The organism is Rhodococcus sp. IEGM 1302 (assembly GCF_030056935.1).
GTDB lineage: Bacteria > Actinomycetota > Actinomycetes > Mycobacteriales > Mycobacteriaceae > Rhodococcus_F > Rhodococcus_F qingshengii.
Genome location: NZ_JASHKY010000017.1, coordinates 57672 through 112180, shown reverse-complemented (window position 1 = coordinate 112180; position 54509 = coordinate 57672). Strand labels below are relative to the sequence as shown.

Annotated in this window: 54 protein-coding genes (1 of these 54 only partly in view); 8 read left to right on the top strand and 46 right to left on the bottom strand. The window is 62.7% G+C overall.

Annotation, left to right across the window (positions count from 1 at the left end):
* The 23 genes from QM609_RS21010 to QM609_RS20905 all read right to left on the bottom strand — a co-directional run.
* The coding region (locus QM609_RS21010) for an ABC transporter ATP-binding protein/permease (protein WP_283337411.1) at nucleotides 1-1230 on the bottom strand (1230 nt) is incomplete at its 3' end.
* Between the two features lie 31 nt (nucleotides 1231-1261).
* The gene (locus QM609_RS21005; protein ID WP_042922579.1) at nucleotides 1262-2011 is read right to left on the bottom strand and encodes a DUF6390 family protein; all 750 of its coding nucleotides are present in this window, start codon (nucleotides 2009-2011) and stop codon (nucleotides 1262-1264) included.
* Nucleotides 2011-3081 (bottom strand): hydrogenase expression/formation protein HypE, encoded by a 1071-nt coding sequence (hypE, locus tag QM609_RS21000; RefSeq protein WP_050655147.1) that lies wholly within the window; start codon nucleotides 3079-3081, stop codon nucleotides 2011-2013. Before hypE ends, QM609_RS21005 begins: the two co-directional genes overlap by 1 nt.
* Complete coding sequence (gene hypD / locus QM609_RS20995) at nucleotides 3071-4183, bottom strand: hydrogenase formation protein HypD (protein ID WP_007735088.1); 1113 nt, start codon at nucleotides 4181-4183, stop codon at nucleotides 3071-3073. The genes hypE and hypD overlap by 11 nt, the downstream gene beginning before the upstream one ends.
* Nucleotides 4180-4479 carry a HypC/HybG/HupF family hydrogenase formation chaperone gene (locus QM609_RS20990; protein WP_003942168.1) on the bottom strand — a complete coding sequence of 100 codons (300 nt, stop codon included), beginning with the start codon at nucleotides 4477-4479 and terminating at the stop codon, nucleotides 4180-4182. Before QM609_RS20990 ends, hypD begins: the two co-directional genes overlap by 4 nt.
* 16 nt (nucleotides 4480-4495) lie before the next feature.
* On the bottom strand, nucleotides 4496-6784 hold the full coding sequence (hypF, locus tag QM609_RS20985) for a carbamoyltransferase HypF (RefSeq protein WP_050655148.1): 2289 nt from the start codon (nucleotides 6782-6784) through the stop codon (nucleotides 4496-4498).
* The gene (locus QM609_RS20980; RefSeq protein ID WP_007735086.1) at nucleotides 6781-7068 is read right to left on the bottom strand and encodes a HypC/HybG/HupF family hydrogenase formation chaperone; all 288 of its coding nucleotides are present in this window, start codon (nucleotides 7066-7068) and stop codon (nucleotides 6781-6783) included. Before QM609_RS20980 ends, hypF begins: the two co-directional genes overlap by 4 nt.
* Nucleotides 7069-7071: 3 nt before the next feature.
* Nucleotides 7072-7566 carry a hydrogenase maturation protease gene (locus QM609_RS20975; RefSeq protein WP_047271381.1) on the bottom strand — a complete coding sequence of 165 codons (495 nt, stop codon included), beginning with the start codon at nucleotides 7564-7566 and terminating at the stop codon, nucleotides 7072-7074.
* 6 nt (nucleotides 7567-7572) lie between these two features.
* Complete coding sequence (locus QM609_RS29295) at nucleotides 7573-7692, bottom strand: DUF6893 family small protein (protein ID WP_003942178.1); 120 nt, start codon at nucleotides 7690-7692, stop codon at nucleotides 7573-7575.
* A gap of 48 nt (nucleotides 7693-7740) precedes the next feature.
* Nucleotides 7741-9102 carry a hypothetical protein gene (locus QM609_RS20970; protein WP_050655149.1) on the bottom strand — a complete coding sequence of 454 codons (1362 nt, stop codon included), beginning with the start codon at nucleotides 9100-9102 and terminating at the stop codon, nucleotides 7741-7743.
* Nucleotides 9099-9737, bottom strand: a complete 639-nt coding sequence (locus QM609_RS20965) for a DUF6084 family protein (protein ID WP_007735081.1) — start codon at nucleotides 9735-9737, stop codon at nucleotides 9099-9101. The genes QM609_RS20970 and QM609_RS20965 overlap by 4 nt, the downstream gene beginning before the upstream one ends.
* A complete protein-coding gene (locus QM609_RS20960) occupies nucleotides 9734-10354 on the bottom strand; it encodes a DUF5947 family protein (RefSeq protein WP_042922570.1) in 621 nt (206 codons plus the stop codon). The genes QM609_RS20965 and QM609_RS20960 overlap by 4 nt, the downstream gene beginning before the upstream one ends.
* Nucleotides 10355-10373: 19 nt before the next feature.
* Entirely contained in the window at nucleotides 10374-11276 is a 903-nt protein-coding gene (locus tag QM609_RS20955; RefSeq protein WP_050655150.1) for a NifU family protein, read from the bottom strand.
* Nucleotides 11277-11279: 3 nt separating this feature from the next.
* Nucleotides 11280-13073 (bottom strand): nickel-dependent hydrogenase large subunit, encoded by a 1794-nt coding sequence (locus QM609_RS20950; RefSeq protein WP_007735075.1) that lies wholly within the window; start codon nucleotides 13071-13073, stop codon nucleotides 11280-11282.
* Nucleotides 13074-13127: 54 nt separating this feature from the next.
* On the bottom strand, nucleotides 13128-14243 hold the full coding sequence (locus QM609_RS20945; RefSeq protein ID WP_042922651.1) for an NADH-quinone oxidoreductase subunit B family protein: 1116 nt from the start codon (nucleotides 14241-14243) through the stop codon (nucleotides 13128-13130).
* 181 nt (nucleotides 14244-14424) lie between these two features.
* Nucleotides 14425-15225 (bottom strand): hydrogenase nickel incorporation protein HypB, encoded by an 801-nt coding sequence (hypB, locus tag QM609_RS20940; RefSeq protein WP_050655151.1) that lies wholly within the window; start codon nucleotides 15223-15225, stop codon nucleotides 14425-14427.
* Between the two features lie 2 nt (nucleotides 15226-15227).
* Nucleotides 15228-15557, bottom strand: coding sequence for a hydrogenase maturation nickel metallochaperone HypA (gene hypA, locus QM609_RS20935; RefSeq protein ID WP_073512368.1), 330 nt, complete (start codon nucleotides 15555-15557; stop codon nucleotides 15228-15230).
* Between the two features lie 148 nt (nucleotides 15558-15705).
* Complete coding sequence (locus QM609_RS20930; protein WP_283337407.1) at nucleotides 15706-17337, bottom strand: cutinase family protein; 1632 nt, start codon at nucleotides 17335-17337, stop codon at nucleotides 15706-15708.
* A gap of 181 nt (nucleotides 17338-17518) precedes the next feature.
* Nucleotides 17519-18631 carry an alcohol dehydrogenase catalytic domain-containing protein gene (locus QM609_RS20925; protein ID WP_007735068.1) on the bottom strand — a complete coding sequence of 371 codons (1113 nt, stop codon included), beginning with the start codon at nucleotides 18629-18631 and terminating at the stop codon, nucleotides 17519-17521.
* Nucleotides 18632-18659: 28 nt separating this feature from the next.
* The gene (locus QM609_RS20920; protein ID WP_003942169.1) at nucleotides 18660-20018 is read right to left on the bottom strand and encodes a M16 family metallopeptidase; all 1359 of its coding nucleotides are present in this window, start codon (nucleotides 20016-20018) and stop codon (nucleotides 18660-18662) included.
* A 127-nt stretch (nucleotides 20019-20145) separates the two neighbouring features.
* Nucleotides 20146-22416: a polyribonucleotide nucleotidyltransferase gene (locus QM609_RS20915; RefSeq protein WP_050655152.1), complete on the bottom strand. Its 2271-nt coding sequence runs from the start codon at nucleotides 22414-22416 to the stop codon at nucleotides 20146-20148.
* A 438-nt stretch (nucleotides 22417-22854) separates the two neighbouring features.
* On the bottom strand, nucleotides 22855-23124 hold the full coding sequence (gene rpsO, locus QM609_RS20910; RefSeq protein ID WP_007735061.1) for a 30S ribosomal protein S15: 270 nt from the start codon (nucleotides 23122-23124) through the stop codon (nucleotides 22855-22857).
* Nucleotides 23125-23282: 158 nt separating this feature from the next.
* Entirely contained in the window at nucleotides 23283-24263 is a 981-nt protein-coding gene (locus tag QM609_RS20905) for a bifunctional riboflavin kinase/FAD synthetase (RefSeq protein ID WP_003942148.1), read from the bottom strand.
* A gap of 117 nt (nucleotides 24264-24380) precedes the next feature.
* On the opposite strand from QM609_RS20905, the gene QM609_RS20900 reads away from it, so the two are divergent.
* The gene (locus QM609_RS20900; RefSeq protein WP_050655153.1) at nucleotides 24381-25127 is read left to right on the top strand and encodes a metal-dependent transcriptional regulator; all 747 of its coding nucleotides are present in this window, start codon (nucleotides 24381-24383) and stop codon (nucleotides 25125-25127) included.
* Nucleotides 25128-25136: 9 nt separating this feature from the next.
* On the opposite strand, the gene QM609_RS20895 is transcribed toward QM609_RS20900, so the two are convergent.
* The 12 genes from QM609_RS20895 to rimP form a co-directional block, all read right to left on the bottom strand.
* Entirely contained in the window at nucleotides 25137-25613 is a 477-nt protein-coding gene (locus QM609_RS20895) for a GNAT family N-acetyltransferase (protein ID WP_050655154.1), read from the bottom strand.
* A complete protein-coding gene (truB, locus tag QM609_RS20890) occupies nucleotides 25610-26530 on the bottom strand; it encodes a tRNA pseudouridine(55) synthase TruB (RefSeq protein ID WP_020907442.1) in 921 nt (306 codons plus the stop codon). Before truB ends, QM609_RS20895 begins: the two co-directional genes overlap by 4 nt.
* A gap of 24 nt (nucleotides 26531-26554) precedes the next feature.
* On the bottom strand, nucleotides 26555-27214 hold the full coding sequence (locus QM609_RS20885) for a 4'-phosphopantetheinyl transferase family protein (RefSeq protein WP_283337405.1): 660 nt from the start codon (nucleotides 27212-27214) through the stop codon (nucleotides 26555-26557).
* Nucleotides 27215-27227: 13 nt separating this feature from the next.
* The gene (locus tag QM609_RS20880; RefSeq protein ID WP_007735051.1) at nucleotides 27228-28151 is read right to left on the bottom strand and encodes a metallophosphoesterase family protein; all 924 of its coding nucleotides are present in this window, start codon (nucleotides 28149-28151) and stop codon (nucleotides 27228-27230) included.
* Nucleotides 28136-29539: an MATE family efflux transporter gene (locus QM609_RS20875; RefSeq protein ID WP_047271484.1), complete on the bottom strand. Its 1404-nt coding sequence runs from the start codon at nucleotides 29537-29539 to the stop codon at nucleotides 28136-28138. Before QM609_RS20875 ends, QM609_RS20880 begins: the two co-directional genes overlap by 16 nt.
* A 10-nt stretch (nucleotides 29540-29549) precedes the next feature.
* Nucleotides 29550-30542, bottom strand: coding sequence for a DHH family phosphoesterase (locus QM609_RS20870; RefSeq protein ID WP_042450730.1), 993 nt, complete (start codon nucleotides 30540-30542; stop codon nucleotides 29550-29552).
* A 12-nt stretch (nucleotides 30543-30554) separates the two neighbouring features.
* Nucleotides 30555-31034 (bottom strand): 30S ribosome-binding factor RbfA, encoded by a 480-nt coding sequence (gene rbfA / locus QM609_RS20865; RefSeq protein WP_003942248.1) that lies wholly within the window; start codon nucleotides 31032-31034, stop codon nucleotides 30555-30557.
* Nucleotides 31035-31344: 310 nt separating this feature from the next.
* Nucleotides 31345-31635, bottom strand: coding sequence for a DUF503 domain-containing protein (locus QM609_RS20860; protein WP_003942205.1), 291 nt, complete (start codon nucleotides 31633-31635; stop codon nucleotides 31345-31347).
* A gap of 113 nt (nucleotides 31636-31748) precedes the next feature.
* Nucleotides 31749-34694, bottom strand: coding sequence for a translation initiation factor IF-2 (gene infB, locus QM609_RS20855; RefSeq protein WP_030535614.1), 2946 nt, complete (start codon nucleotides 34692-34694; stop codon nucleotides 31749-31751).
* 108 nt (nucleotides 34695-34802) lie between these two features.
* On the bottom strand, nucleotides 34803-35153 hold the full coding sequence (locus QM609_RS20850) for a YlxR family protein (RefSeq protein ID WP_019748063.1): 351 nt from the start codon (nucleotides 35151-35153) through the stop codon (nucleotides 34803-34805).
* 44 nt (nucleotides 35154-35197) lie between these two features.
* A complete protein-coding gene (nusA, locus tag QM609_RS20845; protein ID WP_003942738.1) occupies nucleotides 35198-36229 on the bottom strand; it encodes a transcription termination factor NusA in 1032 nt (343 codons plus the stop codon).
* Nucleotides 36226-36846 (bottom strand): ribosome maturation factor RimP, encoded by a 621-nt coding sequence (gene rimP / locus QM609_RS20840; protein WP_050655155.1) that lies wholly within the window; start codon nucleotides 36844-36846, stop codon nucleotides 36226-36228. The genes nusA and rimP overlap by 4 nt, the downstream gene beginning before the upstream one ends.
* 271 nt (nucleotides 36847-37117) lie before the next feature.
* Here rimP and QM609_RS20835 point away from each other — a divergent pair, with 271 nt between their 5' ends.
* Nucleotides 37118-37570, top strand: a complete 453-nt coding sequence (locus QM609_RS20835; RefSeq protein ID WP_007735037.1) for a hypothetical protein — start codon at nucleotides 37118-37120, stop codon at nucleotides 37568-37570.
* The gene (locus tag QM609_RS20830) at nucleotides 37567-38022 is read left to right on the top strand and encodes a ferritin-like domain-containing protein (protein WP_080726667.1); all 456 of its coding nucleotides are present in this window, start codon (nucleotides 37567-37569) and stop codon (nucleotides 38020-38022) included. The genes QM609_RS20835 and QM609_RS20830 overlap by 4 nt, the downstream gene beginning before the upstream one ends.
* Nucleotides 38023-38075: 53 nt before the next feature.
* Here the strand turns inward: QM609_RS20830 and QM609_RS20825 are convergent, their stop codons facing one another.
* Complete coding sequence (locus QM609_RS20825; RefSeq protein WP_047271367.1) at nucleotides 38076-39500, bottom strand: MFS transporter; 1425 nt, start codon at nucleotides 39498-39500, stop codon at nucleotides 38076-38078.
* 83 nt (nucleotides 39501-39583) lie between these two features.
* Between QM609_RS20825 and QM609_RS20820 the strand changes: the two genes are divergently transcribed.
* The 3 genes from QM609_RS20820 to QM609_RS20810 all read left to right on the top strand — a co-directional run bounded on the left by QM609_RS20820 (nucleotide 39584) and on the right by QM609_RS20810 (nucleotide 41640).
* Nucleotides 39584-40219 (top strand): TetR/AcrR family transcriptional regulator, encoded by a 636-nt coding sequence (locus QM609_RS20820; protein ID WP_003942694.1) that lies wholly within the window; start codon nucleotides 39584-39586, stop codon nucleotides 40217-40219.
* Nucleotides 40220-40312: 93 nt separating this feature from the next.
* Nucleotides 40313-40810 carry a nuclear transport factor 2 family protein gene (locus QM609_RS20815; protein ID WP_007735030.1) on the top strand — a complete coding sequence of 166 codons (498 nt, stop codon included), beginning with the start codon at nucleotides 40313-40315 and terminating at the stop codon, nucleotides 40808-40810.
* Nucleotides 40807-41640 carry an SDR family NAD(P)-dependent oxidoreductase gene (locus QM609_RS20810; RefSeq protein ID WP_003942723.1) on the top strand — a complete coding sequence of 278 codons (834 nt, stop codon included), beginning with the start codon at nucleotides 40807-40809 and terminating at the stop codon, nucleotides 41638-41640. The genes QM609_RS20815 and QM609_RS20810 overlap by 4 nt, the downstream gene beginning before the upstream one ends.
* On the opposite strand, the gene QM609_RS20805 is transcribed toward QM609_RS20810, so the two are convergent.
* The gene (locus tag QM609_RS20805; protein WP_007735024.1) at nucleotides 41602-42558 is read right to left on the bottom strand and encodes a DMT family transporter; all 957 of its coding nucleotides are present in this window, start codon (nucleotides 42556-42558) and stop codon (nucleotides 41602-41604) included. The genes QM609_RS20810 and QM609_RS20805 overlap by 39 nt on opposite strands.
* A gap of 91 nt (nucleotides 42559-42649) precedes the next feature.
* On the bottom strand, nucleotides 42650-43945 hold the full coding sequence (locus QM609_RS20800) for an MFS transporter (protein WP_076948543.1): 1296 nt from the start codon (nucleotides 43943-43945) through the stop codon (nucleotides 42650-42652).
* A gap of 159 nt (nucleotides 43946-44104) precedes the next feature.
* On the opposite strand from QM609_RS20800, the gene QM609_RS20795 reads away from it, so the two are divergent.
* A complete protein-coding gene (locus QM609_RS20795; RefSeq protein WP_003942732.1) occupies nucleotides 44105-44530 on the top strand; it encodes a pyridoxamine 5'-phosphate oxidase family protein in 426 nt (141 codons plus the stop codon).
* Nucleotides 44531-44605: 75 nt separating this feature from the next.
* Here the strand turns inward: QM609_RS20795 and QM609_RS20790 are convergent, their stop codons facing one another.
* The 5 genes from QM609_RS20790 to QM609_RS20770 form a co-directional block, all read right to left on the bottom strand.
* Entirely contained in the window at nucleotides 44606-45385 is a 780-nt protein-coding gene (locus QM609_RS20790) for a nuclear transport factor 2 family protein (protein ID WP_076948472.1), read from the bottom strand.
* Entirely contained in the window at nucleotides 45382-47112 is a 1731-nt protein-coding gene (locus QM609_RS20785) for an acyl-CoA dehydrogenase family protein (RefSeq protein WP_007735018.1), read from the bottom strand. The genes QM609_RS20790 and QM609_RS20785 overlap by 4 nt, the downstream gene beginning before the upstream one ends.
* Before the next feature lie 58 nt (nucleotides 47113-47170).
* Complete coding sequence (locus QM609_RS20780) at nucleotides 47171-47830, bottom strand: rhomboid-like protein (protein WP_007735016.1); 660 nt, start codon at nucleotides 47828-47830, stop codon at nucleotides 47171-47173.
* A 22-nt stretch (nucleotides 47831-47852) separates the two neighbouring features.
* A complete protein-coding gene (locus tag QM609_RS20775; RefSeq protein WP_020969392.1) occupies nucleotides 47853-48524 on the bottom strand; it encodes an O-methyltransferase in 672 nt (223 codons plus the stop codon).
* Between the two features lie 79 nt (nucleotides 48525-48603).
* Nucleotides 48604-50349 (bottom strand): proline--tRNA ligase, encoded by a 1746-nt coding sequence (locus QM609_RS20770; protein ID WP_076948473.1) that lies wholly within the window; start codon nucleotides 50347-50349, stop codon nucleotides 48604-48606.
* Between the two features lie 55 nt (nucleotides 50350-50404).
* Here QM609_RS20770 and yaaA point away from each other — a divergent pair, with 55 nt between their 5' ends.
* Nucleotides 50405-51148 carry a peroxide stress protein YaaA gene (yaaA, locus tag QM609_RS20765; RefSeq protein ID WP_076948474.1) on the top strand — a complete coding sequence of 248 codons (744 nt, stop codon included), beginning with the start codon at nucleotides 50405-50407 and terminating at the stop codon, nucleotides 51146-51148.
* Nucleotides 51149-51160: 12 nt separating this feature from the next.
* Here the strand turns inward: yaaA and QM609_RS20760 are convergent, their stop codons facing one another.
* The 3 genes from QM609_RS20760 to QM609_RS20750 all read right to left on the bottom strand — a co-directional run.
* The gene (locus tag QM609_RS20760; protein ID WP_076948475.1) at nucleotides 51161-52669 is read right to left on the bottom strand and encodes a protein adenylyltransferase SelO; all 1509 of its coding nucleotides are present in this window, start codon (nucleotides 52667-52669) and stop codon (nucleotides 51161-51163) included.
* Nucleotides 52670-52704: 35 nt separating this feature from the next.
* On the bottom strand, nucleotides 52705-53133 hold the full coding sequence (locus QM609_RS20755; RefSeq protein ID WP_007735005.1) for a CBS domain-containing protein: 429 nt from the start codon (nucleotides 53131-53133) through the stop codon (nucleotides 52705-52707).
* A gap of 80 nt (nucleotides 53134-53213) precedes the next feature.
* Nucleotides 53214-54509 carry the 3' portion of an MFS transporter gene (locus QM609_RS20750; protein ID WP_050656470.1) on the bottom strand. Its footprint extends 201 nt past the window's final position, so only the last 1296 of its 1497 coding nucleotides appear in the window; the start codon falls outside the window, past its right edge — the gene reads right to left on this strand; its stop codon occupies nucleotides 53214-53216.

Below are 54509 nucleotides of genomic sequence, written 5' to 3'. Positions count from 1 at the left end.
GAGTTCGGAGATCAACGCCTCACCAACCGGCGTGCGCACGTCGAGTCCCCGAACAACCAAATGACTGCCAGCGGAGAACGCGTCGAGCACGGGAAGTGCGCGGGCACGTCGATTGGCATCGGCGAGCCCGGTCAAACGGATCAGTGTGGCCCGGAAACTTGCAAAATCGGCATAGGACTCTCGAAAGAACGACAACGAATTGTGCACCTGGCCGAATGCTTGAGCAGTTTGCATCACGTCGCCGAAAGTGATCTGCCCGCTGAACAATCGAGATCCCTGGACCAGAAACGGAAACACCACCGCTGTCTGATCCACTGCCAGATTGAAGCCACTGAACTTGAGCGTCCGGAAGACGATCGCCCACATATTGCGGATCACTGCAGCAAAACGTAGTCCGAGCGTGCGTCGTTCGACGTTCTCTCCGCGATAGAAGGCGATGCTTTCGCCGTACTCCCGTAGTCGAACCAACGCGTACCGGAAGCTGGCGCCGAGTTTCTCGTTCAAGAAGTTCAGCATGATCAAAGGCCGGCCGATCCAGAATGCGAGTGCCGTGGTCACCAACACGTAGGTGTAGACGAGAAAGATCATCGCTCGCGGAATCTCGGCACCGAAAACAGTCAAGGGACCGGACAGATCCCACAGGATCTTGGTGAAGCTGACGATCGAGACCATTGCGGCGACGGCGCCCATGGACAACGTGCGGGACGACGTCGCGAATGCGGTGATGTCTGCCTGAATACGTTGGTCCGGATTGTCGACGGGGTTCTCCAGGAAGTTTCCGCAATAGTAGGCGCGGCCGTCGAGCCAATCGTCGGTCAATGTGTCATTGAGCCAACTGCGCCAATTGATATCGAGTGTTTGGCCCACCAGGTAGACGACGAGTGAGCTAGCGACGTGGACTGCGGCCAATATCGCGAACACTCGCAGGTAGTGCCAGAAAGCGGTTTCGTCGAGGTTCTGAATGGCGTCGTAGAAATCCTTGTACCAGTACGAGAACAACACCGTCACGCGGACACCGAATATCGTGAGCAGCAGCAGTAACGCGAGAATCGACAGCGGAATGACGGTGCGCCGGGGATCGAAGTAGGGCCAAGCCATTCGCCGAAACTGGTTGCCCCAGCGGGTATACCGAGCTAGCAGCAGCGCGGTGACGACGAGAACCGCTACCGTGATCGCATATGCCTCTGCCAACCACAGTGCGCTGTCCGTTACCGCGCTACCCCAATTCACCGTAGCCTCCGTCCTGGAGGGGAACTGACGATCACATATCGGTCGACAGCATTCGGTTCGCGATCCGCAATCCCGAGTCTTCCGCGGCATCCAATGCACGTGATTGCTCTGCCGTTATCCTGTCGCACACCCAATCCCAGTGCATCGTCACCACAGCGCCGGGGACGGGCATCGCCGCAAGCGCGTTGCCCTCGACCCTCCACCGCACTCTCTGCGTTGCCGGTCGGCCGCGTGCGAGTTGCTCACCGTCGAACTCGAGCGGGGACGAAACCACCAATGCATGCTCCTCGCCGACGTCCTCGACCACTCCCCATCTGATCCGGCAGTTCTGGAGGACGGACAGTGGGACCGCACCGCGCTTCCGAAGAAGCTTGACCCACGGATACACCAGAAATACGTGAAAACTGTGGTGCGCGAGCGCGCGGTCCCGACCCCCGAGGACGGGGAGGAACCCGGTGTTCTCGCGTTCACCGAATGCTTTTCTCAGGTGCTGCAACAACTTCCCCGAATCGAGAGAGTCGAGGAGATCACCTCCCACCCAATAGGCTTCGATCACTCGCGAATCCAGAGGGTCGTCGATGCCCGCTCCTACAGCCAATGCCTCGAGGTACGGCCACGCACCGTCGAATTGACGAGCGCGATCACGGTCGCCGCTGCCCGAGTTGCCGCTGGCCAGACGAAGCAGCACTGAAGGATCGTCGGGTCCGCAGTAACCCAACTCGTTCGGCGGATACGCGTAGCGGGCAAACAATGCCGGCCCGTTCATACCGACGGCAGTCATCAGCAGATCCGCGGGAGTTGTTCACCTGCCGGCAGATCCACTACCCGATTGCCTCCCAATGCCGTACGCGCCACCACCATTGTGCGATGTTCGGCCACGCACTCCCCGATCACGGCGGCTCCCACACTCAGTGGATTGCCGTGCATCGCTTCCAGAACCAGGGCGGCATCTTCGCGTGGAACGAAAGCGATCAACTTGCCCTCGTTTGCGACGTACAACGGATCCAAGCCGAGTAGCCCACAGGCGTCGCGCACGTCAGCGGGAATCGGCAGATCTCGCTCCACCAGCGCAACCCCGATGTTCGACGCCTGAGCGATCTCGTTGAGGGTCGCGGCGACTCCGCCCCGCGTAGGGTCGCGCAGGACGTGGATGTCGACACCGGTGGCAATCATGTCGGCCACCACGCCGTTCAGGGCCGCACAATCACTGCGCACTTCGGTCCCGAATTCGAGACCTTCGCGACAACTCATCACGGCCACGCCGTGAACGCCGATGTCGCCGCTGACGATCACGACGTCACCCACTTGTGCGCGAGTGGGGCTGATGTCCACCCCGTCTGCGACAATCCCGATTCCTGCGGTGTTGATGAAGACTCCGTCGCCGTGACCGGCATCGACGACCTTGGTATCACCTGTCACCAGCCGAACGCCGGCAACGTGCGCGGCCTCACCGAGCGCCTTCGCGATTCCCGCGATGTCGGTCAGCGCCGTCCCTTCTTCCAGGATGAATGCCGTCGACATCACCAATGGCTGCGCTCCCGCCATCGCCAGGTCGTTCACCGTTCCGTTGACAGCGAGATCGCCGATAGTTCCGCCGGGAAACACCATGGGTTTGACGACATACGAGTCGGTCGAGAACGCGAGCCGCACCCCGCCGACGTCGAATACGGCCGAGTCACCGAGTTCTGCATCGGCATCGCTTCCGAACGAGGGCAGGAACAGGTGCTCGATGAGCTCGGCGGACATCGCTCCTCCACCACCGTGCCCCATGACGATGTTCGGCGAATCACGCAGCGGCAGTGGGCAGACCCACGCCGACAAGTCCACGACAGCGGTCTCCTCAGCCGGCATGACCCGCCTCCTGAAGTTCCAGGCGCCGGTACAGGTAGTACGCGGCGCACGCCCCCTCGGACGACACCATCGTGGCACCGAGTGGATTCCGCGGAGTGCATTCCTTCCCGAAGGCACTGCACTCGTGTGGCTTGATCAAACCTTGCAACACTTCTCCGGAACGGCAGACGCTCGACTCGTCAGTATGGATATCGGTCACCGAAAAACGCTCTTCGGCATCAAAATACGCATACTTCGGTGCCAGCTGCCAACCGCTGTCCGGGATCGATCCGATGCCGCGCCACGTCCGGTCCGACACGGCGAACACATCCTCGAGCATCGCTTTCGCTGCGGTGTTGCCCTGCGCGGTGACGGCACGGGCGTAGGCATTTTCGACCTCGTATCGACCCGATTCCAACTGCAGCACCGTCTTTCGGATGCCCTCCAGCAGATCCAGCGGCTCGAATCCGGTGACGACGATCGGGACCTTGTACTTCTCGGCCAGCGCCGGGTACTCCGACGTTCCCATCACACTGCACACATGCCCGGCCGCCAGAAATGCCTGCACGCGGCACTCTGGCGAATCCATGATCGCGGCCATCGCCGGCGGGACCAGAACGTGCGAGACGAGTAGCGAGAAGTTCTCGATACCCAGGCGATTGGCCTGATAGACGGTCATGGCGTTGGCCGGCGCGGTGGTCTCGAATCCGATCCCGAAGAACACCACTTGCCGGCCCGGATTCTCCTTGGCGATAGTCAGTGCATCCAACGGTGAGTACACCACCCGCACGTCACCGCCGGCGCTCTTGATGCGGAACAGATCCGACGAACTCCCCGGAACTCGCAACATGTCCCCGAAGGAGCAGAAAATGACATCGGGTCGTGCCGCGATTTCGAGAGCTTTGTCGATGATCTCGAGCGGGGTGACACAGACCGGGCATCCGGGTCCGTGGATCATCTCGATCTGTTGGGGAAGTAATTGATCGATGCCGTGTCTGATGATCGAATGTGTCTGACCACCACACACTTCCATGATCGCCCATCGCCGTGTGGCCAGCGCACGGATCTGATCCAGCAGTTTGCCGGCCAGTTCCGGATCGGAGAACTCGTCCAGATATTTCATGATTCCGTCTCCTTCGGTTCGATCCCCGCGGCCCGGGCAGCCCTTTCGAACCCGTCACCGAATTCCTCTTCGAGTACGCCGAGGTGCTCGAATTCCGCCAGCGTGCTGCGAGCGGATTCCTCGTCGAGTCGCTGGATGGCAAATCCGACGTGCACCACGACGTACTCGCCGACTTGGGCGCCCGGAATGTACTCGAGGCACACTTCTTTTCGGACGCCACCGAAGTTCACCACCGACATCGTCGTTCCGTCGCGTTCCTCCAGGGACTCGATACGTCCCGGTACGGCTAGGCACATGACACAACTCCTGACCTCATGACGAACTCCCCACCAGCACTTGGCCGTAGGCGAGACCGCCGTCGTTCGGCGGCAACTCCAGTCCTGTCAACGGCGTGAATCCAGCGTCTGAGAGCAGAGCACACGCCCGAACGAGCAGTAGAGGGTTCTGAAAGACACCTCCGGTGAGTACTACCTCGTCCACTCCCGCCAGTTCCCGGCCACGAATTGCCCACTCGAGCACCAGGTGCGCTACGGATTCGTGGAAACGGGCGCCGATCACTTCAGCGGGCAACTTCTCCCGGAGATCGCGGACAACAGCCCGAATGACCGACCGCGGATCTGCTGTCCACGAATCGTCGTCCGACTGCGTCCAATCGAAGGTGTACCGCGAACCGGCGCTGTCGACTCCCCTCGACACCCCCTCCAACTCGATGGCAGCCTGCGCTTCGTAGTCGACCCTCTGACGGACCCCGGTCAGCGAGGAGACTGCGTCGAACAACCGCCCCATGCTCGAGGTGTCCACGCACCCGAAACCGGTTTCCATCTGGTGAAGTAGGACCGACTGCTCTCGGGGCGGACAGGCTGCCACGGGCGCGAGGTCGGATTCCCAGTCCAACCCGGCATGCCACAGGTGGGCGAGCGCCATTCGGTACGGCCGTTCCACTCCGGCATCGCCACCGGGCAGCAGTACGTATCCCAGATGCGCGAGACGGCGATAACCCTTGTACGTCGCCAGCAGTAGTTCCCCTCCCCACACTGCGCCGTCCGCCCCGTAGCCGGTGCCGTCGAACGCTATTCCGAGAACTGGTTCGCTCCCGTCCCGGCCGTTCTCCCCCATCACGGAAGCCACATGTGCGTGGTGATGCCCGACGATGCGCACCGGTCGGTCACCACTACGACTGCGAGCCCACGAGGACGAGCGATACCGAGGATGCTCGTCACAGGCGATCTGGTGCGGCACCACCCCCGTGATCGATTCGAAGTGACTCTCCGACGCAGCAAAACTGTCGATGACAGCGAGGTCGCCCATGTCTCCGATGTGCTGACTCGGCCACACATATCCGTCCTCGGCAAGACAGAAGGTGTTCTTCAGGTCGGCCCCGACCGCCAAGGTAGGCGGTACGTCGAACGGCGCGGTGACGGGCAGCGGAGCATATCCGCGCGAGCGACGAAGCAACTGTCTTCCACTGCCGACTATTCGCATCACCGAGTCGTCACACGGCATCAAGATCGGACGGTTGTGGGTCAATACCCCGTCGGCCAGGTCACCCAATCGTTCGAGATCGTTGTCGGAGTACAGAATCGGCTCACCGCCGATGTTCGCCGATGTCATGACCAACACCGCTGGGCCCGCCTCTTCTCCGGCCAAACCCAGAAGAAGATGCTGAATCGGGTTGTAGGCCAGCATGATTCCGATATCCGGAATGCCGGGGGCAATCAAGGGGGAAAGCGCGTATCCAGACGCTTTGGCAACCAGCACAATCGGGCGCTCGCGCGAGGACATGGCATCAGCCTCGGCATCACCGACCACACCCAACTCTCTGGCTTCTGGCACATCGCGCACCATCACCGCCAACGGCTTGCTTGCTCGATGCTTGCGTTCACGCAACTCGTGAACCGCGCGGTCGTCGCGGGCATCACAAGCCAGGTGAAATCCTCCGATTCCCTTGACAGCAAGAATCTTCCCGTCTCGCAGTAGGGATCGGGCTCGTAGCAGTGCACCCTCACCGGTCACGGCGGGCGCGTCCCCTTCCACGAACGATAGCGTTGGACCGCACTGCGGGCAGGCAATCGGTTGCGCATGAAACCGGCGGTCGGCGGGATCCACGTACTCCGCCGCACAGTTCGCGCACAACGGGAATCGCTTCATCGTCGTAGCGGCGCGGTCGTAGGGCAGCGATTCGATGATCGTGAATCGCGGACCGCAGTTGGTGCAGGTGATGAATGGATGACGATATCGCCGATCGCTCGGATCAGTCAGTTCCCGGAGGCAGTCGTCGCAGATCCCGACATCCGCCGGCGCCAAGGTTCGCCCGACCGACCCCGCATCCGTCTCGACTATACGAAACCCCTCACGACCAACCGGCCGCGAGTCCTCGCGCTCTACCGACTCCACCCGTGCCAGCGGTGGGGGGCGGTTTCGCACCCGAGCGACAAATGCATCGATTGTCTCTCCGTCGCCTTCGACGTCGATCACGACACCGAGAGCAGAATTTCCCACCGAACCCGACAGTCCCAGTTCGGTGGCGGTCGCATGGACGAACGGCCGGAAGCCCACCCCCTGGACTACGCCACGAACGATGACACGGCAGGCGATCTTCATGTCCCGACCTCGCCGTTACCAGTATCGGAGTCGACTACCTCACCGTCGTGGCCACCACGGCCCATCAGTTCGAGGCCGGCCCGAGCGTGGCGAGCTCCCTGCTCGTCGACCTTCTCGACTGCAAAGCCCATGTGGATCACCACCCAGTCACCTGCCGTGACGGTGCCTTCGTCGAGCATTCCGATGTTGACCTTGCGTGGTGCCCCCTCCACGTCGACGAGAGCGAGTTGACCTCCGTATCCGTCCAGTAGTTCGCGTACCCGTCCCGGAATCCCCAGACACATGACTCACACCTCCGGCCCCAGTGTGGTGGCATCACAGTCCACGTCGATGGACCGGACGAGTGCCAGCACCGCAGAAGCGGCTTGCCTTACCGAATCACGCATCTCCGCACTCAATCCGATTCCGTCGCCGATCGATTTCGCATGTGCCCCCACCACGAACGTCCGCGGGAGTGTTCCGCCGAGGGCCTGCAGGCTGGCAAACACCGAACTCGGATGCATCGAGTGCGCGTCGAAACCTCCTTGCGGGCCTTCACTTTCGGGGTCCACTTCGATGATCGCGAGCTTGCCTGGGACTCCGGTCGCCGGTAAGGCATCGATCAGGACCAGGGCGTCCCACGACTCCAACAAGTCGTACGCCAGATGCACGCCCCGAATCCCGTAGTCGACCAGGTGAGCTCCCGATGGGAGATTCTCATGCTGCAGCGCCCGAACAACTTCGGGGCCGAATCCGTCGTCTTCGAGAAATATGTTTCCGACACCTGCAATCAGCACGCGCACAGCGCTTTACATCTTTCGCATTCGCAGATAGCGCTGGATGTCCGGCATCGACACCACCAGGACGATCGCGGCTGCGATCGCGGTGGCGCCGAGAAGTGCCGTCGACAGCAATCCCATGCTCCTCATGGCGAGTTCTCCTCTCGATAGCTGTGAAGTTCGATAGCTGTGAGTACGTCACGCGCTGTCGCGCGGCATCGGCTCTATCTCGTCCGGCGCGAAGTACAGGTAGCGGCCGTACCAGTTGTGCAGATCGGCGGCCGGATCGTCCAACAGTGTCACCCCAACATGAATGTCGCCGTCCACGTCTTCATGAATGGTGGCGACGTGGGCGATCCGGCCGTCGAAGAACAGGTCCTGAGCATCAGCGCGGCGTGAGGGGTGGAGCCGAACTGTACTTCCACCAGAGACACGGACGCCGTTGATCAGAACTGCGTCGGTGCGTGGTTGGACACTGGTGTCGGCTTCCGGGGTCCACCAGTCCACACCGTCAGGCACCTCGGGTATCAGATCAGAACCGGCGTGCGGATTTCGCAGCACACCGTGCAGGCCGGCTAGATCGTCGTCCGTCAATCGCTCACATCGGTCGATGATGTCGGCAGCTCTGGAGTCGGTAGCTCGCGCCCGCGCCTTTTCCTCGTCGGTCATGGCAAGGATTCTCAGGGTGAGAATTTCGTCGATCTCGGTCGAGTCGAAGAGAGATCCCTCGCTCTGCGGCGCAATCTCGGGAAAGTCGTACAGGATGATCGGTGACACCAGAACGGTGGGAGATGTGCCAGGGTGAGTGGGGTCCTCGGTCCCCGCAAGCACCGGATAACAGCGATTTTGCCGCAACTGCTCCGAGTGATCTGCTTCTTCGAACAACGACAGGAACCTCGAGCCTGTGCAGTTCACAATGACGTGAGTCCCCAGCATCGATTGCGCGGTGGCCGTGCCCTTGTCCCGTGCGTCGACGCTCGTGGCGTTCATGATCGTCACGGAAATCACCGTGCGTCCGTCCCCGGCGGAGGCGCTCACTGCCAAGAGGCCATTCACCGGAAGCCGTGTCCGAACGATCCGTCCGACCACCCTGCCCCGAGAGTCCGACAAAGTCTCGCCTTCGACAACTCCGGCCGCACAGAAGGTTTCTTCGACGCCGGCCTCGAGTTCGTCCAGACCCCACGGACCCAACACGATCTCGGATTCGGTGGCTTCGTCCCACGAGATCGACTCCCGCTCGCCGACTACCAACCGATCGACCGGGATCCACGCCCCGCCGGCGCCGAGTCGTTCAACCGTCCGCGACTGGTGGTGCAGAAATCTCACAGTCGCAGTCACTTCGACGCCGTTCCGCTCGAATTCGCCGAGCAGACATTGTGCGGACATCGACGGTTCCTCGCCGACTCCGACCTCGGCGGCGCCGGGCGGTCCGAGAACCCCGAACTGCCAACGGGATTGATTCTTCGCCGAGCCGGCCCGGTAGGGATAGAGAAGATATCCCTCGTACAGGACGGCGTCGGCCACGGCCCGAACGTCGTGATCCATCCCCGTTCGAGTCATCGCGGCACCTGGCTCGCCGTCAGCAACTGCCGCACGGCTGAATCGAGGTCCGTGAGGCCGTGCGCTGCCTTGAACCGCACGAGATCGGCAATCGTCTCATGGTCGAGGCGTACCCAACCAGACGCCGGATAATGCGCAGCCATCAGCTGTTTCCACACGTCGACCGGCAATTCGTAGGCAGCAGATCTGTCCCACGGGATCTGCTGCACGGAGAACCCACGCGGTCCGTCGGTGAATACCGTGCCGCTCAGTAGAACCACGATCGGAATCGTTCCGTCTCCGAGTGCGTGCATGTACTTCGACGCCGTCACCGAGAAGTCGTACGTACACGCCATGGGCAAGGCCGCGACCGTTGTTCCGGTGAATCCTTGAACGACCGTGGAACATTCCATCCACAGGAAGGTGCGCAGCGTACTCGACCAACGCTCCCGCGGACCGAAGAGATCGCGCAGACCTTCGCCTTCGGCGTCGGAGTACGGTCGGCGGTGTGGTTCGATTCGTACCTGCGCGCGCAGAGCCACCGCACGGACGGTCGTGCCGGTGGATTCCGACATTCTCAATCTCACCGTCAGATTCGGCGTAACCGCGTACGGTTCCACCTCCATGTTGTCGATCGAGAAGTCGAGAACAGTCATGCCGACCTGCTTCGCGCCTCGACGCGCCCGAAGAACTCGTCCACTGCGCGTGCGGCATCCTGGCCACCGTCGAATCCGCGCCACACGGTGCGCAATCGTCCCACCAGTTCGTAACAGGCGTCGATGGGAACAACGAAGCATCTCGGCGATTGTCCTGACGTGGGCACCGACACGATCAACGCCTCGACGTCGGCCCGCATCTGCGCGAGCCCCGGATTCTCCTCGAGCACAGTCTCGAACGAGTCGATGGGCAGCTCGGATTCGGTAGCTCCGGCCGGTCCCGGATAGAAGACTATGTACTTGTCGAGGAGTGAGTTGCGGAAGAAGAATGCCAGGCCGACGGGGATTTCCAGAGACTCCCACCGGCCAGGGCCGAGGTCGAAGTCCGGAAACTCGAGGTACCGATCGGGAACCGCTTTGTATCGAAGGTCCGCGTCGACCGGTGCAAAGAGTAGATAGCACGGTCGGCACACGCACATCAGGCTCCGGACCTGTACGTCCACGACGTGCTGGTGTTCGTCGCCTATGCCCGCCGCACACATCTCACACCTCGGTCCGGTCGGAACGACACGCGACGAGGCGATTCGTGTGAGCACCTCTCCCACAGTGACTTTCATGACGGGGCTGCGTTCACGGCTAGGTCACCGGTATCACAGAATCGTCAGCAAGCGCGACCGAGAGCACTCCGTCGCGAATCAGCACCGGCACAGGCGCCAGGTGCTCGGAGCCGGTGCCCACCCGCGCTCCCGCCCCGTACACACTGAAGTGGGCAGAGCACGTCGGACAGGTGAGGACAGCGGCGTCTCGGGCAGGACGGCCCATCATGCGTTCGAGCACAGCCCCCGCCATCGAGTGCTCACACACCGGGCAATGGTCGCGATACGCGTACAGATCGTCACCGGAGCGGCAGACCAACAGATCGGTGCCCGACACGCGGAAGCCCGCGACCTCTCCCACCTCGACTTCGGCGAATTCGGGGACCTCCACCCAGTGCGTACCTCCCCCCTCGGCGTGAACGTGCGAGAACAGGGACTCGACCGAAATCACACCCGACTTCAGCTCGTGCGAATCCGGTGTTTCGACGTCGATTCCGGTGGTCTCGGGTGCCGCCGCCTGCACCGCGTCCTGGACCGCGGTTTCGAGGGTCACCGAGGACGAAGGGCAACTGTTACAGCTTCCGAGAAGCCGTAGTCGCACCACGCCGTCCGCCACCTCGATCAGTTCGACGTCGCCTCCGTGCGAACCGAGGTACGGACGCACGCTGTCGAGCGCAGTGCGGACGCGGGTCTCCACGTCGTGCGGGTGAAGTCCGTGCACCAGTAGCAGGCTGGACACCAGATCGTCGCGAACCATCGCATCCATCGTGGCCGGATCTGCCAGAGCGACGGTGCGTTCGAGTGCTGCGCCGTACAACTGCACGACCTCACGCACCAGTTGCTCGGCGCGATCTCTCGCCACCGGGCCTGCGCCGGCGTTGGCCTGCAACAACGTCTCGATGCGCTCACCTGCTCCGCGCCAGTAGTCGGCCGATTGCTCCATCGATCACTCCCCGGTCACGGACTGCGTCGGAGAGTGCAACTTCTCCAGGGTCTTGCCACCGCCGAGATACATGTGAACACCACACGGCAGGCAGGGATCGAAACTACGCACGGTCCGCATGATGTCGATGCCCTTGAAGTGGTCTCGATCGTTCTCCTCGAAGATCGGCTGACCCTGCACGGCATCCTCGTACGGACCGGGGGTTCCGTAGCTGTCGCGCGGGCTCGCATTCCACGGTGTCGGTGGGTACGGGTGATAGTTCGCGATTTTTCCGTCACGAATCACCATGTGGTGTGAGAGAACTCCGCGGACGGCTTCGGTGAATCCGCAACCGATACCCTCGTCCGGGACCTCGAACGACTCCCACGTCTTGGTCCGGCCGGCCCGGATCTCGACAAGCGCCTTCTCGGCGAAATGAAGGGCAGCCGCGGCTGCGTATGCCTGGAAATACGTTCGCGCGCGGTTTCTTTCGAGGGTATTGCTGCCATGTTCGGGAATCTTCCACTCGAGCGAGACAGGACCCTTCAGTGCTGTTTTCGGAAGATTGATCTTCACACTGTGTCCGGTCGACTCCAGGTATCCGATGTCGACCAGGCCGGCCAGAGCGGTGCTCCACAGACGAGCCAATGCTCCCCCGCCCGTGTCCAGAGCAAGGTTGTCTTTTCCGTCGAACCATCGCGGTGACATGACCCAGCTGTACTTGTCCTCGAGGTTCCGCTTCTGCGGGTGGGGGTTGGTGTGCTGATTCCACGGGTGCCTGCGATCGACCGGGTTACCCAGCGGATCGGTTTTGACGAACATCTCCTGATCACTCCAGTCCTCGTAATACGAGGAGCCCAGCATGATTCGGATACCGAGGTTGATGTCCACCAGATCCGTGGTGACCAACTTTCCGTCGACAACCACACCGGGAGTGACAAACATCTTCCGGCCCCAGTCGGTCATGTCCTTGTAGGAGAAATTGCAGTACTCGGGGTCTTGGAACGATCCCCAACAACCCAGCAGGGTCCGCCGCAGGCCAACCTTTTCGTAACCAGGCATCGCCTGGTAGAAGAAGTCGAACAGGTCGTCGTGCATCGGCACGACCTTCTTCATGAATTCGACGTACCGCATCAGCCGCGACATGTAGTCCGTCATCAGTTCGATCGTCGCGACGGTGCCGACGCCGCCGGGATAGAGCGTCGACGGGTGAACGTGCCTGCCCTCCATCAAGCAGAACATTTCGCGAGTCGAACGCGAGACTTGCAACGCTTCGCGATAGAACTCACCCGTGAACGGATTGAGAGTCCGCATGATGTCCGCGATCGTGCGATACCCGTGCTGCTCCTCGTGCGGGCAGCGCGTGTTCTCTGCCTGCGCCAGCACACCGGGATTCGTCTCGGAGACCATCTTCTCGCAGTAGTCGACGGCGACAAGATTCTCTTGAAAGATGTTGTGGTCGAACATGTACTCGGCGGCCTCGCCGAGATTGACGATCCACTCGCCCAGATGCGGCGGCTTGACGCCGTACGCCATGTTCTGTGCGTAGCACGAGCATGTGGCGTGATTGTCACCGCAGATGCCGCAGATACGACTGGTGATGAAATGCGCGTCGCGCGGGTCCTTCCCCTTCATGAACAGGGAATACCCGCGAAAGATCGACGACGTGCTGTGGCACTCCACCACTTCGCGATTGGCGAAGTCGATCTTGGTGTAGATGCCCAGACTGCCGACGATTCGGGTGATGGGGTCCCACGCCATCTCGACAAGACCGTCGCGGTCCGCAGTCGAGGTGGGTTCGGGAACGATGGCCGTCATTGCAGTGCCTCCCAGAGACGTTGCTCACGAACTGATTTGAATGTATCCGGTCGGTCACCACGTACGCGTCGCACCGGTGAGTAATTTCGACCCCCGCTCGCGCCAGTGCGGTTCCTTGTCCAACGTGTTTCCGGTGATCCGGCGGAGACTGTGGATCACGGACCCGTACATTCCCACCGCATTGGTGGAGAGTTTGCCGCCAGGTGGTTCATCCATGAACGGCATGAACTTGTCGGGGAATCCCGGCATCGTGCACCCGATGCAGATCCCGCCGACATTAGGACACCCGCCGACTCCGTTGATCCAACCACGTTTGGGGACATTGCATTTCACGACCGGACCCCAACATCCGAGTTTGACGATGCACTTCGGTGACCCGTACTCCGTCGCGAACTCACCCTGCTCGTAGTACCCACCACGGTCACAGCCCTCGTGTACGGTGGCACCGAAAAGCCACTGCGGGCGCAGGGATTCGTCCAAGGGAATCATCGGCGCCTGATCAGTGGCCATGTACAGAAGGTAGGTCAGGGTCTCGGAGAGGTTGTCCGGCTGAATGGGACACCCGGGAACGCAGACGATCGGGATGCCCGCCTTCGATTTCCAGGTCCACCCGAGATAGTCCGGCACGCCCATCGCACCGGTCGGATTGCCGGCCATCGCATGTATGCCGCCGTAGGTCGCGCACGTACCGACCGCAACTACCGCAGTGGCTTTCGGTGCCAGCTTGTCGAGCCATTCGCTCGTGGTGACCGGTTGGCCGGTTTCGCGATTGTTCCCGAAGCCGCACCAATACCCCTCGTCGTGAAGTTTCTCGTTCGGTATCGATCCTTCGACGACAAGAACAAAGGGTTCCAGTTCTCCGCGGTCGGCTTTCCAAAACCACTCCAGGAAATCGTCAGCGCCACCCTGCGGTCCGCATTCGAAGTCGATGAGCGGCCAATGAACCGCTACCTGCGGCAGGCCGGGCAAGGCGCCGAGCGCGATCTCCTCGATACTGGGTTGCGTGGCTGCAGTGAGCGCCACCGAATCTCCGTCGCAACTGAGACCGGCATTGATCCACAGCACGTGGATCAGAGTTTCTTCCGCTTTGGCCGCTGCGCTTGCGGGGGTAGCTGCGCTTTCGGAGGCAGGTTCCGCCGTGGTGCCAGCAGTCGATTTTTGTGTGTCCATGTCAGCCGCTTTCACGGGTGCACTTGCGCCTTGACTCTCAGCGCCGCGACTGGCCTGACACGCTATGGCCTCAAGACTCTGTGGCCTCGAATTGCCGCGGCACCGAAACGCTGACGCCACCGGAGTCGAACCTCGGCCCACTTGCGTGGCACCCACTCATTTCATTAACTACCCGAGCAGATCAGTTGTCAACGGCCACCGGAGAAATCGCCGAACGACTACCGATCCACTCGTACCACTCGTCCATGCCCTCACCTGTCGTGGCAGACAAAACAACAACGCGCACAGCAGGATTGAGTATTCTCGCCTGCTCGACGCAGGCATCGACGTCGAACTCGACGTATGGGAGCAAGTCGATCTTGTTGATCACCACGAGGTCCGCGACAGCGAAGATGTGTGGGTACTTTTTCGGCTTGTCTGCCCCCTCCGGCGTCGAAATTAGGACAACCTTGCCTTCCTCGCCGAGGTCGAAGAGCGCCGGGCACACCAGGTTTCCGACGTTTTCGATCAGAAGCAGCGATTCTTCAGCGGGATCCAAGGCGCGCAGTGCGCGGTCGATCATCGCGGCATCGAGGTGACATCCGGCCCCGGTATTCACCTGCACCACCGACGCGCCGGTCTCTCGGATCCGCTCGGCGTCGAGCCGGGTTTCCTGGTCACCTTCGATCACGGCTATCGGTCGCTGACATCCGAGCTCCCGGATAGTTCGCGCCAGCAATGTCGTCTTCCCCGCGCCGGGGGAACTCATGATGTTGAGCGCCGTGATTCTGCGGCTCCGCATCCACTGACGATTGTGAACCGCAATGCCGTCGTTCTTGGCGAGCACCTGCTGCTCGAGAATCACGGTGTGGTCGGAGTGGCCGCGCTCATGGTCATGCTCGTGACCGTGCCCATGATCGTCGTGTTCCTGCTCGTGTTCTCCGTCTGCGACTACCGACACCCGAGGTCCTGTGGTGTCCCCGCACCCACACGTCGCGCACATGCTCAGCTCACTTCCATCGACAGGATCCGTAACTCTCGGCCGGCAAGCACCTCGACATCAGCACTGCCGCATTCACACAGCAAGAACATGTCGGGCGGCGAGAACATCACGCCGCAGCTTTTGCATCGCGCGCTGGTTGCAATCTCATCGATGTGCAAGCTGGCACCTTCGGCGTGAGTACCCGCGGTGACGACGTCGAAGCAGAACAGCAGAGAGTGTGGAACCACCGCGCAGAGTTGCCCTACTTCAAGCCGCACGCTCGATACTCGTCGCTCGCCGGCACGCTCACACACGGCTTCGACCACACTCTGCGCAATGGACAGCTCGTGCACGGTGAAACCCACGATTCGTGATCCGGAAACCTCCCTTCCACGATAAGCACCAACGGTCTCTGTGCGTAACCCGTACACGAAAACAGGCTGCGATCCGCAACTATTGCGGATCGCAGCCTGTGACAGCGTTTTTGACGAACGGAAACGTCTAGCCGGCTGCAGCTTGTGTCGTCGTTGTCGTCGATGTTGTCGTCGCCGTGGTCGCGGCGGGCGGTGCACTCGACTGGACCAAAGTCGACGGCGCCACGGTCGACGTCACACTCGGCGTCGCGGCCGGCGCAACCGATGACGTCGTCGGCACCGCGGGTGCCGGTGCTGCAGATCCCGAACCTGCGGGTGCGGGTTGTGCAGCTGCGCCCGTGGTTGTGGTGGGCTTGGCCGAGTCGGTAACCGAAGGCGAAGCAGCCAAGGCATCGATGGCATCCGCCATCTCTTCTGCGGTCGGCTTCGCCGACGAATCGACCGGCTTGCCGTCTTGCGCCTGTTTGGCCAGATAAGTCAGCCACGCCGCTGCATACTCCGCTGACGTCAGGGGCTTGCCGTTTGCAGCATCCGAATCACGCCAGTAGTCGAAGTGGTGACCGACGTCCGGGCCCAAAGTGAGGCCGTACGGATCGTTCATGACGACGGGGATCGTGTTCTGGTTCGTGGCGATGAGGCCGACGATTTCCTTGAACAGTTTCTGCGGCAGGTACGCCAACGGCGACACTTCCTCCGTGGAAACCGAGTCCTTTGCGACTGGCTTGGTGGTGGCCTCGCTCGGCTTGTACGCCGGGTCGGACACCTTCAGCAAGACATCGAGGAAGGTTTCGTCGCTCTGCATCCAGGTGGGATTGCTCGAGATGTCGTTGAACGCGTCGAACATCACGCGTCCCATCACAACCGCGATATCCATGCCGGTGGCGGGCGTCAGATTCTGCGCTTGCAACTGGTCGACGTTGAGCTGCCGACCGACGTTTGCCGCCAGGATCAGGAGTGAAATGTTCTCGGGGGCTGCGCAGGTGAGGTCGCCGTCAGAGCAGAACGACGCAATCTTGCCTTTCAGGGCCCCGAAGTCCCCACTGGTACCTGGAAGTGCACCAGATCCGGAAGCGGTGTTCTTACCGTCCTGATATTGCTCGTTGAAACCGTCAGGGTTCGTGTAGGGGTTTTTCGCGCCGGGGAACGGGCCCTCGCCCGCGAGTCGACCGGCGTCGGCGAAGATCACCACACCGACGACGTTGTCCGGATTGATGCCGGAGGTGCTCGACTCCGAGCCGATGTCCATCGCCACGCGGCGCACTACGTCAGCGCCCTCGCTGTAGCCGACAATCGAGAACTTCGTGTTCGGGCATGCGGCACTGATCGCCTTCATGACCGCTCGCGTGTTGTCCGCGCCCGTCGTCACGGCTTCTTCGTAACTGTCCATGTTGGCGGGGTACGCAATGTAGACCGAGGCGTACGAGCCGTCCTTGACCGACCCGGCGGGCGCCTTGAGTACCGGGTCCACCCAGTGGCTGCTGTAGTCGTCTGTGAGCGCCGCCGGGAGGAGTGTCTTTCCATCCGCACCGACGAGCATCTTCGTCGTACCCTCGACCGGCGTGTCACCGCGACCGGCGACACCGATCCCGACCGTGTCGTGACACTCGGTGACAGACACGGTCAATTCGGTCTCGATCGTCTGCGATTGCGGAGAATCCACGGCAACTGCGACCGCGACCAGTGCGGCCACGCCGAGCGCTGCGGGCGCTACTGCACCCGCCAGTATTCGATGTCGCGAAAAGAACCCACGAACCGGCATATCTTCTCCCCAATCAACTTTTGGAAAACGTACGACCGACCCCCGGGGCGTCACGCAACGTCATTCGAGTAGTCGTCCAGTACGAGAGGAGCGTTACAACGGGTAACGATTTTCCGTGGCGACTCGGGAGGGAATCGGGAGCGCAAACGCCTCATTTCCGCTGCATAACACCGACGTGCACCTACTCCGCGTCGAAGATAATGACCTGTCGGATTGCTTTTCCGTCGGCGAGTTCGTCCATACCCGAATTGATGTCGGCCAATTCGATTCGCGAGGAAATGAGCTTCTCGACCGGCAGCTTCCCGTCGCGCCACAACTGCGCGTAGATCGGGATGTCGCGGGACGGGACCGCAGATCCCAGGTAGCTGCCGATAATGGTCCGCGCTTCGGCGACCAGTCCGAGAGGTGAGATCGACGAGCGCGCGTCAGGCGCCGGCAACCCGACCGTGACGGTCGTGCCACCCGCTGCCGTCGCAGCCACCGCTGTCTCGAAGGCCCGAGCATTTCCCGCGGCCTCGACGACGATGTCTGCGCGAACGCCACTCTCGGACAGGCCGGACGGTGTGAAGACCTCGGTCGCGCCCAGTTCCAGCGCCTGAGCCAGCTTGGATTCCAGCGCGTCGACACCGATGACGTTCTCGACCCCGAGTGCCCTCGCCGTCAGGATTGCGGCCATCCCGACGCCACCCAAGCCGACCACCATCACGGTGTCTGCCGGGCGAGGCTTCGCCGCGTTGAGGAGCGCTCCCCCACCGGTCAACACCGCACAACCGAGTACGGCTGCAATTTCGGCCGGGATGTCGTCGTCGACGGGAACAACCGACTTGGCGTTGACCACAGCATGCGTCGCGAAACCCGAAACACCGAGATGATGTTTGACGTTCTCGCCGGAGCGCCGCAGTCGATGCGCGCCACCGAGCAAACTGCCGTCGTTGTTGGCAGCGCTACCCACCGTGCAAGGCATCCGGCCGTCAGTGGCGCATCCCGCACATTCACCGCACCGTGGAAGAAAAGTCATCACGACGCGGGTGCCCACCGACAACGAATCAACTCCGTCGCCGAGTTCGATGATTCGACCTGCCGCCTCATGGCCCAACAACATCGGCACGGGTCGTACCCGATTGCCGTCGACCACGGAGAGGTCGGAGTGACAAAGCCCGGCAGCTTCGATCTTGACCAGGATCTCACCCGGGCCCGGGGATTCGAGGTCGAGTTCCGAAATCGAAATCGGAGTCGACTCTGCGAAGGGACGCTTCCGGCCGATCTCTTCGAGCACTGCACCACGGATCTTCAACTGCACACCCCGATTTCGATAGTTCGAACTACTTGCCCACGATCCCGCGTACCGACGCGGGGAGGTCACGAACCCGCTTGTACGGACCCACGACGGCGGCTGCAAACGGCCTCGTCAAGAGCACCTGCGCCACCTCGAGCACCTCTTCGGAGGTGACTGCGTCGATGGTTGCGAGCGTCTGCGCAACACTGCGATGGTTGCCGTAGTTCAGTTCGCTGCGACCGATACGGTTCATGCGTGAGCCTGAATCTTCCAGTGCCAGAACCAATCCGCCGCGCAGCGATCCCTTGGCGCGGGCGATCTCGGCATCGGTGATTCCGTCCGTCGCCACGTTCGCGAGTACCTCGCGGATCACCGTGGCAACCTCCCCGAGGTTCTCCGGCTGGCAACCTGCATACACGGAGAACGCTCCGGTGTCCGCGAAGGTGTCGACGCCCGAATAGACGGAGTACGCAAGCCCGCGCTTCTCCCGAATCTCTTGGAAAAGACGAGAACTCAGCCCACCGCCCACTGCGGCGTTGAGCACCGACAGCGCCCAGCGATGGCCCTCGTGCCGGCCGAACGCGCGTACCCCGAGCGCAAGGTGGACCTGCTCGCTGTCGCGGTGGGTCAAGCTCAGTTCAGGCATCGTGCGCAACCGCAGAGTGCCTTCGCGCCGCGGCGCCGGCTTGACCCCGCGCTCGAGATGTCCGGCAAATGCACGGCGAGCGAGCGTCACTACCTGCTTGTGGTCGACGTTTCCCGCTACGGCCAGCACCATCCGCTGCGGTGTGTAACGCCGAACATGGAAGGAATGCAACTGATTGCGCGACATCGACTCGATCGATTCGACGCTACCGATGATCGGACGGCCGACAGGATGATCGCCGAACAACGCGGTCAGGAACGCGTCGCCGAGCAAGTCTTCCGGATCGTCGTCACGCATCGCGATCTCTTCGAGCACTACTTGCCGCTCGACATCGACGTCCGCGGTTCTGCAACGCCCTCGCAGCACGACGTCGGCGACAAGGTCAACCGCCATCGGAAGGTCGTCGTCGATCACGTGCGCGTAGAAACAGGTGTGTTCCTTCGACGTGAATGCATTGAGTTCGCCGCCCACACCATCCATGACCTGCGCGATGTCCAACGCCGTCCGTGACGGCGTCGACTTGAACAGCAGGTGCTCGAGAAAATGCGCGGCACCGGCCACACTCGGCTGCTCGTCGCGCGAGCCGACTCCGACCCACACACCGACGGAGGCGGAACGCACACCGGGAATGAACTCGGTGACGACGCGCAGGCCGCCGGGAAGGACCGTGCGCTGTACTCCGGATTCGGGAGTCGCATCGATCGGAGATTTCAGCACAGCGCTGCGGCTGCGCGTGGTGTTGGGAGTGGTCTTTGCCATGAAAAGGTTCAGCAGTCCTCGGTGCAAGTGGTCAATCAGGTATCTACAGGCTCTGTGTCTACAGACAGTACAGATGCGGCCCCGCACGGAAATCCGCGCGGGGCCGCATCAGAGTACGAAGTGAGATCTACTCGGAAGCAGCCTCGTCGGCGGCCGGAGCGGCAGCCTCGTCGTTGCCCTCTTCGACCGGGATCAGCGAGATCTTGCCACGTGCGTCGATGTCAGCGATCTCGACGCGAATCTTGGATCCGACGTTGACCACGTCTTCGACCTTGGCAATGCGCTTACCGCTGCCCAGCTTCGAGATGTGCACCAGTCCGTCGCGTCCCGGCAGGAGCGAAACGAAGGCACCGAAGGCGGTGGTCTTGACGACCGTGCCCAGGAACCGCTCGCCGACCTTGGGGAGCTGCGGGTTGGCAATGGCGTTGATCATGTCGATCGCGGCCTGTGCAGACGGTCCATCGGTGGCGCCGACGAACACGGTGCCGTCGTCTTCGATGGAGATGTTGGCACCGGTCTGCTCGGTGATGGAGTTGATCATCTTGCCCTTGGGGCCGATGACCTCACCGATCTTGTCGACGGGGACCTTGATGGCCGTCACGCGGGGAGCGAACGGGCTCATCTCGTCCGGGGTGTCGATGGCTTCCGCCATGACCTCGAGGATCGTGGTCCGTGCGTCCTTCGCCTGCGAGAGTGCACCGGCGAGGACCTGCGACGGGATGCCGTCGAGCTTCGTGTCCAGCTGCAGGGCCGTGACGAAGTCCTTGGTACCTGCGACCTTGAAGTCCATGTCGCCGAAGGCGTCTTCGGCGCCGAGGATGTCGGTCAGCGCGACGTAGCGGGTTTCGCCGTCGACCTGGTCGGAGACCAGACCCATGGCGATACCGGCAACCGGAGCGCGAAGCGGCACACCGGCGTTGAGCAGTGCGAGCGTGGACGCGCACACCGAGCCCATCGAGGTGGAACCGTTGGAGCTCAGAGCCTCGGAGACCTGGCGAATCGCGTAAGGGAACTCTTCGACGCTGGGCAGAACCGGCATGAGAGCGCGCTCGGCGAGTGCACCGTGACCGATTTCGCGACGCTTCGGCGAACCGACGCGGCCCGTCTCACCGGTGGAGTACGGCGGGAAGTTGTAATGATGCATGTAGCGCTTGGTGGTCTCGGGACCGAGCGAGTCGACCTGCTGAGCCATCTTCACCATGTCGAGAGTGGTGACACCCAGGATCTGGGTCTCGCCACGCTCGAACAGTGCGGAGCCGTGTGCGCGCGGGATGATCGCGACCTCGGCGGACAGCGAACGGATGTCCGTGACGCCGCGGCCGTCGATGCGGAACTGATCGCGCAGGATGCGCTGGCGAACCAGCTTCTTGGTGAGCGAGCGGAACGCTGCTCCCAGTTCCTTCTCGCGGCCTTCGAAGTTGGGTGCAACCTGCTCGAGAACCTCGACCTTGACCTCGTCGGTCTTGTCGTCGCGTTCCTGCTTGCCGGCGATTGTCAGTGCGGCATTGAGCTTTTCGGACGCAGCAGCCTCGACGGCAGCAAAAACGTCGTCCTGGTACGCCGGGAAGACCGGGTAGTCACCCGTGGGCTTTGCAGCCTTGGATGCAAGTGCTGCCTGTGCAGCGCACAGGCGTGCGATGAACGGCTTGGCGGCCTCGAGGCCCTCGGCGACAATGGCCTCGGTCGGTGCCTGAGCGCCGTCGGCGATCTTCGCGATGACGTTGTCGGTGGCCTCGGCCTCGACCATCATGATCGCGACGTCGGCGTCGTCACCGCTACCGGAAACGACGCGGCCGGCGACGACCATGTCGAAGACGGCGTTCTCGAGCTGATCGACCGTCGGGAATGCAACCCACTGGCCGGTCTTGTTCTCGTCCGAGACGATGAGTGCAACGCGCACGCCACCGACGGGTCCGGAGAACGGCAGGCCCGCGATCTGCGTCGACGCGGAAGCGGCGTTGATGGCCACGACGTCGTACAGATCCTGCGGGTTGAGGCTCATGACCGTGACGACGACCTGGATCTCGTTACGGAGACCGTCGACGAAGGACGGGCGCAGCGGCCGGTCGATGAGGCGGCAAGTCAGGATCGCGTCGGTGGAGGGGCGTCCCTCACGACGGAAGAACGAACCGGGGATGCGGCCCGCTGCGTACATACGCTCTTCGACGTCCACCGTCAGGGGGAAGAAGTCGAAGTGCTCCTTGGGGTGCTTGCTGGCGCTCGTGGCGGACAGCAGCATGGTCTCGTCGTCCAGGTAAGCAACGACGGCGCCGGCGGCCTGCTGAGCAAGGCGTCCGGTCTCGAAACGGATGGTGCGGGTACCGAAGGACCCGTTGTCGATCACGGCGGTGGATTCGAACACGCCTTCGTCGACCTCTACTACGGAATTCTCTGTCATTCTTTTCTCTTCACTTCCCTCTCGTCTTCGCCGTACCCGCGCGGGCGTTTCCACCCTCCTGGTGGAAACTGCGCACCGAGGGACGTCCCCCTCTTGAATTGCAGACGCTCCTTGCGATGCGAGCGATTTCTGCTTCGGGACGTCACGACGTTCGGGCGGCCGTCGATCGAAGTCCGCCGGAGCTTTCGGGCACTTGCCCGGTCCGGAGAACCACTACCGACAACCGACACCACGTTCTCTGGTGCATACGGTGTGCTGGCTGCGTACTGCACAACTGCGCCTAGACAACTGTGCATAGCGCCGACAGCGGAAACTGCCTTGCGGCAGCTAACGCCGAAAGCCAGCGAAGCCAAGTATATGCGTGGCTTCGCCGGCTGACGGAGTGTTCGGCAAACCGAAGCATGCCGTGTTGCTTTCGATCAGCGTCGTGAGAAAAATCTAGCGACGCAGGCCGAGACGCTCGATGAGCGTGCGGTAGCGAGCGACGTCGGTCTTTGCCACGTACTTCAGCAGACGACGACGGCGACCGACCATCAAGAGCAGTCCACGACGCGAGTGGTGGTCATGCTTGTGGGTCTTGAGGTGCTCGGTGAGATCGGTGATGCGCTTGGTGAGCATTGCCACCTGAGCTTCAGGCGATCCCGTGTCGGTCTCGTGCAAGCCGTACTCGCCGAGAACGGCCTTCTTTTCTTCCGTGGTCAATGCCACTTGATTCACTCCTGTGATGACGTTTGCGTGAAAGGAACTAGATCGGGCGCGGCCACCGCAAACCGCAGCACGCACCGAGAGAAGATCCTACCAGCAGCAATGAGGCGCTCTCGCCCACCTGGAGCGAATGTGGCGGCCGCCACTGACACAGGAGGAACTCAACCGACGCTACGTTCTGCATCCTCACTCAGAATCCGGCGTGCGCGTTCGACATCTCGGTTCATCGCCGTGATGAGCGACTCGATCGAGTCGAACTTCTCCATACCGCGAATCCGCGAAACCAGGTCGACCGCGACGTGTTGTCCGTACAGGTCTGCTTCGGTGTCGAGAACGTATGCCTCGACGGTTCGGGTCCGGCCGGAGAAGGTCGGATTGGTACCCACAGACACCGCGGCTTGGTATCGGCGACCGGGAACGACGGTTCCGAGTTCCTCGCCGGCACCGAGCACCGTGAACCACGCCGCGTACACGCCGTCGGCCGGAATCGCCGAAAACATCGGCGGTGCAACGTTGGCCGTCGGGAACCCCAACTCGCGTCCACGCTTGTCACCGTGGACGACCACACCTTCGACACGATGTGGACGGCCCAGAGCTTCGGTAGCCGCTTCCATGTCGCCTGCGTCGACGCACGAGCGGATGTAGGTCGACGAGAACGTCACCGCATGCTCGGCGAGCAGCTGGACGCCGTCGACGGCAAAGCCGAAGCGAGCGCCCATTTCACGAAGAAGATCGACATTGCCGAGCGCCTTCTTGCCGAAGGTGAAGTTGTCCCCCACCACGACCTCGGCGACATGTAGACGTTCGACGAGAATCTCGTGGACGTAGCGCTCCGGCGTCAGCTTCATGAAATCAGCGGTGAACGGCATCACGCAGAACACGTCGATGCCCAGATCCTGAGCCAATTCCGCACGCCGTTGCAGCGTCGTCAACTGGGCTGGATGACTACCCGGCCGCACAACCTCCATGGGATGCGGGTCGAACGTCATCAACACGCTCGGAACACCACGTTTGCGGGCAGCGGTAACCGCTCTCGCTATCAATTGGGCATGCCCACGATGCACACCGTCGAACACACCGATAGTGAGCACACAACGACCCCAATCGGCCGGAACTTCGTCGAGACCACGCCATCTCAGCACGATTGGCAGCCTACGGGTCCACCGGCGGCGGGTCACGTTCGGACCCGCCCAGCGAATCACCGCTGTGCTGCCGCTCACGTACGGAAGATCCGGATTTCGTAGCCTAAGCTAAGCGTTGTGGCAGCTCACAAGACCGGAACCTCGGAAGCATCATCGACGTCGGACGGCGACAGCACTTCGGCGCACGACGCGGCAATCGACACGCTCGCACTCTCGTCGGTGGCCCAGGACTACCTCAAGGTCATCTGGACTATCCAGGAGTGGTCCCACGAGCGGGTTTCCACCAAGCTCCTGTCCGAGAAAATGAGCGTCTCGGCCTCGACGGTGTCCGAGGCGATCCGCAAACTCTCGGACCAGGGCCTGGTCGATCACGCCCGCTACGGATCCATCGCCCTGACCGACAGCGGCCGCGCCGCCGCCGTCTCCATGGTCCGGCGCCACCGGTTGATCGAGACCTATCTGGTTCAGGAACTCGGATACGGCTGGGACGAAGTCCACGACGAGGCCGAAGTCCTCGAACACGCCGTTTCCGATCTGATGATCTCGCGGATGGACGCCAAACTGGGCTTCCCCGAACGTGACCCGCACGGTGATCCCATTCCCGCCACCGACGGTTCGGTGCCGACTCCCCCGGCCCGCCAGCTCAGCGACTTCGCCAACGGTGAGCGGGGCCGCGTTGCCCGGATCTCCGATTCCGATCCCGAAATGCTCCGGTACTTCGATTCCGTCGGCGTCAGTCTCGATGTCGAGATCACCGTCGAGGAGCGCCGCGATTTCGCCGGGACAGTGGCCGTTCGACTCGGCGACAGCCCCAACACCATCGACTTGGGAAGTCCAGTCGCTCAAGCAATTTGGCTCGTCTAGCCGAGGTAGTCAAAGCGGCAGTCGGTATCGGCGTTCCACGGGCCGGACGCCGTCGGTCCGGGTCCAGTCGGCGAGCCTCTCGTCGACGTACACCCACCCTCGACGCTCGTACAGTGCGATCGCCGGCAAAGCGTCGTCGACGACGTCGAGCACCAGTTCCAACCGACCCTCGGCTGCGAAATCCGTCACGGCATCGAGTAGCGCATCGCTGAGGCCGTTTCCACGTGAGCCAGGATGAACGAACAATCGCGACACGGCTATCGATCCCGCGGTTCTGGGCGCACCTGCGACCTCGCTGTCGACGGCCACATGACCGACAACACGACCGTCGCTCTCACCGACCCACGCCTTCACCACCGTGGGCGAACTGAGCCAGCGGTGCGGGTTCTGCGGCCACGTGTTCGGATATCCGTCGCACTCGTGGACCTGTGCCAGCGCATCGACGCAACCGTCGAGGTCGCCGTCGACACGCTCGCGGACGATCACCCGCGAAGCGTCGCCGGTCGCACGACCATCACCGAACTGGCGCGTCGACCCTTCTCCTGCAGAAGCGCAATCGTGTGACCGGTGGGATCGATCGCCGCACAGATCCCCTTCATCCCGATCGGCTCGAGCCAGCGCCCCTGGCTGATCGCCTCGGCTTCCTCCGCCGTGATCTGCCGATGCGGAAAAGCCGTCTGCGCGGCCTGATCGATGTCGAGGCTCACACCCGGCTGATCCGCGAGATCTTCGAGCGTGCGCGCATGTTCGAGAGTGAACGGCCCGACGCGGGTGCGGCGCAATGCCGTCAAATGACCGCCGACGCCCAATTCACGACCGAGGTCGCGGGCAAGCGAGCGGATGTACGTACCGGACGAGCACTCCACGTCGACGTCCAGATCGACGAAGCCACCCGGGACATCGCGCCGAGCCAGAACCTCGAAAGTCGACACCGTTACCGGGCGCGGCGCCAGCTCGACGGTTTCTCCCGCACGCACCAGAGCATGTGCGCGCTGACCGTCCACCTTGATAGCGCTCACGCTTGCCGGGATCTGCTTGATGTCCCCGGTCAGCGTGGCCACGATCGCCGCGATCTCCGCGTCCGTCACCTGCGAAGCGTCTGCGGAGGTCAGGACCTCCCCCTCGGCATCGTCCGTGTCCGTCGCTGCCCCGAGGCGAATGGTCGCCGAGTACGCCTTGGTTGTCAGCGCCAGGAGTCCGAGCAACTTGGTCGCACGCTCGACGCCGAGAACGAGAACACCGGTCGCCATGGGATCCAGCGTCCCGGCGTGTCCCACCTTCCGGGTGTTCAACAACTTGCGGCACCGAGCGACCACGTCGTGGCTGGTGATACCCGCCTCTTTGTCGACAATCAGAATTCCGGCGCCGACAAGACCGGAGGAAGGCTTTTCACGAGCTGACACGTGTGCCGATTCTGCCAGTCGCGCTCACTGCACCGAAATTGCCGTCAGGATGAGTCCGTCCGACACCAACCACCTGCCGTCGAAAGAGGTGAGCGGCGGACCGGACGTCGCCTCACCGGGGACCAGCAGACGCGAGTTGAAAGTGCCGGACGTTTCCGACTCCACCTCGAACGTGATGTGGGCGTCCTCGAAACCCAACCAGCGCCCGGTGAGTGGAAACCACGCCTTGTACGTGGCTTCCTTCGCGCAGAAGAGCACTCGATCCCAGTGCACCGGACCGCCGGTTTCCTGAGTGTCCAACCACGTTCGTTCCGCCTCGATGCTGACCGCGGGCAATACCCCGTCCGGCAGCGGGCCGTGCGGTTCGGCGTCGATACCGAGTGAGCGGACCTGCATGGAGTACGCCAGGACAGCGCCGCGGTAGCCGTCGCAATGGGCGAGGCTCCCGACCACTCCCTGCGGCCAGAGCGGCGCACCACGCTCACCGCGCATGACAGCGGCAGACGGAACACCGAGCTTGCCCATCGCCTGACGCGCAAGGTGCCGGGTGGTCACGAACTCACGACGACGCTTCTCGACCGCGCGGCCGATCAACGCTTCCTCACTGGGGTGCGGAACCAGACCGGGCGGATCGACGAAGGCCTCGGCCGTCGCAACTCCACCGGGAAGAATCTGTTCGATCACGTAGCGATACCTCTCAGCGTGCGGCGCGCATGCGCTCGACTTCGGCTTCCTGCTCCGGCGTGACCTTGAAGTGGCCACCCCACTTGTTGAGCGTTCCCGGCGGGTACTCCGGAACGGGAAGAATCTGACGCAACAACTTCTCCGGCAGTCCACGCCGACGCCACTCGCGCGGGTATCCGAGTGAGACTTCCTCGAAGCGGACGCCGTCGTAGTACGTGGTTCGAGGGATGTGCAGGTGCCCGTACACCGAGCACACCGCGTTGTACTTCACGTGCCAGTCGGCGGTAGCGGTGGTTCCGCACCACAGTGCGAACTCCGGATACATGAGCACGTCCGTCGGCTGCCGGACCATCGGGAAATGGTTCACGAGAACGGTTCTTGTGCCTTCGGGAAGCGCATCCAACCGCGCCTGGGTGTACTCGATCCTCGCCCGGCACCATGCGTCGCGCGTGGCATACGGCTGCGGTGAGAGCAGGAACTCGTCGGTGGCGACGACGTTCTTGTCACGCGCGATCTCGAGCCCGTGTTCCTTGTCTCGCGCACCTTCCGGCAGGAAGGAGTAGTCGTAGAGAAGAAACATCGGGACGACCGTGACCGGTCCCTCGTCTCCCTCCCACACCGGGAACGGGTCCTCGGGTGTGATGACGTCGAGTTCGCGGCACATGTTGACCAGGTACTCGTAGCGCGGCGCTCCGTGAATCTGAACCGGATCCTTGGCGGTCGTCCACAGTTCGTGGTTGCCCGGAATCCAGATGACCTTTGCGAATCGGCTGCGAAGGAGCTTCAACGCCCACCGAATGTCGTCAGTTTTCTCGGAAACATCTCCGGCGAGAATGAGCCAGTCGTCAGGCGAATCCGGAAACAGTTCCTCCGTCATCGGCTTGTTGCCGTTGTGACCGACATGAATGTCGCTCACCGCCATCAGCTTTGCTGCCACGATCCCTCTGCTTCCTCAGTTGAACTTCCGCGCTTCGCCGTCGCCGGACCTGTCACGGCCCACTTGCCGGAAAACGCTCGCCACGACACCGCGACCATCCGAAGTACTACGAACACGGTAAGCCCTGCCCAAATTCCGGCCAGCCCCCAGTCGTAGGCGAGAGAGAGCCAGATCGCGGGCAGAAACCCGAGAACGGCGCACAGCATGGTCGCGTTGCGCAGAAACACCACGTCCCCGGCGCCGAGTAGAACACCGTCGAGTGCGAAGACGATTCCCGCCACCGGCATGATCGCGACGAAGAACCACCATGCAATCGACATCTGACCGAGCACCTCGGCGTCGGACGTGAAGAGTCCGGGGATCACGGAGTGGCCGGCGGCGAAGAAGATCGCGAGCACCACGGCAAATACCGTCGACCATGCGGTGATCCGCCAGGTCATCCTTTTCGCCGCGGCTGCGAATCCACCGCCGAGCGCCGCTCCGATCAGCGTCTGAGCTGCGATCGCCAAGGAATCGAGAAGGAGCGAAACCAGGTTCCACAGTTGGAGGACGACTTGGTGTGCACCGACTACAGCCGCACCGAACCTCGACGCCACTGCAGCCGCGGAAACGAAACACGCTTGGAATGCGAGGCTGCGCAGAATCAGGTCACGGCCCATCAGCATCTGCGCCCGCATGATCGCAAAATGTGGTCGAGCCGAAACCGGTTCACGAAAGAGCGCCCAGGCGAACAGCACACCCGAAATACTCTGGCCCACCAGATTCGCAACAGCTGATCCTTCGAGTTCCAGACGCGGAGCACCGAGCAAGCCATGCACCAGAATCGGACACAACACCGCCGAAATACCCAGGCCGACAAGGACGAACCGCAGCGGTCGCACCGTGTTCTGAACCCCGCGCATCCAGCCGTTGCCGGCCAGGGCCACCAGGATGAGTGGAACACCCAACACCGCTATCCGGAGCCAACTTTCCGCAGCCGCGGCGATGTCGGGAGTCCCGGCCACCGCCGAAGTCAGCGGGCCGGCGATCACCTGCACGATCACGACCAAGGCCAAGCCGATCGCGGCCGCCAGCCAGGTCGCCTGAACACCCTCGCCCACCGCGTCGCGCTCGCGGCCCGCCCCGTGCAGCCGTGCGGCCCGCGCCGTGGTGCCGTACGACAAGAAGGTCAGCTGCGTACTCACCAACGACAGGATCAGACCACCGACTGCCAATCCGGCCAGCGGAAGCGCCCCGAGTCGGCCGACCACGGCGATGTCGAACAACAGATAGAGGGGTTCGGCCGCCAGTACCCCGAGTGCCGGAAACGCCAGGGAAAAGATTCGACGCCCAGTGACGTCGAAATCAGCTGCCGAAGATCCCGCCGAGGTGGCGTCAGATTCGCTCAATGCCGCGGATTCAGCCGAGTGCCGCGACGAGCGCGGCAACAATCTCGTCGCTGGAAGTGGTCGACGTATATCCGGCCGACAGCCGGTGCCCGCCGCCACCAAGACTTTCAGCGACCGCCGACACGTCGATCGCCGACTTTGCACGCAACGAGATCGACCAGCTTCCGGAAACCGACTCTTTGAGTACGGCGGCAACTTCGGCTTCCGAAGTAGTCCGCACTATATCGACGACGCTCTCGATCTCCTCGGAGCGAAGATCGCCGATGTCACTGCGTCGGATCACCGCGTATACCAGCCCACGGCCGTCCGCAGCTTCCGGAACCAGCACCGCGGACCCGAGTACGGCGCCCAGCATCGGCAACCACCCGAACGGATGGGTGTCGAGCAGCTTTCGCGCAATCGCGTCGCCGTCGATGCCGGTCGCCAGCAAACGCGCGGCGAGCACGTGCGGAAGCGGACCTCCCCACCGGAAGGAGCCGGTGTCGGTGACCAGTCCGGCATAGAGACAGTGCGCGATGTCGCGATCGATCGCGACTCCCCACGCATCGAAGAATCGTGCGATGAGTGCCGTCGTCGAGGCCGCGGTTTCGTCGACGACGTTGATACTTCCGAACTCGGAATTGGAGCGATGGTGATCAAGGACGATCGTGCGATTCGCGCCGGCGAGGCGACTCGCCAACTCACCGAGACGGCCCTCGCTGCCGACATCCACCGTCACCAGTACATCGACACTTTCCCGAACATCAGTGGGCGCCACGAGCAAGTGGAGACCGGGGAAATCGCGCATCGACTCGGGCAGCGCCGACGGCCGACTGAACGCGACCTGCACCGAAATGCCCCGACGCTCGAGAACGAGACCGAGCGCAAGTCCGCTGCCGATCGTGTCCGCATCCGGCTGCACATGGCAGAGAATTGTCACCGTGTGTGCCGATTCGAGAACCTCGGCCACCTGAGCGAACTTCGCCTCGCAGGGGTCGACGTCCGAAAGTGCGGTGATCGTCATTCTCGGTGCGCGTCAGTCGGCTTCACGAACATCTGGCGACGCCTCGTCTTCGTCCGAAGCCACTCGCGGCTCCTTGTACGGATCTGCATCTCCGGCCGGCTGTGCATTCTCACGCGCCTTGGCGACCTCGTCGTCGGCGGCCTTGGCACGGGCCAGCAGTTCTTCCATATGACGCGCGGTGTCGGGAACGGTATCGGCGACAAACGTCAGAGTCGGTGTGAAGCGAACTCCGGTTCCGGCACCGACCTTCGAGCGCAGAACACCCTTGGCCTTCTCGAGACCTGCGGCGGCGGCTTCCACATCGGGTGCGGAATCGACCTTCTCGCCCATGACTGTGTAGTACACCGTCGCGTCGTGCAGATCGTTGGTGACCTTGGTGTCCGTGATGGTCACGAATGCGAGTCGCGGATCCTTGATCTCGTGATCGATCGCGGTCGCGACGATGGTTCCGATACGCTTTGCCAACTTGCGTGCCCGGGCTGGATCTACCATGACTGTCAGTCTCCTCTACCTGGCCACTCGAATCGAGGTGACTCGATCGATCAAAGTTCTGGTTAACAAGAATTATTACCGACAACAGTCTCGTCCATCGGCTACCCGGCAACCAAATCACCATCGGTAGAGGTCTTCGACCACGAGCCACCGCCGCCAGGGCCGTCGTCGATCTCCACAGTTGTCGCATGTGTCGAGCGTGAGCACAAACACCGCCACAGTTGGACCCGAAGCCACCGAATCCCTTGCCGACGAACTCGATTCGTTACGGCGTCTGGAAGAGTGGCTAAGCGACACAGATCGGTGACGCTCAGTCTTCCGGGCCGAAAATTCGCCTTCGCACAGCCAGCAACTGAATCTCCGGACGCTCGGCGACCGCCCGCTCACAATGATCGAGAACGTCGTGCAGGTGATCGACGGACGAACTGACCACACCGACTCCCACGAGCGCACGACGCAGGCGTCCCTGCTCCCCCGCCTCCGCTGCACTCACACCGAATCGACGGAGTTCCGTCAGGATCGGCGACAGCATCGAACGCTTTTCCTTGAGTGAGTGGACATCGCCGAAAAGGATGTCGAACTCCAGTGCCCCTACAAACATTTTCCCCCTAGACAGAGCCGAATGGACTCTCTCGGACTTGTATATTCAAGTCCGAGAGAGTCCATGTCAGCTAGTACCCACGTGCGTCCGCCCCAACGCCCGTGTCGACATAATCAGTCGCGCGGCTTCTCGCGAAGCTCGTAGCACTCGAGAACGTCACCGATCTTGATATCGGAATAGGTAACGGTCAAACCACATTCGTAGCCTTCGCGAACCTCGGTAGCGTCTTCCTTCTCCCGCTTGAGCGAGGAGATGGTGACCGTCTCGGCAATGACCTTGCTGTCGCGGATGAGACGTGCCTTGGCGTTGCGACGGATGCTGCCCGACGTGACCAAGCAACCGGCAATGTTGCCGATCTTGGACGAACGGAACATGGCGCGGATCTCTGCCTTGCCCAGCTCGACCTCTTCGTACACCGGCTTGAGCAGACCCTTGAGTGCCTTCTCGACCTCGTCGATGGCCTGGTAGATCACCGAGTAGTAGCGAATGTCGACGCCCTCGCGGTTCGCCAGCTCCGTTGCCTTGCCTTCGGCGCGGACGTTGAAGCCGATGATGATCGCGTTGGACGCAGCAGCCAGGTTGACGTTGGTCTCCGTGATGCCACCGACACCGCGGTCGATGACGCGCAACTGCACCTCGTCGTCGATCGGAATTCCGAGGAGAGCCTCTTCGAGGGCCTCCACGGTTCCCGAGTTGTCACCCTTGAGGATCAAGTTCAGCTGTGAATGTTCCTTCAGAGCTGCATCGAGATCGTCGAGGCTGATGCGCTTACGACTCTTCGCTGCAAGCGCGTTGCGCTTACGTGCGTTGCGACGGTCCGCGATCTGACGAGCGATACGGTCCTCGTCGACCACGAGCAGGTTGTCGCCTGCACCGGGGACCGATGTGAAGCCGATGACCTGGACCGGACGTGAAGGCAGTGCCTCGTGGACGTCCTGACCGTGCTCGTCCACCATGCGGCGGACGCGGCCGTAAGCATCGCCGGCAACGATCGAGTCGCCGACCCGCAGCGTTCCGCGCTGAATGAGCACGGTAGCGACGGGGCCGCGGCCACGGTCGAGGTGCGCCTCGATGGCAACACCCTGAGCGTCCATGTCCGGGTTGGCGCGCAGATCCAGGGAAGCGTCGGCCGTCAACAGCACTGCTTCGAGCAGTGCGTCGATGTTGAGACCCTGCTTCGCCGAGATGTCGACGAACATGGTGTCTCCGCCGTACTCCTCGGCCACCAGTCCGTACTCGGTGAGCTGCTGCCGGATCTTGTCCGGGTTCGCGCCTTCCTTGTCGATCTTGTTCACCGCGACCACGATCGGCACGTCGGCCGCCTGGGCGTGGTTGATCGCTTCCACCGTCTGCGGCATGACGCCGTCGTCGGCTGCGACAACAAGGATCGCGAGGTCGGTGGCCTTGGCACCACGAGCACGCATGGCCGTGAAGGCCTCGTGACCCGGGGTGTCGATGAACGTCACGAGACGCTCGTTGCCCTCGAGCTCGGTCAGCACCTGGTAGGCACCGATGTGCTGCGTGATGCCGCCGGCTTCGCCCTCACGGACATTCGCCTTACGGATCACGTCGAGCAGACGGGTCTTACCGTGGTCGACGTGGCCCATGACGGTGACCACAGGCGGACGGGACTCGAGGTCCTCTTCTCCGCCGGCGTCCTCGCCGTAGGTGAGGTCGAAGCTGTCGAGCAGCTCGCGGTCCTCGTCCTCCGGGCTGACGACCTGCACGACGTAGTTCATTTCGCCGCCGAGCAGCTCCAGCGTCTCGTCGTTGACCGACTGAGTTGCCGTGACCATCTCACCGAGGTTGAACAACGCCTGCACGAGTGCTGCGGGGTTCGCGTCGATCTTGTCCGCGAAGTCCGACAGAGACGCGCCGCGAGCGAGACGGATGGTCTCGCCGTTGCCGCGTGGCAGCCTGACGCCGCCGACTGCGGGAGCCTGCATGCTTTCGTACTCGGCGCGCTTCGCCCGCTTCGACTTACGTCCACGGCGAACTGCTCCGCCCGGACGACCGAATGCACCTGCCGCTGCGCCGCGCTGACCGGGACGGCCACCGCCGCCGGGACGACCGCGGAATCCACCGGCCGGAGCTGCTCCACCGGGAGCACCTGCACCGGCACCGGCACCGGGAGCGCCGCCACCGCGGTATCCACCGCCGCCGCCACCCGGGCGACCACCGGGAGCGCCACCGGGACGACCCGGACGTCCGCCGCCACCGGGCGCGGGACGAGCGGAACGAGCAGGCATTGCACCCGGGTTCGGGCGAGGAGGCATGGAGCCGGGGCTGGGACGGGGTCCGCCCTGACCTGCCGGCGGACGGGGTCCACCCTGGCCGGGAGCAGGACGGGGACCGCCCTGACCCGGAGCCGGACGAGGTCCACCCTGACCGGGAGCCGGACGGGGACCGCCCTGACCCGGAGCCGGACGAGAACCGCCCTGACCTGCGCCCGGACGCGGTGCGCCGGGAGCCGGACGAGGTGCCGGCCGCTCGGCGGGTGCCGAGGAGTACGGGTTGTTACCGACGCGAGGTGCCTTCGGTCCCGGACGCGGTCCGCCGGGCTTTGCGCCGGTGGACGGTGCGGCCGGAGCCGCGGGGGCTGCCGGTGCCGACGCTGCGGGAGCAGCCGGAGCCGGACGTGCCGGCTGTGCTGGTTTCGGAGCGTTGAACGTCGGGGTGGGGACCGGCGCTGACGGCGCTGCCGGAGCAGCGGCTGCGGGAGCCGCGGGGGCTGCCGGGGCCGGAGCTGCGGGAGCAGCCGGTGCGGGTGCGGCCGGCTTGGGGCCGGGACGCGGTGCGCCAGGCTTTGCAGCCGACGGCGACGGTGCGCCGGGCTTTGCCGCGGGGCGAGCCGCCGGAGCGGCTGCGCCGGTCTCGGACTTGGTTTCTGCTCCGCCTGCCGACGGGAATGACTCCCGCAGACGACGGGCGACGGGCGCCTCCACTGTGGATGACGCAGACTTCACGAACTCGCCTTGCTCCTTGAGCGTTGCGAGTAGTTCCTTGCTGGTGACACCGAGTTCTTTAGCCAACTCGTGCACGCGGGCCTTGCCTGCCACTGCTCTCCTCACTGATGAGGTCGAGCAGGAGGCATCCCACAGATGTGGGTCCCGCACGACCTCGGGTTATCGCCGATGGACGTTCATCGTTGGTGCTTCACGGTGTGCTCATGAGTGCTTGTGCCTGTTCTTCTCGAGAGGTACTGCTTTTGTGTGAACTGCGTCGACCAGCTGGTCGACAGCGGACGTGTCCAGATTTCCGGACACTCGCAGTGCTCTGCTGAATGCTCGGCGCCGCTCTGCCAGGCTCAGACAACTCGGATCCAGGTGCAGCCATGCACCTCGACCGGGGAGTCTTCGCGATACGTCGGGGACGAGCGGGGAACCCTCCGGCCCCTGCTCACCAACCACGACCCTCAACAGATCGACAGCCGACCCTTGTTCCCTGCATCCCACACACGTTCTGACCGGCGAACCGGGTTTCACGCGCGCAGAATCCGAGGACTCACGTCGAACCATTGTCCACTCTACCGCCGAACCGTCTCGATCACTGCATTCCACTGTTATCCGTTGGACGTGGCGGGCCGGTCGGACGCGTCGCCAACGGGTGCCGCATCGCTCCGAATGTCGATACGCCAACCCGTCAACCGCGCAGCCAGGCGGGCATTTTGACCCTCTTTTCCGATGGCCAACGAAAGCTGGAAATCGGGCACGATGACACGGGCCGCACGAGCCTCGGGATCGACGACAGTGACGGAGACCACTTTCGACGGGGAAAGTGCGTTGCCCACAAACGTCGCGGGATCTTCGTCGAAGTCGATGATGTCGATCTTCTCCCCCGCGAGTTCGCTCATGACGTTGCGGACGCGCTGACCCATCGGGCCGATGCATGCACCCTTTGCGTTGAGCCCCTGCACACGTGAGGCAACGGCGATCTTGGAACGATGTCCCGCTTCGCGCGCGACGTTGATGATCTCGACGCTGCCGTCCGCGATCTCTGGAACCTCGAGTGCGAACAACTTGCGAACCAGGTTCGGGTGGGTCCGCGAGAGGGTGATCTGTGGGCCGCGGGCTCCGCGAGCAACTCCGACGACGTAGCACTTGATGCGCTCACCGTGCTCGTAGTTCTCGCCGGGAACCTGTTCTGCAGGCGGCAACAATCCCTCGGCGCCATTGGATTCGCTGCCGATTCGGACGACGACCATTCCGCGGGAATTCGCACGCGTGTCACGCTGAATGACACCACCGACGATTTCACCCTCATGGGTCGAGAACTCACCGAAACTGCGCTCGTGCTCGGCGTCGCGCAGACGCTGCAGGATGACCTGGCGTGCGGTGGTCGCCGCGATGCGTCCGAATCCCTCGGGAGTGTCGTCCCACTCCTCACCGATCATGTTGCCGTCGGCATCGGTGTCGTGCGCCATCACTCGCACCGAACCGGTCTTGATGTTGACATCGATCCGAGCGTTCTGCTTGTGCCCCTCGGTGTGGCGGTACGCCGTCAGCAGCGCGGTCTGGATCGTGGCGATCACAGTTTCGATCGAGACACCTTTTTCGGCTTCGATCGCTCGCAACGCTGCAATGTCGATATTCACTTGTCGAACCCTTCTTCGTTTTCTACGTCTTCTAATTCTGCTTCGTCGTCTTCGACACTGTCCACGCCCGAGTCCTCGGTGAGGTCAACCGCATCCGAAGGAACTGCGCGCCCCTCCGGGATGCCGCCCGCGAGTTCCAACTCCGCCTCACTGGGCTTCGAGAACTCCACCTGAACTACAGCCTTTTGAACGTCGCCCAGTGCAATCTCGCGCACGGTCAGTCCGCCACGGCCACCGATGACAACTGCCACGGAATCGTCGTTCATCGTTCCGATACGGCCCACCACGGTCTCGCCGGCCAGATCGATTCGCGCTTTACGTCCGCGAGCCCGACGCCAGTGACGATCGAGCGTCAGTGGGCGGTCAATTCCCGGGGAGGTCACCTCGAGGGTGTACGGCGTTTCACCGATTTCCTCGAGGGTGTCGAAAAGTTCCGAAACGAGTCTGCTGATCTCCGCGGCGGCATCGAGCTCGATCCCGGCATCGCTGTCGACCATGATGCGCACCGCGCTGTGCTTGCCCGCACTGGTCACGACAACGTCGTCGACGTCATAACCCTGGGCGTGCACGAGTTCGGAGATCAGCTCGATCACCCTCTCCCTGGATGGCACCGGCATCTCGCGAACTCCTCATTTCAGTTGTCGTCGATTGTCCGACTTGTGTCGACTGTCGACGTGGGCGGCTGCGAGCATGAAAAGACACCAGGTGCCACATGCTGCAAGCATCTAAGAGTATCGCTCATTGCGCGTCTCCGTGACCAGAGTGCCCGACGCACGTCACACTTGAACACGTCACGCGGATTCGAACGATCGGCCGACCACCTGGCACGATGGACTGGTGCTGACGCCCATGACTACTACCCCACTCTCCCGGCGGAGTGCGCTCAAGATGACGGGAACCGCAGCAGCGTTGGGCGCTGCGGCCTTCTCGTTGTCCGCCTGCACCGACAACGGCACAGCGGAGGCGGCTGCAGAAGTCGACCAGCTGACGGCCCAAGCCGATCGAGCCCGCTCCGACGCGGCAGCCGCAACCGCCGCCATCGCTCTCGCGCCGGACAAGTCGGCATCACTGACCACGATCAGCGCCGAACGCACAGCGCATGCACTCGAACTCGACGCCGAGATTGCGCGAGCAGCGGGCAGCGGCGCCTCTGCGACCACAGCGCCCCCGTCGACCTCGGTCGCAAACGCTCCTACGGGCGTCGAAACCTTGAGTACCTCGCTGGCCGATTCGGCGCGCAGTGCCGCGGATCTCGCTCGGACGATGTCCGGCTATCGCGCGGGCCTGCTCGGTTCGATCAGCGCGTCGTGCTCGACTCAGGTTGCGGTGTTGCTTCCGTGATCACTTCGCACACCCGTCGATCCGAGAGTTCTGCCTTGCTGACCGCAATCGAATCAGAGAATGCCGCGATCTTCGCTTACGGAGTGGTTGCCGCGTTTTCGAATCCTGCCCGTGTCAACGAGGTTGCCACGCACACAGCAGCGCACCGCGCACGACGTGATGCGCTGGTTGCCCTGTCGACCGACGCGGGCGTGACCCCGCCGACAGCCGCGGCAGCGTACGAGATCCCGTTTCCGGTGACGGACGCCGTTACCGCGGCACAACTGGCAGCACAGATCGAATCCGACACCGCCGTGACCTACAGGGCATTCGTCGAACAGGTCGATACCGACCAACTCCGCACATTCGGAATCGACGGCCTGACCGATGCGGCAATCCGCGGCGCCGGATGGCGGTCCGCGCTGGGAACCGCTCCGGCCACCTCAGCGTTCCCGGGGGACCCGGCTTCGTAACTGCTGTGCGCCTTTATTAACCCCCGGCGGTTAATAAAGGCGCACAGCAGTGCTCAGGCCTTGCGATGCGAGGGCACGAACCACGCCGCGACCACGGCCACCAACACGAAGCAACCGCCGACGCGCAGTGCAGGTGTCAGCGCATCTCCGTAACCGAGGGGCGTGAGGGCACCGCCGGCGGCAAGGAAGACCGCAGTGAGAACCGCGATTCCCAGTGCAACACCGATCTCACGAAGCGTCGAGTTGGTCGAACTGGCCGTTCCGTGATCAGGCTCGTCCATATCGACGAGTACCGCCGTCGAGCTCGGCGCGAAGGTCAGGCCCATACCGATTCCCGCCATCAGTAGAGCCGGAACCAGCGACCCGTACGTCACGTCGGGACCGATCAACGCTGCCAACCAGAACAATGCTCCGGCCTGGAGCAACAGACCGGTCAGCAGAAGCGAACGGAGCCCGACCTTCGGCGCCAGAAAACCGGCGAGAGGCGCGAAGATCATCGGCGCTGCCGTCCACGGAAGCGTCCGCAGGCCTGCTTGGAACGGGCTGTAGCCCATCACGATCTGGAGGTACTGCGACAGCAGGAACACCGCCCCGAAGATTCCGATCGAGAAGGTCAAGCCGATGACGTTCGCCATCGAGAAGCTGCGTGAGCGGAACAGACGTAGGGGCATGACCGGATGCGAGGTCTTCATCTCGCGAAGCACGAACAGTGCCAACGCGACTGCGGAACCGACCAACGACGCAACTACTCCAAGCGACCCCCAGCCCTCGTCGTTGCCGTGAACGATCCCCCACACCGCCAGGAACACACCGAGTCCGGCGAGTGCGACACCGGGAAGGTCGAGAGGCTGTGTGCGACCGGTCGATTCACGCAACGCATACAACGCGAGAGGAACAGCGACGATCGCAACCGGCACGTTGATCCAGAAGATCCCCTGCCACGAGAACCCGTCGACTACCGCTCCACCGACCACGGGACCCATCGCGATCCCCAGGCCGGAGACGCCACCCCACACGCCGATTGCCATGGCACGCTTGGCTTCCGGTACCGCTGCCACGAGGAGAGTGAGTGAGAGCGGCATGATCGCGGCAGCGCCGGCGCCCTGAAAGGCTCGGGCCGCGATGAGCAGGCTTGGTGTCGTCGACAACGCCGAAGCAATCGACGCCGCCGTGAACAGCCCGATCCCGAACACGAACATCTTGCGGCGCCCCCACCGATCGCCGAGCGTCGTCGCCGAAAGCATCAGCGTCGCAAAGCAGAGCGTGTACGCATTCATGAACCACTGAAGTTGCCCGACGGACGCATTCAGCTCCTTCTCGATCACCGGCAGCGCGCTCGTCATCACGAGGTTGTCGAGGGTGGCCATGAACATGGGCAGAGAGGCAGCAACCATCGCTATCGCGATCGGAACCTTACGTCCTCCACTGCTTTCCGACCCGGATGCGGCGTCCGATCCGGACTTCGTCAAAACGGTCATCGTGATTCCTCGAGTGAAGGTGCCTTAAGGCATCGAATGATTACTTAGGTCGAAACTAAGCTATCCGGTGATAACGTGTCAACATGTCGATCGGTGCAGCTGAACCACGTACCCGCAGGATGAGCGCACCGGAACGTCGCGCGTTGGTCCTTGCCGCGGCAACGCGAGCATTCGCGAAGGGTGGATACTCGGGGACCAGTACGGACGCCGTCGCCAAGGAAGCCGGTGTCTCGCAGCCCTACGTCGTGCGCATGTTCGGAACCAAGGCAGATTTGTTCCACGCAGTGTTCACGCGCGCGCTCGACGAAATCGTCCGCACCTTCAACGACAAATTGGATACGGTCACGATCGATCCGAGCAATCCGCAGTTCTGGGCCGAACTCGGATCCGCCTACGGCGAGCTGGTTCTCGACCGAGATCTACTGCTTGTCATGTTGCACGGCTTCGCCACCAGCACCGATGATGTCGCCGCCGTCTCCCGGAACGCCATGTCCGGCATCTACACCTTGCTGCGCGAGCGCACCGGTTGCACACCCGAGCAAGCGCGTTTGTTCATCGCGAACGGGATGCTGATCAACAATCTGCTCGCAATGATGGCGCCCGAACACGCCGAAGAAGATCCAGCCCTCGGCGAGCTCTGGGGCAGCGTCTTCAGCGACTCGACTGCGATCACGCTCACCGGCGACGAATCCTCGAGCGAAACCGACACCGATTCCTGACCGGTCACTGGGAAAAACTACACACATGTGACTGAGGACACCCTACAGTCGATCCGACATGTCTCCGGGAAACCCAGACGAAAAGGACCGACGTTGGATCTCGCACAACGCCTCGACGCGCTCGAACAGATCGAGGAAATCAAGAAGCTCAAGCACGGCTACTGGCGAGCATGTGATGCCAAGGATCCAGTTGGGTTCCGCAACAGCTTCATCCGTTCCGGAGCGTCGATCGACTACGGCCGCCTCGGCGCCTTCGACGACGCGGGGCCGATGGCGGACATCTTCGAGAAGATCGCTCTTCGCAAGGTCGACGGCCGGTACGCGGTCCTCGACATGCATCACGGATTGCATCCCGACATCACACTGACCTCGGAGACGTCGGCGGTGGGGCGATGGGCTCTGCAGTTCCGCCAGATCGACACCGTCGGGCGCACCGAGAAGTTGATGACCGGCGAATACGACGACAAGTACGTGATCGAGGACGGTATGTGGAAAATGAGTCAATGCCATTTCACGGAGACGTGGTCGATCACCACTCCCCTTTCCCCGGACGCTGACATCGCCGAGGGTTCGTTGGGTGGGCCGCGATGACGACGAACGGAAAAGTTGCGCTCGTAACCGGTGCCAGCCGGAGCGTCGGCAAGGGCATTGCCCTCGCGCTGGGAAGCGACGGATGGACGGTGTACGTGACGGCCCGAGGAACCGTCGGCGACGACGGCCCACTCGATCGCACCGCAGCCGAGATCACCGAGCGCGGTGGTCACGGCATTGCCGTGCAGTGCGATCACGCCGACGATCAACAGATCGTCGACCTGTTTGCACGCATCGCCGAGGAACAGTCAGGCCGCCTCGATCTTCTGGTCAACAACGTCTGGGCAAACCCGGCGGGTTATGCAGGCTTCGCCGATCCGTTCTGGAAGAGGCCGATCGACGATTGGGATTCGCTGATCGGAATCGGACTGCGCGCCCACTACGTTGCTTCGGTGGAAGCGGCGAAGTTGATGGTTCCCCGGGGCAGTGGAGTGATCGGCAACATCTCGTCGTTCGGCACCCGCGGGTACCTGCACTCTGTGCTGTACGGGATGTCGAAGGCAGGTTTGGACAAGATGGCCGCGGACATGGCTGTCGAATTGAAGGGGACCGGCGTCACCGCACTTTCCTTCTGGCTCGGGTTGATCCGCAACGAGCGGATGGAGGCGAGTGGGATCGAGAGCTTCGAAGGCTTCTCACTGGCCGAGGCCGAAACCCCGGAATTCGTCGGCCAAGTCATCACTGCATTGGCCAACGATCCAGAAGTGAACGCGCGCAGCGGTCACACACTGATCACCGCCGAGACGGCCGTCGAGTACGGAATCACCGACGCCAACGGGAAACAACCGGCGTCACACCGCAGTGCCTTCGGTGGCGGCCCGCTTTTCTGATTCATCAGTAGCAGTGGTCGCGTCGCGTGCCGGCACAGCACGCGGCGCTGCCACTCGCGCCTTCAGGGCAAGCCAGGCACACCCGATGACGACGACACCGCCGGCCACGATCGAGGGTGACAACGTCTCACCGAGTATCAGCGCCGACCAGGCAATGCTGAGCACCGGTTGAACCAACTGTGTTTGGCTCACAGTGGAAATGGGACCGATCGCCAGACCCCGGTACCAAGGAAAGAACCCGAGAAACATACTCACGCATCCCAGGTAGGCAAACGAAAGCCACGAATTCACATCGGCAGAGACCGGAGCCTGGGCCATGGACGCCACCGTCAACGCAATCGTGACCGGCAGTCCGAGAATCAACGCCCAGGCAATCGTCTGCCACGACCCGATCTCGCGGGCCAGCAACGCACCTTCCGAATATGCCAGCGCTGCACACACCACCGCGGCGAACAGAAGAAGATCAGCGAGATGAAACGAGCCGAGTCCGCCGTTTGCAATCGCCACGAACCCTACGACCGATACCGCGCCGGCGGCGCTTGCCCACCAGAATCCCTTACTGGGACGCTCTTTTCCTCGGACGACCGCAAATACCGCGGTCGCAGCGGGAAGTAGCCCGATCACGACTGCCGCGTGACTCGCCGGCGATGTCTGCAACGCAAACGTGGTGAACAGTGAAAACCCCAGTACCGCACCAACAGTCACGAGTGCGATGCGCAACCACTGCCGAAGCGTCGGAAGCGTCGCGCGAGTAACCGACAGCATCACAATCGCAAGGGCCCCGGCAACGACGGCGCGGCCCGCACCGACGAACAGGGGGTCGAGATCCGCGACGGCGACCCTCGTGAGCGGAACGGTGAACGAGAACGCCAGCACACCGAGCAAGCCCCACCACAAACCGGATCGAGACGATGGCATCGGTAGCGGTTCCTGCGGCGCGACGATAGCGCTACTCTTCATACTCATGTTTTACGATAGCAGTAGCACGCCAACCAGCGAAACTGGTATTTCAGATGCGCACCCGTGTGCAGGAGATCGAAATTGCTCCGAGCAGTCCGACGAGCGCGAAAGCGTAGAAGCCCCACGGCACGGCGTAACCCGCACCCAGGAGGACTCCGCCCAGGATCGGGCCACAGATCGCACCGACCCGGCCGACACCTGCCGACCATCCGAGCGCGGTCGCGCGAATCTGAGGTGGGTGATTGGCGCTCGTGAAGGCGTAGACCAGTACCTGCGCACTGAACACGAAGCATCCGGCGAGGAAGACCATCACGTAGATTCCGAACGACACCTTCACACTCAGAAGCGCCAGGAACAGTGCAGCTCCGGCGAACCACACGATGGCTGCAGTCCGCGGGCCGATCTTGTTCGCGACGCCCCCGGCGATCAACAGCCCGACGACGGCGCCGGCATTGAGGATCAGAAGGAACGTCAACGACGCCCCGAGGTTGTAACCGGCCTCACGCATGATCGTCGGAAGCCATGTGTTCAATCCGTAGACGAGCAGCAAGCCCATAAAACTGGTGATCCAGATGGCGATGCTGTTGCGCAGGAACTTCGAAGAGAACAGTGCACGAACGGGATTGGCGGCTTCGGCGCGCTCAACTTCGGACGTGGGCGCAATCTCGAGTTCGACTCCGTAACGGGCAGCGATTTCCTCGGCTTCGGCACGCTTTCCGTGAGCGAGAAGGTACGACGGGGATTCCGGCAGATACCGCAACATGAGTGGAATCAGGGCGACGGCAGGAAGTGCGCCGACAACGAACATCGCTCGCCAACCGAAAGGTTCGATCACGACGAGCGCCAGCGCTGCGGTGGCAACGGCGCCGACGTGGTAGCCGGTCATCAGCATGGTCGACGCAGATCCACCGCCTTGTTTCTTCGAGAATTCGTTGACCAGAGCCAATGCCGTCGGTAGGGCGCCACCCAGCCCCACACCGGCAAGGAAGCGCAGCAGCCCGAAGATGAACGGATTGGGCGCAATTGCGCACAACAGAGTCAGAATCGAGAATGCGGCAACGGCGTACAGCAGCGCGCGGCGTCGACCGATGACGTCGGTGAGAGTGCCGATAACGAGGGCGCCGATGGTCATGCCGATGAGCCCGAAGGTCGAGATCATCGTGATCGTGCCGGTACTCAAACCCCACGCGTCGTAGTCGAGAAGCGAAGGAATGACCGCGCCGAGTACGACCAGGTCGAATCCGTCCAGAAGCACAGCGATCCAACACAACGGTGCTACCCACATTGCGGCACGCGCCCCAGGCGAACCGGTGATTGAACTCGACTGCGTATGCGGTGCGGTCATCGGATCCTCGACATTCACTGCTTGTGGGCGTTCGCGACCGGTTGGGATCCAGTAGTTCGGATCGAAACGTGTTCGCATTGCGAACGCCTGTTCATAATGAGCACATCGATTGTGTACGGAGTCACAACGCCATGTCAAACGTCGCGGTAATCTCGAGGAATGGCACTCTCCGAAAATGAGCGTGAACAGTTCCTGGCCGAACCCCACATCGGGGCGCTGTCCGTGGCGGACGGCACCGAGCGCGGTCCGTTGACCGTCCCGATCTGGTACCTGTACTCACCCGGTGGCAAACCATGGATCCTCACGGGCAAGGATTCGCGAAAGGCACGACTCATCGAGTCGGCCGGGCATTTCTCGTTGATGGCCGAAAGGCTCGATCCGACAATCCGTTACGTCAGCGTCAGCGGATCCGTCGACAAGATCGTTCCGGGCACCGACGAGATGCTGGTCGAAGTCTCGCGGCGTTACCTGGCCCCGGACAAGGTCGACGGGTATCTCGAATTCGCGCGATCGCAGTTGGGCGAACAGGTAGCGATCTACATGAATCCGCAGCACTGGCTGTCTGCCGATCTCGGGGCGATCTGACAATTCTCAGAAAAGCGAAGGCTCGGCGCGCCGGAGTGGCGCGCCGAGCCTGACCTGCATGTGGAGGGCTCTATGTCAGCTCTCGGTGAAGAAACGCACCCGATTGAGTCGATGACCGCTCGCCTCGAAGCCGAACAATGCGATGGCCGGTTCCCCGCACACGATGACGCTCGCCGTCACGGTGCGACCGGCAACCAGCATCTTGCTCTTCGTCACGCCGGTGAGCAGAGCGTTGACATCAGCGTTGGACAACTGCGTCCCCGCCGGAAGCTCGACGGGTACCGGCGGCGTTCGGCCGACAGCGGCCGCATCGAGGAACCGCGACGCTGCCTTCTTGCCTTTGTCTCCGACGCCGAAGATGCCGCGCGAGAACCCGAGCGCCCCGCCGATCCCCTGGTTCGAGAGCAACTGCGGCGTCAACTTCGCGGCCGCCTTCACCCCCGCCACACCAGCAGTAGCGAGCTGGCTCAACATCGTCGCCAATTCCCAATGCGCATAGAGGGTTCCGATCCGCAAGGAATCGGGATCCCCCACCAGGTCGTAGCGCAAGTGCATCGGAACGTCGAGAACGACTCCGGTCGACATCTCGGTAGCGAGGCTCAGATCGCGCCACACCGTCCGGCCGCACACGATGTCGCGCTCGACATGGAAGGTGATCGAATTGGGGGCGATGAACGTGTCGTAGAAACTCTCGATCGCCGCCTGACCGTTGTGCGGACGTGAACCTACAGGGTCGTTGACCTGTCCGTCGCCGGCAAACAGGGCCACCCAGGTCGAGCGGTCATGCGCGCCGACGGCTTTCGGGGATCCCTCCACGACGGCCATCAACTGCTCGCGCGTCACCGGCGCGGTCATGCGCGCATCTCGTATGCACCGTCGTACGCCTTGACCTGCTGCCACACCCGGTCGAAGCGTTCACTGTCGACAACAGGCTTCCGCACCGCGGCCAGGGCCCATTTCTGCTGCTCGGGTGTCGACGACGGCTTTCCGTGCAGCGCGATCGCGTATCCCGAGAAGTCACGAATCTGGAAGTCGAAGATCTGATCGACAACGTCGGCGTCGAGCCCGCTGATCTCGGCCTGTTCGAGAATCAGATGACCGTAGACGACGAGAGAGAACAGGTGCCCGACGTTGAGCATGAAATCGAGATCCTTCTGCTGCTGCGCGTCCGGCGCTGCAGCAGTGAGCAATTCGGTGAGCGCGATCGCCTGCTCGTAAAAACGGGCGACGTTCGGAATCGAAGAGTGCTTCTCGTAGACGGGCTTCCACTCGTGGAACTGAATCTTCGCAGCGCCGCGGGTAGGCCCCTGGTTCCAGAAGAACTCGTCGTCGGCGGCGTCGTCGCGCGTGACGATCTCCGGGAACTGCGCCGAGTTGAACAGATAGTTCGGCAAGAACTTGAGAATCAGGCCGACGTTGACGTGGACGGTGCCCTCGAGCTTGGGCAGCGTGCCGATCATCTGCGCTGCCTCGCGGAAGTACGTGGACTTCTCGTATCCCTTGGCTGCGATCACATCGTGCAGCAACCCGACCACCTTCTCACCTTCGGAGGTGACCTTGGCCTTGGTCATGGGATTGAACAGCAGGTAGCGACGGTCCTCGAGGCTGGCGCTGCGGAAGTAGTCGACCGCCCGCGCACTGAACTGCTTCATCGCGATCAGACGTGAGTACGCGTCGACGAAGGCGGCGCGAACGTGGGCGAAATCCGTGACGGGATTGCCGTACAGAATTCGATTCTGCGCGTGAGTGATTGCCTCGAAGAACGCATGCTCGGTGATGCCGATGGAGCCGGTGCAGAGGTTGAACTTTCCGACGTTGACCGTGTTGAGCGCGGCCTCGAATGCGGCGACGCCGGTGTGCAGAATGTCTTCCTCGCGCACCGGGTAATCGTCGAGGCGGAAATTGCTGACATACATCTGCCCGCGCAGGACGTTGTCCACGAGCTGATAGTTCGGATGTGCACTGTCGGCGACAAAGAACACGTAGCCTTCGGGGCCCTCGACGTCGGTACGACGCCCGAACACAGACACCATTCCGGCTACGTTGCCGTTTCCGATGTAGTACTTCTCGCCGCTCGCGCGGAAGGCGACGTCGCCGTCGGTGGGAGTGAGGAGCATGTCGGTGGAGTACACGTCGGCGCCGTGGTCGCGCTCGGACAGCCCGAACGCCATGACACCACCGTCGGCAAGTTCCTGCGCTGCACGCTTCTTCGCAGCGTCGTTGTCACTCATCCAGATCGGTCCGAGTCCGAGGATCGTGACCTGCCACGCGTACCAGTACGCCAGCCCGTAGAAACCGAAGATCTCGCTCAGAGCTGCGTTGCGGGCACCGTCCCAACGACGGTTCTCGTCACCGTCGGCGAATGCCGCCGGAGTCTGGAACGTCGCGAACAACTTCTCCTTGCCGACAAATTCGAGAAAGTCGGAGACCCACACGGCGTCGAGGTCGTCCTGAAGAAGTTGCTTCTTGCCGCGGCTCTCGAACCATTCGATGGTGGCTCGCAGCAAACGGCGGGTCTCCGGATCGAACTGAGCTGGGTCGTAAGTATGGGGGTTGAAGAGCAATCCATCGGTGCCAGACACGTCATTACCTTTCGTCGATGACGCTAAACTACCAGCGGGTAACTTTCCGCGGTGCGATTCATGGAAGACCTGCGATTCTTCGCGAATGCCACAGGTCCATCGGATTCCACGTGCCGGCCCGAGCGCGCGTGATCGGGTAGCACGCCAACCCGAGCAACAACGCAGACATGTGGCCGATGGCGGTGAAATTGGTGGCGAAAATCAGAGGTACACCATAGAAGAGCAGCAACCCCGCGAGATAGATGTATCGCCACGGATCGACGATGCGGTACACCAGAATCCCCATGATGCCGGCCAGACCGTAGCTCACTCCCACGTCGAGAGTGTTGACCGCCGACTCCGCCACGTATCCGTGCCGAATACCTTCGTACAGAACACCTTCGCTGATGTACGTGGCTCCGACGTGGGCAATGACGACAACACACAACCACCGCCACGTCCCGAGCCAACGCTCAGCCGTTGCATGAAAGATGGTGAAGAGAACCAGGTATCCCAACCAACCGCCACCTTCGAGCCAGAAGGCACTCGAGAACAGGACTCGTAGCGGGTCTTCGGCCAGGTGATGCAGATTGGTCGAGCGCTTGCCGAGAAAACGCTCCTCGACATTGTCAGGCAGATGCCGCAGGAACAGTGTGGTGAACAGCAGGGCCAGCAACCAGACGTAGGTACCGGGAGCACTGCGCACCCATCGCCATGCCGCCTTTGCTGCCCCCAGCATCCTCACCGCTTCGAGTCTGCGCTCACTCGTTCACTACTGCAACGGCAAACCCGTCCCATCCCTTCGAACCCACGGTTTGAATGGCGGTGCCGTCGAGTTTCGGCTCGGCCGCGATCATCTCCAACACCGCTCGACTCGCTTTGACGCGCTCGTCGTCGATATCCGGGTTGGACACGTGTCCCCCACGCACCACGTTGTCCACGATGATGACGGTTCCGGGATGCGAAAGGGCCAACGCCCACCGCACGTACTCGGTGTTGTTCTCCTTGTCGGCGTCGATGAAGACCAAGTCGAAAGGTCCTAACTCTTCCTTCGCGATCGACGGGAGGCTGTCGAGCGCCGCCCCGACGCGGACGTCGACACGGTCAGCCAAGCCGGCGCGCTCGATATTCGCCCGAGCGACATCCGCATGGGTGGGATCGAATTCCAGCGTGATGACCTGGCCCGAGGGGCCGACCGCGCGAGCGAGCCAGATCGTGCTGTATCCGCCGAGCGTTCCGATCTCGAGAACATTGCGCGCCAGGCACATTCGCGCCAGAAGATTGAGGAGCTTGCCCTGGTTCGGCGCCACGTCGATGGGCGGGAGACCGGCCTCGGAGTTGGCGGCGAGTGCCGCGTCGAGAACCGGATCTTCACCTACCAACGTGGAGACAAGGTAACCGTCGACTTCTGCCCAATCCGGTTCGCGTTCCATAGCCACGATTGTGGCAGAAAAGAAGGGCCGCCGCAGACACCTCGGAAGGTGGCTGCGGCGGCCCAGACGACTATTCGAATCAGCCGCGAACTGCGCTGATGATCTCCTCGATCGCCGAGTCGGCGTCGATCTCACGGCTCTCGCCAGTGAAGCGGTCGCGAATTTCGACCTTGCCGTCGGCCCAACCACGGCCGACGACAACGATCAGCGGAACGCCGATCAGCTCGGAGTCCTTGAACTTCACGCCCGGCGATGCCTTGCGGTCGTCGAGGATCACTTCGAGTCCCGCGCGGTCGAGCTGCGCGGCGAGGCCTTCGGCGCCTTCGCGAGCGGTCTCGTCCTTGTTCGCAATGACGAGGTAAACGTCGGCCGGTGAGACCTCAGCGGGCCAACGCAGACCCTTCTCGTCATGGTGCTGCTCGGCAATGACGGCCACCAGACGCGAGACGCCGACGCCGTACGAACCCATGGTCGGGCGGACGGGCTTGCCGTTCTCGGCGAGGACGTCGACGGTGAAGACGTCGGTGTACTTGCGGCCGAGTTGGAAGACGTGCCCGATCTCGATACCGCGAGCCGAGACCAGCGTGCCGGCTCCATCCGGAGAGGCGTCACCGTCACGAACCTCGGCGGCTTCGATGGTTCCGTCGGGGGTGAAGTCCCGACCGGCAACGAGGCCGACCAGGTGCTTGCCGTCTTCGTCGGCGCCGGTGATCCAGCTGGTGCCGTCGACGACACGCGGGTCGACAAGGTAGCGAACGCCGTTGGCCTGCAGCGCCTTCGGGCCGATATAACCCTTGGCCAGGAACGGGTTGTTCTTGAAGTCGGTCTCGGTGATCATCACGAACTCGGCCGGCTCGAGCGAAGCTTCGAGGCGCTTTTCGTCGACCTCACGGTCGCCGGGGATGCCGATACCGAGCAGTTCCCACTCGCCGCCGGGCAGGCGGGTCTTGACCATGATGTTCTTGAGTGTGTCGGCGGCGGTGACGGTACGGCCGAGATCAGCGCCGTTCGCCCAGTCCACCAGGGTGTCGATGGTGGGTGTGTTCGCGGTGTCGTACACCTTGGCTTCGGGCAGCCCGTCGAACGGAATCGAATCGGGAACAACAGTCTTGACGGCCTCGACGTTGGCGGCGTAGCCGGATTCGAGGCAGCGCACGTAGGTGTCTTCGCCGATCTCGCTCTCGGCAAGGAACTCCTCGGACGCGCTGCCGCCCATCGCACCGGAGGTCGCCGAGACGATGACGTACTTGACGCCCAGACGCGTGAAGATCTTCTCGTAGGCACCGCGATGCGCCTGGTACGACTCCGTCAGGCCTTCGTCGGTCAGGTCGAAGGAGTAGGAATCCTTCATGAGGAACTCGCGGCCACGCAGAATGCCGGCACGCGGACGCTCTTCGTCGCGGTACTTGGTCTGCACCTGGTACAGGGTGACCGGGAAGTCCTTGTAGGAGTTGTACTCACCCTTGACCGTCAGAGCAAAGAGCTCCTCGTGGGTCGGGCCGAGCATGTAGTCGTTGCCCTTGCGGTCCTTGAGGCGGAACAGGTTGGGGCCGTACTCGGTCCAGCGGTTCGACGCTTCGTAGGGATCGCGCGGGAGCAGCGCAGGCAGCAGGATTTCCTGTCCGCCAATTGCATTCATTTCTTCACGGACGACACGCTCTACCTCGCGCAGCACCCGCAATCCCAGCGGCAACCACGAGTAGACGCCTGGAGCGATACGACGCACGTAGCCGGCACGAACCAGCAGTTTGTGGCTGGCAACTTCGGCGTCCGAGGGATCGTCACGCAGGGTACGCAGGAACAGGTGGGACAGACGGGTAATCACGAGGTGTAAGGATAGTCGCCGCAGTCGGCCGAGCGGGCCTCGGTACGGTTACAGCGTGCTTGTACTGCTGCCTCCCTCAGAAACCAAGTCCGACGGCGGCAAGGATGCGCCCCTCGATCTGGCCGAACTGTCGATGCCCCAGTTGACCGAAACGCGCGAATTGCTGGTTCAGACGCTGGTCGATCTGGCCGCTGACGTCGAGGCGTCGTGCGAAGCGCTCGGGCTCGGCCCGACGCAAGCAGACGAAGTGGAGCGCAATGCCAAGCTGTGGGTGTCCGCGACGCGGCCCGCACTACAGCGCTACACCGGCGTGCTCTTCGACGCCCTCGACGCAAAGTCGTTCACCCGCGCCCAGAAGGCGAAGGCGCTCGATCGGATCGCCATTGGTTCCGCTCTGTTCGGTGCTGTCCGCGCAGGAGATCTGATCCCCGCCTACCGCCTCTCTGGCGGGTCCAAGCTGCCGGGGATGGGGACGCTGCGCTCGCTGTGGAAGCCGGAGCTGCCGAAGGCCCTGGCCGCCGAAGCCGACGGCCTTGTCATCGATCTACGGTCCGGCACCTACCAAGACCTCGGACCGGTTCCGGACGCCTTGATCGCAACGGTCCTCACCGAGAAGCCGGACGGCACCCGCACTATCGTCAGTCACTTCAACAAGCACCACAAAGGTCTGCTCGCCCGTGCGCTGGTGGTCTCGCGTGCCGAACCGACCGACATCAAGGGTGTTGCGCGGGTGGCGTCGAAGGCGGGCTTGCGCGTCGAAATCGCGTCGGAGCGTGAATTGATCATCCTGACGGATTGATGGCTTCGTCTGTCAAGTGCCACAGAAGGTTTGGAATGTTTCGCTGAAAGACTGCGGAGCCGCCTCGGTGTAGTCAGCCCACTCGTCGCGTCGGTCGAATGGATGCGTGACAACCTCCAGCAGCTTCTCGAATGGAGCGAGGTCGCCGTCGGTCGCGGCGCGCAGGGCAGCGTCGAGCCGATGATTACGCGGAATGTACAGCGGGTTGACGCGATCCATCGCGCTCGCGGTCTCCGCGGCCCCGTGTCCGTTTTCGGTCAGGGCTCCCTGCCACCGCTGCAACCAGGGCGCGATGTGCTCCCGTGGCACGAGGTTGTCGAGAGGCACCGAATTTCCGCGCAATTCGTCGGCGAGAGCGCGGAAACTGCCCGTCCAATCAGCACCGTGTTCCGCCAACAACGTCAGCAGATCGTCGACGAGCGCCCGATCGACAAACGGCTGGGCCAGACCCAGCTTTGCCGCGAGACCGGCCGCGTAGTGACCCTCGTAGCGCTCGTCGAAGGTCTCGAGAACTGCTGACGCCGCGGAAATTGCTTCGTCGGGTGTGGAATCGATCAGTGGCAACAGTGTTTCTGCCAAGCGCGCCAGATTCCACTTCAGTACAGCGGGCTGATTGCCGAACGCATAGCGGCCCCCGTGGTCGATCGAGCTGAACACTGCCGCCGGATCGAATGCGTCGAGGAAGGCGCACGGACCGTAATCGATGGTCTCTCCCGAAATTGTCGTGTTGTCGGTGTTCATGACCCCGTGCACGAAACCGATGAGCATCCACCTCGCCACCAGTGACGCCTGCGCCTCGACGACCGCCTCGAGGAACCTCAGATAGCGATTGTGTGTACCCGTTGACGGAAGTTCGGTCAGCTCCGGGTAGTGCCGGGCGATCGCGTAGTCGGTGAGCGGCTGCAAGACCTCGCCCTGCCGGGCCGCGAACTCGAAGGTCCCAACGCGTAGGTGACTCGACGCGATCCGTGCAAGCACGGCACCGGGTTCTGCGCCGTTGCGGCGAACGTTTCGGCCCGTCGCCACGACAGACAGCGCGCGTGTAGTGGGGACACCGAGGGCATACATCGCCTCACTGACCAGATATTCGCGCAGCATCGGCCCGACAACCGCATACCCGTCGCCGCCCCGAGAGAACGGTGTGCGCCCGGAGCCTTTCAGATGCAAGTCCACTCGCTGCCCGGCACTACTGACGAGTTCGCCGAGTAACAACGCCCGACCGTCCCCGAGAATTGGTGCATACCCACCGAACTGATGACCCGCATACGCCATCGCCACCGGTGTGGCCCCGACCGGCACCGTCGACCCGGACAGGACGCCGATCCCGTCCAAACTTCGCAGCGCTGCTACGTCCAATCTCAACGACGCAGCCAGCTGCTCGTTCATCACGAGCAACTGCGGGTCAGGGGCGGCAGCACCTTGCCACGGCACCGTCAGAGCGCCGAGTTCGTCGGCGAACGTGCTCTCGAGGCCGGCCACGATGGTGACCGTGTCTGCTGTGGATTCCTGGAATGCGGCCATCACACGAGAGTAGTCACCGTGCGACAACCTATCGATCAGCCCTGATCGATGTACGACTCGAGCTGATCGCGTTCGCTCTTGAGCTCGTCGATGCGGCTCTTCACCACGTCACCGATACTGACGATGCCGAGGAGGTTGCCGTCCTCGATCACCGGCAGATGCCGGATTCGACGCTCGGTCATGATCGCGGCAATGCTGTCCACTGCGTCTGCCGGAACACACGTGTACATCAGAGCGGTCATGACCTCGGAAACCTGGATCCCGAGAAGGTCCGGGCCACGCTCGTGCAGGCGTCGAACGACATCGCGTTCGGAGATGATGCCGACCACCGCGTCGTCGTCGACCACCACCATGGCTCCGATGTTGTGGCGGGCAAGATCGCACAGCAGCCCGTTGACCGTCGTGTGGGCGTCGATCGTGACGATGCTGTTGCCCTTGTTTCGCAATATGTCCGCGATCCGCATCACGGCACCCCGATCCGTCGAGACTCTCGGCACGTCCTGCAACGATCGTATCGGCTAGCGAAGCGGAAAAACAGGACTGATCAGGCGATTCCCTGAGCTGCCTTCTCCGCAGCCTGAGCCTGGGCTACCTGAGAAGGTGTGAACCTGATGCACAGCGCCGCGATACCGGCGAACACGGCGCAGACCGCGCAGCCCACAAGTGCGAAGGTGTACCCCTCTCCGAGTGCGATCAATTGCGCCGGATTCATGTCCGCTGCCTTGCCCGAAGTGCCGCCGAGCGAGAGCGTCTTGGACGTCGCCATTGCACCGATCACCGACAGCGCCAATGGTCCACCGAGCGTCTGGGCAACTTGGGAGATTGCGGTCAGCGGGCCGATCTCGGTCTCCGGGACACCGGCGATCGCGCACAGTGGCAAGGGCACCATCGCGAGGCCGATACCGAATCCGATCCCGATCACGGGCACGAACAAGTTGGCCAGGTAGGTGGAGTCGGAATCGAGAGTAGAGCCGTAGAGGAGTCCGACGATCATGATCACGACGCCGGTGAGGACCAGCCAGCGGGGTTGAACCTTCACGGCGAGCTTGGAAGCAACCGACGCGGCGGCGCCCAATCCGAACGCGAACGGAATGAACGCGATACCGGCACGCAACGGCGAATACTGCATGATGTCCTGCACGAACAGTGCGACGAAGGCCGTCATGCTGAACATCGCGCCACCGACGAAGAAGATGGCGAGGAACGTCGCGACACGGTTGCGATCGGCGAACAACGAGAAGGGCAAGAGCGGGTTGTCCGCAGTTCGCTCGACAAAGAGGAAGGCGGCGAGGGCGACCAATCCGGCCGCCAATGCACCGATGACGGCGATGCTCCCCCATCCCATTTCCGGGCCTTCGGTGAGAGCAAAAACAACACCGGTACACCCGAGGGTCGCGAGGATCGCGCCGGGGACATCCAAAGCCAGACGCGTCTGATTCGTCTCGCGAAGGGCGCGGAACGCCATGCCGACGAGCGCGATGCCGATCGGGACGTTGATGAGGAAGATCAGACGCCACGACACCTCGGTCAATGCGCCGCCGATGATCAGACCGGCGATCGATCCGACGCCCGTCATGGCGGCAAAAATCGCGATGGCCTGATTACGAGCCGGACCCGCGGCGAAAGTCGTGGCAACAAGGGCGAAGGCAGTGGGCGACGCCACGGCTGCGCCGACACCTTGAAGCGCCCGCGCTGCGATCAACATGCCCTCGTTCAGGGCGAGACCACAGAGCAACGACGCCACCGTGAACAGCGAGACTCCCGCGATGAACATCTTCTTGCGCCCGTACGCGTCACCGAGGCGACCACCGAGGAGCATGAGCCCACCGAACGCAAGCGC

Coding starts and splice junctions, on each gene's coding strand:
- QM609_RS21005 (WP_042922579.1), bottom strand. CDS start 2,011: ATGACTGCCGTCGGTATGAACGGGCCGGCATTGTTTGCCCGCTACGCG.
- hypE (WP_050655147.1), bottom strand. CDS start 3,081: ATGCCGGCTGAGGAGACCGCTGTCGTGGACTTGTCGGCGTGGGTCTGC.
- hypD (WP_007735088.1), bottom strand. CDS start 4,183: ATGAAATATCTGGACGAGTTCTCCGATCCGGAACTGGCCGGCAAACTG.
- QM609_RS20990 (WP_003942168.1), bottom strand. CDS start 4,479: ATGTGCCTAGCCGTACCGGGACGTATCGAGTCCCTGGAGGAACGCGAC.
- hypF (WP_050655148.1), bottom strand. CDS start 6,784: ATGAAGATCGCCTGCCGTGTCATCGTTCGTGGCGTAGTCCAGGGGGTG.
- QM609_RS20980 (WP_007735086.1), bottom strand. CDS start 7,068: ATGTGTCTGGGGATTCCGGGACGGGTACGCGAACTACTGGACGGATAC.
- QM609_RS29295 (WP_003942178.1), bottom strand. CDS start 7,692: ATGAGGAGCATGGGATTGCTGTCGACGGCACTTCTCGGCGCCACCGCG.
- QM609_RS20970 (WP_050655149.1), bottom strand. CDS start 9,102: ATGACTCGAACGGGGATGGATCACGACGTTCGGGCCGTGGCCGACGCC.
- QM609_RS20965 (WP_007735081.1), bottom strand. CDS start 9,737: ATGACTGTTCTCGACTTCTCGATCGACAACATGGAGGTGGAACCGTAC.
- QM609_RS20960 (WP_042922570.1), bottom strand. CDS start 10,354: ATGAAAGTCACTGTGGGAGAGGTGCTCACACGAATCGCCTCGTCGCGT.
- QM609_RS20955 (WP_050655150.1), bottom strand. CDS start 11,276: ATGGAGCAATCGGCCGACTACTGGCGCGGAGCAGGTGAGCGCATCGAG.
- QM609_RS20950 (WP_007735075.1), bottom strand. CDS start 13,073: ATGACGGCCATCGTTCCCGAACCCACCTCGACTGCGGACCGCGACGGT.
- QM609_RS20945 (WP_042922651.1), bottom strand. CDS start 14,243: ATGGACACACAAAAATCGACTGCTGGCACCACGGCGGAACCTGCCTCC.
- hypB (WP_050655151.1), bottom strand. CDS start 15,225: ATGTGCGCGACGTGTGGGTGCGGGGACACCACAGGACCTCGGGTGTCG.
- QM609_RS20930 (WP_283337407.1), bottom strand. CDS start 17,337: ATGCCGGTTCGTGGGTTCTTTTCGCGACATCGAATACTGGCGGGTGCA.
- QM609_RS20920 (WP_003942169.1), bottom strand. CDS start 20,018: ATGGCAAAGACCACTCCCAACACCACGCGCAGCCGCAGCGCTGTGCTG.
- QM609_RS20915 (WP_050655152.1), bottom strand. CDS start 22,416: ATGACAGAGAATTCCGTAGTAGAGGTCGACGAAGGCGTGTTCGAATCC.
- QM609_RS20870 (WP_042450730.1), bottom strand. CDS start 30,542: ATGACGATCACCGCACTTTCGGACGTCGACCCCTGCGAGGCGAAGTTC.
- rbfA (WP_003942248.1), bottom strand. CDS start 31,034: ATGGTAGATCCAGCCCGGGCACGCAAGTTGGCAAAGCGTATCGGAACC.
- QM609_RS20860 (WP_003942205.1), bottom strand. CDS start 31,635: ATGTTTGTAGGGGCACTGGAGTTCGACATCCTTTTCGGCGATGTCCAC.
- QM609_RS20850 (WP_019748063.1), bottom strand. CDS start 35,153: ATGGTTCGACGTGAGTCCTCGGATTCTGCGCGCGTGAAACCCGGTTCG.
- rimP (WP_050655155.1), bottom strand. CDS start 36,846: ATGCCGGTGCCATCCAGGGAGAGGGTGATCGAGCTGATCTCCGAACTC.
- QM609_RS20835 (WP_007735037.1), top strand. CDS start 37,118: ATGACGGGAACCGCAGCAGCGTTGGGCGCTGCGGCCTTCTCGTTGTCC.
- QM609_RS20825 (WP_047271367.1), bottom strand. CDS start 39,500: ATGACCGTTTTGACGAAGTCCGGATCGGACGCCGCATCCGGGTCGGAA.
- QM609_RS20820 (WP_003942694.1), top strand. CDS start 39,584: ATGTCGATCGGTGCAGCTGAACCACGTACCCGCAGGATGAGCGCACCG.
- QM609_RS20810 (WP_003942723.1), top strand. CDS start 40,807: ATGACGACGAACGGAAAAGTTGCGCTCGTAACCGGTGCCAGCCGGAGC.
- QM609_RS20805 (WP_007735024.1), bottom strand. CDS start 42,558: ATGCCATCGTCTCGATCCGGTTTGTGGTGGGGCTTGCTCGGTGTGCTG.
- QM609_RS20800 (WP_076948543.1), bottom strand. CDS start 43,945: ATGACCGCACCGCATACGCAGTCGAGTTCAATCACCGGTTCGCCTGGG.
- QM609_RS20795 (WP_003942732.1), top strand. CDS start 44,105: ATGGCACTCTCCGAAAATGAGCGTGAACAGTTCCTGGCCGAACCCCAC.
- QM609_RS20790 (WP_076948472.1), bottom strand. CDS start 45,385: ATGACCGCGCCGGTGACGCGCGAGCAGTTGATGGCCGTCGTGGAGGGA.
- QM609_RS20780 (WP_007735016.1), bottom strand. CDS start 47,830: ATGCTGGGGGCAGCAAAGGCGGCATGGCGATGGGTGCGCAGTGCTCCC.
- QM609_RS20775 (WP_020969392.1), bottom strand. CDS start 48,524: ATGGAACGCGAACCGGATTGGGCAGAAGTCGACGGTTACCTTGTCTCC.
- QM609_RS20760 (WP_076948475.1), bottom strand. CDS start 52,669: ATGGCCGCATTCCAGGAATCCACAGCAGACACGGTCACCATCGTGGCC.
- QM609_RS20755 (WP_007735005.1), bottom strand. CDS start 53,133: ATGCGGATCGCGGACATATTGCGAAACAAGGGCAACAGCATCGTCACG.